57 protein-coding genes are annotated in these 54,115 nt (G+C 61.0%); 22 read left to right on the top strand and 35 right to left on the bottom strand.

What is annotated here, in order from left to right:
• Window positions 1-66: 66 nt before the first annotated feature.
• Genes M5G18_RS16305 through M5G18_RS16290 form a run of 4 tightly spaced genes read left to right on the top strand, consistent with a single transcriptional unit; the run spans window position 67 to window position 2,866 of the window.
• Window positions 67-549, top strand: coding sequence for a Fur family transcriptional regulator (locus tag M5G18_RS16305; protein WP_007954020.1), 483 nt, complete (start codon window positions 67-69; stop codon window positions 547-549).
• The gene (gene znuC / locus M5G18_RS16300) at window positions 549-1,334 is read left to right on the top strand and encodes a zinc ABC transporter ATP-binding protein ZnuC (protein ID WP_085690422.1); all 786 of its coding nucleotides are present in this window, start codon (window positions 549-551) and stop codon (window positions 1,332-1,334) included. The genes M5G18_RS16305 and znuC overlap by 1 nt, the downstream gene beginning before the upstream one ends.
• Complete coding sequence (gene znuB / locus M5G18_RS16295; RefSeq protein WP_007954005.1) at window positions 1,327-2,115, top strand: zinc ABC transporter permease subunit ZnuB; 789 nt, start codon at window positions 1,327-1,329, stop codon at window positions 2,113-2,115. The genes znuC and znuB overlap by 8 nt, the downstream gene beginning before the upstream one ends.
• Window positions 2,116-2,152: 37 nt before the next feature.
• On the top strand, window positions 2,153-2,866 hold the full coding sequence (locus M5G18_RS16290; protein ID WP_273898077.1) for a PA5502 family lipoprotein: 714 nt from the start codon (window positions 2,153-2,155) through the stop codon (window positions 2,864-2,866).
• A gap of 38 nt (window positions 2,867-2,904) precedes the next feature.
• Here M5G18_RS16290 and katE read toward each other — a convergent pair whose 3' ends face one another.
• A complete protein-coding gene (gene katE, locus M5G18_RS16285) occupies window positions 2,905-5,046 on the bottom strand; it encodes a catalase HPII (RefSeq protein WP_273898075.1) in 2,142 nt (713 codons plus the stop codon).
• 259 nt (window positions 5,047-5,305) lie between these two features.
• On the opposite strand from katE, the gene M5G18_RS16280 reads away from it, so the two are divergent.
• The 3 genes from M5G18_RS16280 to M5G18_RS16270 all read left to right on the top strand — a co-directional run bounded on the left by M5G18_RS16280 (window position 5,306) and on the right by M5G18_RS16270 (window position 7,835).
• Window positions 5,306-6,313, top strand: coding sequence for a methionine ABC transporter ATP-binding protein (locus M5G18_RS16280; RefSeq protein WP_007953999.1), 1,008 nt, complete (start codon window positions 5,306-5,308; stop codon window positions 6,311-6,313).
• A complete protein-coding gene (locus tag M5G18_RS16275) occupies window positions 6,313-6,987 on the top strand; it encodes a methionine ABC transporter permease (protein ID WP_007953997.1) in 675 nt (224 codons plus the stop codon). The genes M5G18_RS16280 and M5G18_RS16275 overlap by 1 nt, the downstream gene beginning before the upstream one ends.
• A 74-nt stretch (window positions 6,988-7,061) precedes the next feature.
• Window positions 7,062-7,835 (top strand): MetQ/NlpA family ABC transporter substrate-binding protein, encoded by a 774-nt coding sequence (locus M5G18_RS16270; RefSeq protein WP_007953996.1) that lies wholly within the window; start codon window positions 7,062-7,064, stop codon window positions 7,833-7,835.
• 279 nt (window positions 7,836-8,114) lie between these two features.
• On the opposite strand, the gene M5G18_RS16265 is transcribed toward M5G18_RS16270, so the two are convergent.
• Genes M5G18_RS16265 through M5G18_RS16245 form a run of 5 tightly spaced genes read right to left on the bottom strand, consistent with a single transcriptional unit; the run spans window position 8,115 to window position 12,023 of the window.
• Window positions 8,115-8,750, bottom strand: a complete 636-nt coding sequence (locus M5G18_RS16265) for an SCO family protein (RefSeq protein WP_127796507.1) — start codon at window positions 8,748-8,750, stop codon at window positions 8,115-8,117.
• Window positions 8,747-9,646 (bottom strand): heme o synthase, encoded by a 900-nt coding sequence (cyoE, locus tag M5G18_RS16260; RefSeq protein ID WP_085606403.1) that lies wholly within the window; start codon window positions 9,644-9,646, stop codon window positions 8,747-8,749. Before cyoE ends, M5G18_RS16265 begins: the two co-directional genes overlap by 4 nt.
• Complete coding sequence (locus M5G18_RS16255) at window positions 9,634-10,713, bottom strand: COX15/CtaA family protein (protein ID WP_273898073.1); 1,080 nt, start codon at window positions 10,711-10,713, stop codon at window positions 9,634-9,636. Before M5G18_RS16255 ends, cyoE begins: the two co-directional genes overlap by 13 nt.
• Before the next feature lie 10 nt (window positions 10,714-10,723).
• Entirely contained in the window at window positions 10,724-11,317 is a 594-nt protein-coding gene (locus tag M5G18_RS16250) for a hypothetical protein (protein WP_273898072.1), read from the bottom strand.
• Window positions 11,283-12,023 carry an SURF1 family protein gene (locus M5G18_RS16245; protein ID WP_273898071.1) on the bottom strand — a complete coding sequence of 247 codons (741 nt, stop codon included), beginning with the start codon at window positions 12,021-12,023 and terminating at the stop codon, window positions 11,283-11,285. Before M5G18_RS16245 ends, M5G18_RS16250 begins: the two co-directional genes overlap by 35 nt.
• Window positions 12,024-12,095: 72 nt before the next feature.
• Here M5G18_RS16245 and M5G18_RS16240 point away from each other — a divergent pair, with 72 nt between their 5' ends.
• Entirely contained in the window at window positions 12,096-12,299 is a 204-nt protein-coding gene (locus M5G18_RS16240; protein WP_007953986.1) for a twin transmembrane helix small protein, read from the top strand.
• A gap of 9 nt (window positions 12,300-12,308) precedes the next feature.
• Here M5G18_RS16240 and M5G18_RS16235 read toward each other — a convergent pair whose 3' ends face one another.
• The 4 genes from M5G18_RS16235 to coxB all read right to left on the bottom strand — a co-directional run bounded on the left by M5G18_RS16235 (window position 12,309) and on the right by coxB (window position 16,603).
• Window positions 12,309-13,196, bottom strand: coding sequence for a cytochrome c oxidase subunit 3 (locus M5G18_RS16235; RefSeq protein WP_011331798.1), 888 nt, complete (start codon window positions 13,194-13,196; stop codon window positions 12,309-12,311).
• Between the two features lie 25 nt (window positions 13,197-13,221).
• A complete protein-coding gene (locus tag M5G18_RS16230; RefSeq protein ID WP_011331799.1) occupies window positions 13,222-13,773 on the bottom strand; it encodes a cytochrome c oxidase assembly protein in 552 nt (183 codons plus the stop codon).
• Window positions 13,774-13,800: 27 nt separating this feature from the next.
• Window positions 13,801-15,393, bottom strand: coding sequence for a cytochrome c oxidase subunit I (ctaD, locus tag M5G18_RS16225; RefSeq protein WP_007953983.1), 1,593 nt, complete (start codon window positions 15,391-15,393; stop codon window positions 13,801-13,803).
• Between the two features lie 82 nt (window positions 15,394-15,475).
• The gene (gene coxB / locus M5G18_RS16220) at window positions 15,476-16,603 is read right to left on the bottom strand and encodes a cytochrome c oxidase subunit II (RefSeq protein ID WP_085606416.1); all 1,128 of its coding nucleotides are present in this window, start codon (window positions 16,601-16,603) and stop codon (window positions 15,476-15,478) included.
• Window positions 16,604-16,972: 369 nt separating this feature from the next.
• Here coxB and M5G18_RS16215 point away from each other — a divergent pair, with 369 nt between their 5' ends.
• Complete coding sequence (locus M5G18_RS16215; RefSeq protein WP_007953981.1) at window positions 16,973-17,605, top strand: hypothetical protein; 633 nt, start codon at window positions 16,973-16,975, stop codon at window positions 17,603-17,605.
• Between the two features lie 51 nt (window positions 17,606-17,656).
• On the opposite strand, the gene M5G18_RS16210 is transcribed toward M5G18_RS16215, so the two are convergent.
• The 3 genes from M5G18_RS16210 to M5G18_RS16200 all read right to left on the bottom strand — a co-directional run bounded on the left by M5G18_RS16210 (window position 17,657) and on the right by M5G18_RS16200 (window position 21,302).
• Entirely contained in the window at window positions 17,657-19,183 is a 1,527-nt protein-coding gene (locus M5G18_RS16210) for a SulP family inorganic anion transporter (protein WP_262159360.1), read from the bottom strand.
• Between the two features lie 90 nt (window positions 19,184-19,273).
• Entirely contained in the window at window positions 19,274-20,005 is a 732-nt protein-coding gene (locus M5G18_RS16205) for a carbonic anhydrase (protein ID WP_007953979.1), read from the bottom strand.
• Window positions 20,006-20,243: 238 nt separating this feature from the next.
• Window positions 20,244-21,302, bottom strand: a complete 1,059-nt coding sequence (locus tag M5G18_RS16200; protein WP_007953978.1) for a PA0069 family radical SAM protein — start codon at window positions 21,300-21,302, stop codon at window positions 20,244-20,246.
• 233 nt (window positions 21,303-21,535) lie between these two features.
• On the opposite strand from M5G18_RS16200, the gene M5G18_RS16195 reads away from it, so the two are divergent.
• Window positions 21,536-21,838, top strand: coding sequence for a hypothetical protein (locus M5G18_RS16195; protein WP_273898070.1), 303 nt, complete (start codon window positions 21,536-21,538; stop codon window positions 21,836-21,838).
• Window positions 21,839-21,891: 53 nt separating this feature from the next.
• Here the strand turns inward: M5G18_RS16195 and M5G18_RS16190 are convergent, their stop codons facing one another.
• Genes M5G18_RS16190 through M5G18_RS16180 form a run of 3 tightly spaced genes read right to left on the bottom strand, consistent with a single transcriptional unit; the run spans window position 21,892 to window position 25,739 of the window.
• Complete coding sequence (locus M5G18_RS16190) at window positions 21,892-23,193, bottom strand: c-type cytochrome (protein ID WP_273898069.1); 1,302 nt, start codon at window positions 23,191-23,193, stop codon at window positions 21,892-21,894.
• 12 nt (window positions 23,194-23,205) lie between these two features.
• On the bottom strand, window positions 23,206-24,990 hold the full coding sequence (locus M5G18_RS16185) for a GMC family oxidoreductase (RefSeq protein WP_273898068.1): 1,785 nt from the start codon (window positions 24,988-24,990) through the stop codon (window positions 23,206-23,208).
• A 2-nt stretch (window positions 24,991-24,992) separates the two neighbouring features.
• On the bottom strand, window positions 24,993-25,739 hold the full coding sequence (locus tag M5G18_RS16180) for a gluconate 2-dehydrogenase subunit 3 family protein (protein ID WP_273898067.1): 747 nt from the start codon (window positions 25,737-25,739) through the stop codon (window positions 24,993-24,995).
• A gap of 297 nt (window positions 25,740-26,036) precedes the next feature.
• Here M5G18_RS16180 and M5G18_RS16175 point away from each other — a divergent pair, with 297 nt between their 5' ends.
• On the top strand, window positions 26,037-26,681 hold the full coding sequence (locus M5G18_RS16175; RefSeq protein WP_273898065.1) for a phosphatase domain-containing protein: 645 nt from the start codon (window positions 26,037-26,039) through the stop codon (window positions 26,679-26,681).
• On the opposite strand, the gene M5G18_RS16170 is transcribed toward M5G18_RS16175, so the two are convergent.
• From M5G18_RS16170 to prlC, 3 genes are all read right to left on the bottom strand, one after another.
• Window positions 26,668-28,710, bottom strand: coding sequence for a M3 family metallopeptidase (locus M5G18_RS16170; RefSeq protein WP_273898063.1), 2,043 nt, complete (start codon window positions 28,708-28,710; stop codon window positions 26,668-26,670). The genes M5G18_RS16175 and M5G18_RS16170 overlap by 14 nt on opposite strands.
• Before the next feature lie 112 nt (window positions 28,711-28,822).
• On the bottom strand, window positions 28,823-29,113 hold the full coding sequence (locus M5G18_RS16165; RefSeq protein ID WP_007953955.1) for a YheV family putative zinc ribbon protein: 291 nt from the start codon (window positions 29,111-29,113) through the stop codon (window positions 28,823-28,825).
• Window positions 29,110-31,188 carry an oligopeptidase A gene (prlC, locus tag M5G18_RS16160; protein ID WP_170929373.1) on the bottom strand — a complete coding sequence of 693 codons (2,079 nt, stop codon included), beginning with the start codon at window positions 31,186-31,188 and terminating at the stop codon, window positions 29,110-29,112. Before prlC ends, M5G18_RS16165 begins: the two co-directional genes overlap by 4 nt.
• 62 nt (window positions 31,189-31,250) lie before the next feature.
• Here prlC and M5G18_RS16155 point away from each other — a divergent pair, with 62 nt between their 5' ends.
• Window positions 31,251-31,796 (top strand): gamma carbonic anhydrase family protein, encoded by a 546-nt coding sequence (locus tag M5G18_RS16155; protein WP_273898062.1) that lies wholly within the window; start codon window positions 31,251-31,253, stop codon window positions 31,794-31,796.
• Between the two features lie 28 nt (window positions 31,797-31,824).
• Window positions 31,825-32,475: an HAD family hydrolase gene (locus M5G18_RS16150; protein WP_096822449.1), complete on the top strand. Its 651-nt coding sequence runs from the start codon at window positions 31,825-31,827 to the stop codon at window positions 32,473-32,475.
• Window positions 32,476-32,478: 3 nt separating this feature from the next.
• On the opposite strand, the gene M5G18_RS16145 is transcribed toward M5G18_RS16150, so the two are convergent.
• Window positions 32,479-33,564 (bottom strand): aminopeptidase, encoded by a 1,086-nt coding sequence (locus M5G18_RS16145; protein WP_273898060.1) that lies wholly within the window; start codon window positions 33,562-33,564, stop codon window positions 32,479-32,481.
• Window positions 33,565-33,622: 58 nt separating this feature from the next.
• Here M5G18_RS16145 and M5G18_RS16140 point away from each other — a divergent pair, with 58 nt between their 5' ends.
• Both M5G18_RS16140 and M5G18_RS16135 read left to right on the top strand, forming a co-directional pair.
• Window positions 33,623-34,045, top strand: coding sequence for a PA0061/PA0062 family lipoprotein (locus tag M5G18_RS16140; protein WP_273898059.1), 423 nt, complete (start codon window positions 33,623-33,625; stop codon window positions 34,043-34,045).
• A 40-nt stretch (window positions 34,046-34,085) separates the two neighbouring features.
• On the top strand, window positions 34,086-34,505 hold the full coding sequence (locus M5G18_RS16135) for a PA0061/PA0062 family lipoprotein (RefSeq protein ID WP_273898058.1): 420 nt from the start codon (window positions 34,086-34,088) through the stop codon (window positions 34,503-34,505).
• 6 nt (window positions 34,506-34,511) lie between these two features.
• Here the strand turns inward: M5G18_RS16135 and M5G18_RS16130 are convergent, their stop codons facing one another.
• Both M5G18_RS16130 and M5G18_RS16125 read right to left on the bottom strand, forming a co-directional pair.
• Window positions 34,512-34,751 (bottom strand): DUF1161 domain-containing protein, encoded by a 240-nt coding sequence (locus tag M5G18_RS16130; protein WP_074689739.1) that lies wholly within the window; start codon window positions 34,749-34,751, stop codon window positions 34,512-34,514.
• A 102-nt stretch (window positions 34,752-34,853) separates the two neighbouring features.
• Entirely contained in the window at window positions 34,854-35,285 is a 432-nt protein-coding gene (locus M5G18_RS16125; protein ID WP_085690445.1) for an OsmC family protein, read from the bottom strand.
• Between the two features lie 243 nt (window positions 35,286-35,528).
• Between M5G18_RS16125 and M5G18_RS16120 the strand changes: the two genes are divergently transcribed.
• Window positions 35,529-36,530, top strand: a complete 1,002-nt coding sequence (locus tag M5G18_RS16120) for an LLM class flavin-dependent oxidoreductase (protein ID WP_273898056.1) — start codon at window positions 35,529-35,531, stop codon at window positions 36,528-36,530.
• 62 nt (window positions 36,531-36,592) lie between these two features.
• On the opposite strand, the gene M5G18_RS16115 is transcribed toward M5G18_RS16120, so the two are convergent.
• Window positions 36,593-36,817: a DUF1161 domain-containing protein gene (locus M5G18_RS16115; protein WP_273898054.1), complete on the bottom strand. Its 225-nt coding sequence runs from the start codon at window positions 36,815-36,817 to the stop codon at window positions 36,593-36,595.
• Between the two features lie 128 nt (window positions 36,818-36,945).
• A complete protein-coding gene (locus M5G18_RS16110) occupies window positions 36,946-37,161 on the bottom strand; it encodes a dodecin (RefSeq protein ID WP_007953919.1) in 216 nt (71 codons plus the stop codon).
• Between the two features lie 156 nt (window positions 37,162-37,317).
• Here M5G18_RS16110 and M5G18_RS16105 point away from each other — a divergent pair, with 156 nt between their 5' ends.
• Window positions 37,318-37,644 (top strand): ElaB/YgaM/YqjD family protein, encoded by a 327-nt coding sequence (locus M5G18_RS16105; protein ID WP_007953918.1) that lies wholly within the window; start codon window positions 37,318-37,320, stop codon window positions 37,642-37,644.
• Here the strand turns inward: M5G18_RS16105 and M5G18_RS16100 are convergent.
• Window positions 37,617-38,534: a LysR family transcriptional regulator gene (locus M5G18_RS16100; protein ID WP_273898052.1), complete on the bottom strand. Its 918-nt coding sequence runs from the start codon at window positions 38,532-38,534 to the stop codon at window positions 37,617-37,619. The two genes, M5G18_RS16105 and M5G18_RS16100, sit on opposite strands and share 28 nt — an antisense overlap.
• 112 nt (window positions 38,535-38,646) lie before the next feature.
• On the opposite strand from M5G18_RS16100, the gene trpB reads away from it, so the two are divergent.
• From trpB to M5G18_RS16085, 3 genes are all read left to right on the top strand, one after another.
• On the top strand, window positions 38,647-39,879 hold the full coding sequence (gene trpB / locus M5G18_RS16095; protein ID WP_273898051.1) for a tryptophan synthase subunit beta: 1,233 nt from the start codon (window positions 38,647-38,649) through the stop codon (window positions 39,877-39,879).
• Window positions 39,879-40,691 (top strand): tryptophan synthase subunit alpha, encoded by an 813-nt coding sequence (trpA, locus tag M5G18_RS16090; protein WP_007953915.1) that lies wholly within the window; start codon window positions 39,879-39,881, stop codon window positions 40,689-40,691. The genes trpB and trpA overlap by 1 nt, the downstream gene beginning before the upstream one ends.
• A gap of 121 nt (window positions 40,692-40,812) precedes the next feature.
• Window positions 40,813-41,256, top strand: a complete 444-nt coding sequence (locus M5G18_RS16085) for an anti-virulence regulator CigR family protein (protein WP_007953914.1) — start codon at window positions 40,813-40,815, stop codon at window positions 41,254-41,256.
• Between the two features lie 68 nt (window positions 41,257-41,324).
• On the opposite strand, the gene M5G18_RS16080 is transcribed toward M5G18_RS16085, so the two are convergent.
• The 10 genes from M5G18_RS16080 to M5G18_RS16035 form a co-directional block, all read right to left on the bottom strand.
• A complete protein-coding gene (locus tag M5G18_RS16080) occupies window positions 41,325-43,286 on the bottom strand; it encodes a DUF7844 domain-containing protein (RefSeq protein WP_273898048.1) in 1,962 nt (653 codons plus the stop codon).
• Window positions 43,283-43,603, bottom strand: a complete 321-nt coding sequence (locus M5G18_RS16075; RefSeq protein ID WP_007953910.1) for a DUF2388 domain-containing protein — start codon at window positions 43,601-43,603, stop codon at window positions 43,283-43,285. Before M5G18_RS16075 ends, M5G18_RS16080 begins: the two co-directional genes overlap by 4 nt.
• A 27-nt stretch (window positions 43,604-43,630) precedes the next feature.
• Complete coding sequence (locus M5G18_RS16070) at window positions 43,631-43,939, bottom strand: DUF2388 domain-containing protein (RefSeq protein ID WP_273898046.1); 309 nt, start codon at window positions 43,937-43,939, stop codon at window positions 43,631-43,633.
• Between the two features lie 107 nt (window positions 43,940-44,046).
• Window positions 44,047-44,364 (bottom strand): DUF2388 domain-containing protein, encoded by a 318-nt coding sequence (locus tag M5G18_RS16065; protein WP_273898045.1) that lies wholly within the window; start codon window positions 44,362-44,364, stop codon window positions 44,047-44,049.
• Window positions 44,365-44,696: 332 nt separating this feature from the next.
• Window positions 44,697-44,912, bottom strand: a complete 216-nt coding sequence (locus M5G18_RS16060; RefSeq protein ID WP_007911656.1) for a DUF1127 domain-containing protein — start codon at window positions 44,910-44,912, stop codon at window positions 44,697-44,699.
• A 322-nt stretch (window positions 44,913-45,234) separates the two neighbouring features.
• Window positions 45,235-46,728, bottom strand: coding sequence for an acetyl-CoA hydrolase/transferase family protein (locus M5G18_RS16055; RefSeq protein WP_273898043.1), 1,494 nt, complete (start codon window positions 46,726-46,728; stop codon window positions 45,235-45,237).
• Window positions 46,729-46,942: 214 nt separating this feature from the next.
• Window positions 46,943-48,376 (bottom strand): NAD(P)(+) transhydrogenase (Re/Si-specific) subunit beta, encoded by a 1,434-nt coding sequence (locus M5G18_RS16050; protein WP_085613551.1) that lies wholly within the window; start codon window positions 48,374-48,376, stop codon window positions 46,943-46,945.
• The gene (locus tag M5G18_RS16045; RefSeq protein WP_003220416.1) at window positions 48,376-48,696 is read right to left on the bottom strand and encodes an NAD(P) transhydrogenase subunit alpha part 2; all 321 of its coding nucleotides are present in this window, start codon (window positions 48,694-48,696) and stop codon (window positions 48,376-48,378) included. Before M5G18_RS16045 ends, M5G18_RS16050 begins: the two co-directional genes overlap by 1 nt.
• 15 nt (window positions 48,697-48,711) lie before the next feature.
• A complete protein-coding gene (locus M5G18_RS16040) occupies window positions 48,712-49,833 on the bottom strand; it encodes a Re/Si-specific NAD(P)(+) transhydrogenase subunit alpha (RefSeq protein ID WP_011331831.1) in 1,122 nt (373 codons plus the stop codon).
• A 434-nt stretch (window positions 49,834-50,267) separates the two neighbouring features.
• Window positions 50,268-51,167: a LysR family transcriptional regulator gene (locus tag M5G18_RS16035; RefSeq protein WP_007953904.1), complete on the bottom strand. Its 900-nt coding sequence runs from the start codon at window positions 51,165-51,167 to the stop codon at window positions 50,268-50,270.
• 158 nt (window positions 51,168-51,325) lie between these two features.
• On the opposite strand from M5G18_RS16035, the gene M5G18_RS16030 reads away from it, so the two are divergent.
• On the top strand, window positions 51,326-52,507 hold the full coding sequence (locus M5G18_RS16030) for an acyl-CoA dehydrogenase (RefSeq protein ID WP_085712999.1): 1,182 nt from the start codon (window positions 51,326-51,328) through the stop codon (window positions 52,505-52,507).
• A gap of 13 nt (window positions 52,508-52,520) precedes the next feature.
• Window positions 52,521-53,741 carry a CaiB/BaiF CoA transferase family protein gene (locus tag M5G18_RS16025; RefSeq protein ID WP_273898041.1) on the top strand — a complete coding sequence of 407 codons (1,221 nt, stop codon included), beginning with the start codon at window positions 52,521-52,523 and terminating at the stop codon, window positions 53,739-53,741.
• The last annotated feature ends 374 nt before the right edge of the window (window positions 53,742-54,115 follow it).

The raw sequence follows: 54,115 nt of genomic DNA, 5'->3' as shown, positions 1-54,115 counted from the left end.
GATGACCACTCAATGAGGCGAGAACGGGTAACATAATAACGTCTCTAACCAAACTCGTCGCCGCTCATGCCTATTACACCGATTGCCAGCCGTCCCCACGACCACTCGCACTGCGTTCACAGCGCGCTGTCCGAGGCCGATGCCCTGTGTGCACAGAAAGGCCTGCGCCTGACCGCGCTGCGCCGGCGGGTGCTGGAACTGGTCTGGCAGAGCCACAAGCCGCTGGGTGCCTACGACATTCTGGCGGTGCTCAGCGAGCAGGACGGCCGCCGCGCCGCGCCGCCGACCGTATACCGGGCGCTGGATTTCCTGCTGGAAAACGGCCTGGTGCACCGCATCTCCTCGCTCAACGCCTTCGTCGGCTGCGTTCACCCGAAACATTCGCACCAGGGCCAGTTCCTGATCTGCCGCGAATGCCACGCCGCCATCGAACTTGAGCAAAAAACCATCAGCGACGCCATCGTCCACAGTGCCAAGGATGTCGGCTTTATCGTCGAGGCCCAGACCGTCGAAGTGGTCGGCCTCTGCTCCGGTTGCCGGGAGGCTTGATGAGCGATGCGCTGATCCGTCTGGAGCAGGTGGCGGTCCGGTTTGCCGGGCAGAACGTGCTGGACAACATTCACCTGAGCGTCGAGCCGGGGCAGATCGTCACCCTGATCGGCCCCAACGGCGCCGGCAAGACCACGCTGGTGCGCGCCGTACTCGGGCTGTTGAAACCCGACAGCGGCAGCGTCTGGCGCAAGCCGAAACTGCGCGTCGGCTACATGCCGCAAAAACTTCACGTCGATCCGACCTTGCCGTTGTCGGTGCTGCGCTTTCTGCGGCTGGTGCCGGGCGTCGATCGCCCGCGTGCGCTGGCGGCACTCAAGGAGGTCGGCGCCGAGCATGTCATCGACAGCCCGGTGCAAAGCGTGTCCGGCGGTGAAATGCAGCGTGTTTTGCTGGCCCGGGCGCTATTGCGCGAACCGGAACTGCTGGTGCTCGACGAGCCGGTACAAGGCGTCGATGTCGCCGGGCAAGCCGAGCTGTACAGCCTGATCACTAGGCTGCGTGACCGTCACGGCTGTGGCGTATTGATGGTTTCTCACGATCTGCATCTGGTGATGAGCACCACCGATCAGGTGGTGTGCCTCAACCGTCATGTCTGCTGCTCCGGGCATCCCGAGCAGGTCAGTGGCGATCCGGCCTTTGTCGAACTGTTCGGCAACAACGCGCCGAGCCTGGCGATCTATCACCACCATCATGACCACGCCCACGACCTGCACGGTTCGGTGGTCAAAGGGCCCCTGTCGGCTCAACCTCACGTTCATGGAGATAGCTGTAAGCATGGCTGATTTTCTGTTCTACGCCCTGCTTGCAGGCCTGGCGCTGGCGGTGGTCGCGGGGCCGCTCGGCTCGTTCGTGGTCTGGCGGCGCATGGCCTATTTCGGCGATACCCTGTCTCACGCCGCGCTGCTCGGTGTGGCCCTGGGCTTTCTGCTGGATGTCAGCCCGACCGTCGCGGTGACCGTCGGCTGCCTGCTGCTGGCGGTGCTGCTGGTGACCTTGCAACAGCGTCAACCGCTGGCGTCCGACACGCTGTTGGGCATTCTTGCACCGAGCACGCTCTCTCTCGGGCTGGTGGTACTAAGCTTCATGCATGAAGTGCGGATCGACCTGATGGCCTATCTGTTCGGCGACCTGCTGGCGATCAGCCCGACCGATCTGGCGTGGATCCTCGGCGGCAGCGCGGCGGTGCTGGTGTTGCTGGTGACGCTGTGGCGCCCGCTGCTGGCAATCACCGTGCACGAAGAGTTGGCCAAAGTCGAAGGCCTGCCGGTGGCCGGTTTGCGCATGGCGCTGATGCTGCTTATCGCAGTGGTGATCGCGGTGGCGATGAAAATCGTCGGTGTGTTGCTGATTACTTCGCTGTTGATCATCCCGGCGGCTGCGGCACAACGTCACGCCCGTTCGCCGGAGCAGATGGCACTGGGCGCGAGCGTGCTGGGCATGCTCGCCGTGTGTGGCGGGCTGGCGCTGTCCTGGTTCAAGGACACCCCGGCCGGCCCGTCAATCGTTGTGACGGCGGCCGCACTGTTTCTGCTGAGTTTTGTTCTGCCCCGTCGAGGGGTGTAGACTTGCTCGTTTTTTGCGCAAATAGAGAGTCGCAGGAATGAAGCCGTTCGCCTCCCGTTATCTGCTCCTTGTGGCCTTTTCAGTGCTGCTGGGCGCCTGCCAAAGCACGCCGCCGGTGGCCGAAGTCCCCGATGCGCGGGCCACGGCCATCGCACAGCTGGAGCAAAGCCTGGCCAGCAGCGAACTGGCCACTGCCGAAGACCAATTGGCAGCCTTGCAGGTCGAAACACCCAACGATCAATCCCTTGAGCAATACCAGCGTCAGTTGGCCGAAGCCTATCTGCGTCGCAGCCAGATCGTCCTGCAGAAGGGTGATGTGAATGCGGCCGCAACCGCGCTCGCCCGTGCCCGCGTGCTGATGCCCAAGGCCCCGGCGCTGACCGGTGGCGTCAATGGCGCCATCACCGAAGCGCGCAAGGCCGAGCTGGAGAAAGCCGAAGCAGCGCTGCAAGCCGCTGAAGCCAAGCCGAAAGCCAAGGTGATTGATCCGACCGCCGAGAGCACCACGGTTGCGCTGAATATCACCGATAGCCGCAAACTTCGCCGCCAACTGGATGCGATTGCCGCCGATGTGGTGAATTACGACTGTGCGGTGAGCATTCAGGCCCCGCGCACCAATGATTACCCATGGTTGGCGACGTTGATCACCAAGCGTGTGAAGAAGCTTGATCCGGATTTCGATCTGAAGATCGAGAAACAGATTCTGCGCACCGTACCGGCGCAGATGGTTCTGAGCCCGCGCAAACCTTGAATTAACCGCAGCCTGCTTTTCGCAGGCTGCGGTTTTTTTCAGGCCGGAATCGCCTTGGCCTTAGGCTCGCGATCCCAGACCCGATGCTGCCCGATTGCGGCAAAAAACGGCTTGGTTAGCGCCGACACATCCTTGCCCTCGATCAACCCCGCATCCGCCTCCAGCTTCAGCACGTCGAGCAACTGTTTGGCCTCGCCATGCAACGCAATCGCCTTCAAGTGTTTGTACGCCTCCAGCAGGTAATGCAACGCCACGCCGTCACCGCTCAACGCCTTGACCGACGCCGCGCCACCCGGCACGAACACCGCGTCGAATGCCACCGACGGCAAACCTTCCATCGACGCATCCACCGCCAGGCTTTTGCCATCAGCGGTCTTCACCGGCGCCGAGGTCGGGCCGAGCAATTTGGCGTGCGCACCTTCTGCCGCCAGCGCCTTCTTCATCGCATCAATCGCCGCACCATCAACGCCGTTGGCTGCAAGGATTGCGACTTTTCGCGTCTTGATGTTCTCCGGCAGCAGGTTGGCCTGACTCAGCGATGGCGAGTGATCCAGTGATGTTTTCGGCACGTCGACCGTGCCTTTGGCCGGTGCCGGCAAGCCAAGGTTCTGCGCCACGCGCTTGGCCAGGTCCAGATCGATGTTGGCCAGGATCTCGTTCACTTCCCGCGCCCGAATGTGTTCGCGCTCAACCTTGCCCAGTTCGAAGCTGTAGGCCGAGATGATGTGTTCCTGCTCGTGCTTGCTCATGCTCTTGAAGAACAGCCGCGCCTGGGAAAAGTGGTCGCTGAACGACTCGCTGCGCTGACGGATCTTGTTGGCGTCGATGCGCTCCGGATAGCTTTCGAACCCGCCGTCCTGCGCCGCCGGTGGGGTTTCTTTCGGCCAGCCGCCATCGATGGAATTCGGTTCGTAAGACGCGCGGCCCTTGTCGATCACCGTGCGGTGCTGGGCATCGCGCTGGCCGTTGTGGAACGGTGCGACCGGGCGATTGATCGGCAGCTCATGAAAGTTCGGCCCGCCGAGTCGGCTGATCTGCGTGTCGGTGTAGGAAAACAGCCGACCTTGCAGCAGCGGGTCGTTGGAGAAGTCGATCCCCGGCACGATATGGCCGGGGCAGAACGCAACCTGCTCGGTCTCGGCGAAGAAATTGTCCGGATTGCGGTTGAGGGTCATTTTGCCCAGCGGCGTGATCGGGACGATTTCCTCGGGAATCAGTTTGGTCGGGTCGAGGATGTCGAAATCGAAGTCGTGCTCGTTTTCCTCCTCGATGACCTGTACGCCGAGTTCCCATTCCGGGTAGTCCCCGGTCTCGATGGCCTCCCAGAGATCGCGCCGATGGTAGTCGGTGTCTTTACCGGCGAGCTTCTGCGCCTCGTCCCACACCAGCGAACAGGTGCCGGCGGTAGGACGCCAGTGGAATTTGACGAAGCGCGATTTGCCCTCGGCGTTGATCAGCCGGAAGGTGTGCACGCCGAAGCCCTGCATGCTGCGCAGGCTTTTCGGGATGGCCCGGTCGGACATGGCCCAGATGACCATGTGCGCCGATTCCGGCACCAGCGACACGAAGTCCCAGAAGGTGTCGTGGGCCGAGCCGCCGGTGGGAATCTCGTTGTGCGGCTCGGGTTTTACCGCGTGGACGAAGTCGGGAAACTTGATCGCGTCCTGTATGAAAAATACCGGCATGTTGTTGCCGACCAGATCGAAATTGCCTTCGTCGGTGAAGAACTTCACGGCAAAACCACGCACGTCACGCACGGTGTCGCCGGAACCGCGTGGCCCCTGTACCGTGGAAAAACGCACGAACACCGGGGTTTTCTTCCCCGGATCCTGCAGGAAACCGGCCTTGGTCAGCGTCGAATGGTTCTCGTAGCTCTGAAAGAAACCATGGGCGCCGGTGCCGCGGGCGTGGACGATGCGCTCGGGAATCCGCTCATGGTCAAAGTGCGTGATCTTCTCACGCATGATGAAGTCTTCCAGCAGCGACGGCCCGCGAGCACCGGCCTTGAGGGTGTTCTGGTTGTCCGCGACCTTCACGCCCTGATTTGTGCGCAGGGCCTGGCCGGTGGCGTCGGAGCGAAATTTTTCCAGGCTGTCGAGTTTGGCGTTGGTGTTGGCGCGATCCGGGGTATCGGTTCCGGCCAGCTCACTTTTGGAAGGGACAGGTTTTTTGCTGCTCATCAGACGTAAACTCCTCGTTTGACCCCGGTGTTGCCGAGGCTCTTGAGTGGTTCCCGGGCACGGCGCCCGGAGTTTCAAGTCGCTTACTTAGTGACTGATGAGGGTTTTGGCCGTTCCTTTTTTATGACCTTTGATCGCGTTATTGCCAAATGAAAGGTTGAATGCGGAATAAATGCTAATAACCTCTATACGGACAGGCTAAAATGCGCGCCCGGCTAACCGCTGATCCTTTTCCAACGCGCCCCACAAGGTTCGCTACGTGATCGAGTTTCAAAACGTCCATAAGACTTACCGCGTCGCCGGTAAGGACATCACCGCGCTGCACCCGACCAGCTTCTCCATCGAGAACGGTCAGGTGTTCGGCCTGATTGGCCATTCCGGCGCGGGAAAAAGTACCCTGCTGCGTCTGATCAATCGCCTGGAGCAATCCAGTGGCGGCAAGATCATCGTCGACGGCGAAGAAGTCACCGCGCTGGACGCCAACGGCCTGCGCCGTTTCCGTCAGCAGGTCGGGATGATCTTCCAGCACTTCAACCTGTTGGCATCCAAGACCGTGGCCGACAACGTCGCGCTGCCGCTGACCCTCGCCGGTGAACTGTCCCGTGCCGAGATCGACCAGCGTGTGGCCGAGTTGCTGGCGCGGGTCGGTCTGTCCGATCACGCCAAAAAGTACCCGGCACAGCTGTCTGGCGGTCAGAAGCAGCGCGTCGGCATCGCCCGCGCTCTGGCGACCAAGCCTAAGATCCTGCTGTGCGACGAAGCCACCAGTGCCCTCGACCCGCAGACCACGGCGTCGGTCCTGCAGCTGCTGGCCGAGATCAACCGCGAGCTGAAGCTGACCATCGTCCTGATCACCCACGAGATGGATGTGATCCGCCGCGTGTGCGATCAGGTCGGCGTCATGGACGCCGGTGTGATCGTCGAGCAAGGTTCGGTGGCCGATGTGTTCCTGCATCCGAAGCACCCGACCACCAAGCGCTTTGTTCAGGAAAGCGAGCAGATCGACGAAAGCGAGCAGCGCGATGACTTCGCTCACGTGCCGGGCCGCATCGTGCGTCTGACCTTCCAGGGCGAAGCGACCTACGCGCCGTTGCTCGGTACTGTCGCCCGGGAAACCGGTGTGGACTACAGCATCCTGGCCGGTCGTATCGACCGCATCAAAGACATTCCTTACGGGCAATTGACCCTCGCCGTCACCGGTGGCGACATGGAAGCGGCCTTCGCCCGCTTCACCGCCGCTGACGTTCACATGGAGGTGTTGCGCTAATGGAAGACCTGATGAGTTTCTTCACCAATATCGACTGGTACGAAATCTGGCTCGCCACCGGCGACACCATGATGATGCTCGGCGGTTCGCTGCTGTTCACCGTGCTGCTCGGCCTGCCGCTGGGCGTGCTGCTGTTCCTGTGCAGCCCGCGTCAGTTGCTCGAAGCCAAAGGCGTGTACGCCCTGCTGTCGCTGGTGGTGAACATCCTGCGTTCGCTGCCGTTCATTATTCTGTTGATCGTGATGATCCCGTTCACCGTGCTGATCACCGGCACCTCGCTGGGCGTGGCCGGTGCGATTCCGCCGCTGGTAGTGGGCGCGACGCCGTTCTTCGCGCGGCTGGTGGAAACCGCCCTGCGTGAAGTCGATCGCGGCATCATCGAAGCAACCCAGTCGATGGGCGCGACCACCCGCCAGATCATCATGAACGCCTTGCTGCCGGAGGCCCGTCCGGGCATCTTCGCAGCGATTACCGTGACGGCGATTACACTGGTTTCCTACACGGCGATGGCCGGTGTGGTCGGCGCCGGTGGCCTGGGTGACCTGGCGATCCGTTTCGGCTATCAGCGGTTCCAGACCGACGTGATGATCGTGACCGTGGTGTTGCTGCTGATTCTGGTGCAAGTGCTGCAAATGGTAGGCGACCGACTGGTCGTGCACTTCTCGCGCAAATAACCGGTTTTGTAATGACATGAGCCGGCCATTCGCTGGCAGGCGCCAGACGGGCGCCGTAAAAAGGAGTTAGCTGAATGAAAAAACTGATCGTTGCCCTGGCTGCCGTTGCAGCATTCTCGGCCCACGCCGACGAAACCCTGACCGTTGCTGCCACTCCGGTGCCGCACGCGGAAATCCTTGAGTTCGTGAAGCCGGTACTGGCCAAAGAAGGCGTGGATCTGAAGGTCAAGGTCTTCACCGACTACGTTCAGCCGAACGTACAGGTGGCCGAGAAGCGTCTGGACGCCAACTTCTTCCAGCACCAGCCGTACCTCGATGAGTTCAACAAGGCCAAGGGCACCAGCCTGGTGTCCGTGACCGGCGTGCACCTGGAACCGCTGGGCGCCTACTCCAGCAAGTTCAAGAAAATCGAAGAGCTGCCAAGCGGCGCCAACGTGGTGATCCCGAACGACGCCACCAACGGCGGCCGTGCGCTGTTGCTGCTGGCCAAAGCCGGCGTGATCACCCTGAAGGATCCGACCAACATCCTGTCGACCGTCAAGGACATCGCCCAGAACCCGAAAGACCTGAAGATCCGTGAACTGGAAGCCGCGACCATCCCGCGCGTGCTGACCCAGGTCGACCTGGCGCTGATCAACACCAACTACGCGCTGGAAGCCAAGCTCGATCCGTCCAAGGATGCGCTGGTCATCGAAGGCAGCGACTCGCCTTACGTGAACATCCTGGTGTCCCGCGCGGACAACAAGGACAGCGACGCCATGAAGAAACTGGCCGCTGCGCTGCACAGCCCGGAAGTGAAGAAATTCATTACCGAGAAGTACAAAGGCGCGGTGTTGCCGGCGTTCTGATTGATATAGCTGCAACGAAAAGGGGACGCCAGTGGCGTCCCCTTTTTTGTGGCCGGGTGTTCGGCGTTGGACCTGCTGTGTACTCGCCCCTCACCCCAGCCCTCTCCCGGAGGGAGAGGGGGCCGACGGAGGTGTCTTGCGTCCTGCATCGACCTGAAAGATTGAGTCGATTATGGATTCGGCACAGGACTTACAGGTCGGCGTATTTCGTCAGCATCCCTCGGTCAGTCCCCTCTCCCCCCGGGAGAGGGTTAGGGTGAGGGCTAGCTTTTGATCTTCTTACTTGCGGCTCAACATCACCGGCAACTGCGCAACCAGCTTGGCATTATTCAACGGCGCCCGAATAAACCCGCGCTGCGTACCATCAGGCCCGATCACCGCCAGGTTCCCACTGTGATCCACCGTGTAATTCGGCTTGCTGGTGTCTGCCGGAATGAAAGGAATGCTCACCGCGTTCGCCACCTTCTGCAGCTCGTCGATCGACTTCGGCGTCAGGCCGATGAACTGTGGATCGAAGTAGCCCAGGTACTGCTTCAACTGCGCAGGGTTGTCGCGGTTCGGGTCGACGCTGACCAATACGATCTGCAATTTATCCACAGCATCCTTCGGCAGCTCGCTCTTGATCTGGCGCAGTTGGGCGAGGGTGGTCGGGCAGATGTCCGGGCAGAAGGTGTAGCCGAAGAACAGCAGGCTCCACTTGCCCTTGAGCTCGTTGACCGTGACCGGCTGGCCGTCCTGATTGGTCATCGTCACGTCCGGCAGGTTGCGGCTCTGCGGCAGCAGGATGATGCCGGCGTCGATCAGTGCGGTCGGGTCGCCCTGGCCCTTGCCGCTCAGCACTTTGTTGACGGTCAGGCCGAGGATCAGCGCGATCACGGCGACGAGGATGAAGACGGTTTTCTGGGTTCGAGTCATAGGTTCAACAGTAAGTAGTGGTCTACGAGCAGGGCGATGAACAGCAGAAACAAGTACCAGATAGAGTACTTGAAGGTGTTGATCGCCGCGTGCGGCCGAGTGCCACGGTACAGCACCACGGCCCATTGCAGAAACCTCGCGCCCAGACCGAGCGCGCAGATCAGGTACAGCAGGCCGCTCATGTGGATCACATACGGCAGCAGGCTGACCGCCAGCAGGGCGAAGGTGTACAGCAGAATGTGCACCTTGGTGTAGTGCTCGCCATGGGTGACCGGCAGCATCGGAATGTCGGCCTTGGCGTATTCCTCCTTGCGATGGATGGCCAGCGCCCAGAAGTGCGGCGGAGTCCAGGCGAAGATGATCAACACCAGCAGCAACGGTTCGGCGCTGACGTGGCCGGTGGCGGCGGTCCAGCCGAGCAGTGGCGGCGCGGCACCGGCAAGGCCGCCGATGACGATGTTCTGCGGCGTCGCGCGTTTGAGGAAACCGGTGTAGATCACCGCGTAGCCCAGCAGAGAAGCCAAAGTCAGCCATGCGGTCAACGGATTGGTGAAAGTCAGCAGCAAGGCCTGGCCGAGCAGCGCCAGCACCAGAGCAAAGGTCAGTGCTGCCGTGGGCGAAACCCGGCCCTCGGCCAGTGGCCGCTTATGGGTGCGGGCCATGACCGCATCGATGCGCCGGTCCACCACGTGATTGACCGCCGCCGCGCCACCGGCACACAACGCGATCCCCAGGTTGCCGAACACCAGCACCGTCCATGGCACCCCGGCGCGGGTCGCGAGGAACATGCCCACCAGCGAGGTGATCAGCATCAACACCACGACTTTCGGTTTGGTCAGCTCCAGGTAATCACGCCACAGCGCCTGCGCCGGACGTTCGCCGATCAGAATCGCCATGGCGTCTCTCCTTTAATAGTGATGGGCGCCGCCGAGTGTTTGCGCGGGCTCAGGCGCCAGCGCGCAATCATCGGCTGCTCGACCCGAACCAGGCTGGTCCGCGCGTGGTAGTTTACCAGCACCATCGTCAGCAGCAGCGCTGCGCCGCCAGCGTTATGCGCCACGGCCACCGGCAGCGGCAGATGGAACAGCACGTTGCTGATGCCGAGGGTGATCTGCGCGGCGAGGGCGATCAGCACCAACCCGGCCAGTCGGGTCATGCCCACCACCTTCAGTTGCCACGCCAGGCCGAGCAGGACGAGCGTCACCAGCAACGCGCCGATGCGGTGGGTCAGGTGAATCGCGGTGCGTGCATCGCTGTCGAGTTGCCCGCCGAGGTAATTGGGGCCGATGTGTTGGGTCAGGTGAAAGCCGTTGGCGAAGTCCGCCGGCGGCAGCCATTGGCCATGGCAGGTCGGGAAGTCGATGCAGGCCACCGCCGCATAGTTGGAACTGACCCAACCGCCGAGAGCAATCTGGCCGATCACCAGCAGCAATCCGGCGGTGGCCCAATATTGCAGACGCTTGGGCACGGTCAGCGCCGGCAACACGCCGGACAGTCGCAACGTCAGCAGGAACAGCAGGCTCAAGGTCGCGAAGCCACCGAGCAAATGCCCGGTCACCACTTGCGGCCAGAGCTTGAGCGTCACCGTCCACATGCCGAACACTGCCTGGGCGAACACCACCGCCAGCAGAAACAGCGGCAGTTTCAGCGGTTGCCCGGGATGACGACGATTGACCCACGCGCGTCCGGCCAGTACCGAAATCAGCATGCCGAGGGTGCCGGCGAAGTAGCGGTGGATCATCTCGTTCCAGCCTTTATGCGCCTCCACTGGCGAGTCGGGGTAATGCAGTTCGGCATGGGCCAGTTGGGCTTCGCTTTTCGGCACGCTGATGAACCCGTAGCAGCCCGGCCAGTCCGGACAGCCGAGGCCGGCGTGGGTCAGGCGGGTGTAGGCGCCGAGCAGCACCACGATCAGTGCCAGCAGGGTGGCAAACAGCGCGAGGCGAAATCCAGGTTTGGCCATGACGATGCCCTTATCCGATGTTCGACAGTTTCAGCAGGTGGCGCAGGTCGTTGAGCAGGTCCTTGCCCTTGACGCTCGGGTCGTAGCGCAGCACGAGGTTGCCGTGGGGATCGATGATCCACAGCTGCGGCGTGGCCTTGTCGCCCGTGGCCTTGCTGAAGGCGGCTGCGTCCAGCGGATAGCGTTGCAGCTGCGGGTACTCGCGAGTCAGCTTGGCTTCGTAGTCGGCGGCCAGTGGTTGAGCAGCGGCCAGGGCGTGACTGGCGCGCCCGGCTTCGCGGCCCAAGCCGATCTGGATCTGCCGCGCCAGGTACACCAGTTGCTGGCAGTCCACCGCGCAATCCTTCGGCGCGGTGACCAGCATCTGCCAGCGCGTTTCGTCAGCCTGAATGCCGAGGTCGGCGCGGGTCTGGCCGTTGCCGATCAGTTCGCCGTGATAGCTGCGACCTTCCGGCACCCAGAACTGCAACTTGTACATGCCGGTGGCGAGGATCATCGGACCGACCACGCCGAGCACGATCAACAGCAGCTGGATGCGTCCGCGACGGCGACTGGCCGGGGCTTTTGCTTCAGACATGCTGGGTGGATTCATGGCCGCTCCCATGGTGTTTCTCCTTTGCGTTGTGCCAGCCGAGATAGAGGTAGAGACCGAGCAGGGCAGTGGCCATGGCGAACCACTGCACGGCGTAACCGAGGTGCTTTTCCGGGCCCATGGCAACTACGGGCCAGTCGGCCTGATAGCTGGCCGGGCCGGGTTCGGCGCGTAATTCGTAGGCGAAGCCGTCGCGTTCGAGGGTTTTCCACAGCTTCGCGGGTTCGACGGCGGTGACGGTTTGCGGCCAGGTGCTGCTGACCGGATCGGCATGCAGCTGGAAGGTGGCGCCGGGGGCGACATACACCCAGGCATCGACATTCACGGCGTCGGCCGGCGTGTTGAATTGCGGGGGTGTGCGCCGGTCTGGCCACGGCAGCCAGCCGCGATTGACCAGCAGCCACTGGCCGCTGCGTTGATCCTGAAATGGTTGCAGCAATTCGACGCCAACCTTGCCGTTGCGCTGACGGTTGTCCAGCAACAGGCTGTGGGCGGCATCGAACTGGCCGTGCAGATGCACCCGGCGAAACGCCGGATCGGCGCTGTGCAGCAACGCGGTGCTGGCCATCGGTTCGGCGGCGCGGCGTTCGGCGTAGCTGGCGAGCAGGGCGGTTTTCTCCGTGCCCCGGCCCAGTTGCCAGAAGCCCAGCGAAATCAGCAACGGCAGCAGCAGGCCGACTACCAGTGTCGGCACCACGCCCGGCCGGAAGCGCTTCATGGTCGCGCCAGAAAATCAGTCAGTGCGATCGCTATACTCAACTGCATCGCTTGTTCCCCCGGAGTTCTTCCCATGCTCAAAGCAGCCATCGTCCTGATGCTGATTGCCACGGTGGTCAGCCTGTTCAGCGGCCTGTTTTTCCTGGTCAAGGACGACAGCAGCTCGAATCGACTGGTGATCGCCTTGAGTGTTCGGGTGGCATTGGCCGCTGTCACCGTCGGCCTGATCGCCTGGGGTTTCTACAGCGGCCAACTGGTGTCGCACGCGCCTTGGTAGCTCTGTTCCTCAGAGCACGTAAACGAAGATGAACAAGCCGATCCACACCACATCGACGAAGTGCCAATACCAGCTCGCCGCTTCAAAACCGAACTGATGTTCGTTGTCGAAGTGGCCCTTCATGATGCGCATCAGCATCACGAACAGAATGATCGTGCCGATGGTCACGTGGGCGCCGTGGAAACCGGTGAGCATAAAGAACGTCGCGCCGTAGATGCCCGAGCCGAGGGTCAGCCCCAGTTCGTGGTAGGCGTGGATATATTCTTCAGCCTGGAAGCCGAGGAACGCGCAGCCCAGCAACACAGTGATCGCCAGCCACAGTTTCAGCGCGCCGCGATGACCTTTCTTCAGCGCGTGGTGGGCGATGGTGATGGTCACGCTGGAGCTTACCAGCAGGATGGTGTTGATCAGCGGCAGGCCCCAGGGGCTGATGACTTCCTTGGGCGGTGGGAACAGTTTCGGGTCGGGTGTGTGCAGCAGCGGCCAGGTGAACTGGAAGTTCGGCCAGAGCATGTGGGCGATGCCTTTGGTGCCTTCGCCACCCAGCGCCGGGCCGGAGATGTGCCGTACATAGAACAGCGCGCCGAAGAAGGCGATGAAGAACATCACCTCGGAGAAAATGAACCAGCTCATGCCCCAGCGGAACGAGCGGTCCAGCTGCGGGCTGTACAACCCCGCGCGGCTTTCCTTGATCACCGTACCGAACCAGCCGAACAGCATGTACGCCAGCAACAGGCCGCCGACGAAAAAGATCAGCGGGCCGTGGGATTCCGGACGCGCAGCCTTCAGATCGTTGAACCAGGTCGCCAGACCGTACACGGTGACGAACATCCCAACCGTGGCCACGATCGGCCACTTGCTCTGGGCCGGGACGTAATAGTGCTCATGAGTTGCCATTTATTGTTCTCCTTATCGGGCACGCTTAACCGCCAGTGTTTGCAGCCACCGGAGGATGTCGGGCGGTGATATCGAACAGCGTGTAGGACAGCGTCAGGTGCTTCACGTCCTTGGGCATGTCGCGGTCAACGATGAAACGCACCGGCATCTCGATCTGCTGACCGGGCTGCAGCACCTGCTGGGTAAAGCAAAAGCATTCGGTCTTGTGGAAATACGCCGCCGCATTGCTCGGCGCGATGCTTGGCACCGCTTGCGCGCTCATCGGTTTGTCGGTGGGATTGCGCGCGATGAAGATCATCTCGTTGACCGCGCCGGGGTTGGCCGTCAGTTCGTCATGCTTGGGGTAGAAGTCCCACGGCATGTCGGCGGTGTTGGTCGACAGAAACTGCACCCGCACCTGCCGCGAAGCATCGACGGTCTGCTCGCCCTCGTACTGCCCGGCGGTCTTGCCGTTGATGCCGAACGCCTTGCACATCACGTCGTAGATCGGCACCAGGGCAAAGCCGAAGACGAACATCGCCACCACCACGCCGAGCAATCGGGTGACCAGCTTCTTCATCGAGATCGAGTCAGCCATGGTGGCGGTCCTCAACGGCTACAGGGTTCATTTCACTTCCGGCGGCGTGGTGAAGGTGTGATATGGCGCCGGTGACGGCACGCTCCATTCCAGACCTTCGGCGCCATCCCACGGTTTGGCCGGAGCCGGCTCGCCGCCACGGATGGTCTTGATCACGATGAACAGGAAGAAGATCTGCGTGGCGCCGAACATGAACGCGCCGATCGACGAGACCATGTTGAAGTCGGCGAACTGCAGGTTGTAGTCCGGAATCCGCCGGGGCATGCCCGCCAGGCCCACGAAGTGCATCGGGAAGAACGTCAGGTTCATGCCGACGAAGGACAGCCAGAAGTGCAGCTTGCCCAGGGTTTCGTCGTACATGTGGCCGGTCCATTTCGGCAGCCAGTAGTAGGCCGACGCGAAGATCCCGAAGATCGCTCCCGGCACCAGCACGTAGTGGAAGTGCGCAACCACGAAGTAGGTGTCCTGGTACTGGAAGTCCGCCGGGGCGATGGCCAGCATCAGCCCGGAGAAACCGCCGATGGAGAACAGGATCACGAACGCCACGGCAAACAGCATCGGCGTCTCGAAGGTCATCGAGCCTTGCCACATGGTGCTGGCCCAGTTGAACACCTTCACCCCGGTCGGCACCGCGATCAGCATCGTCGCGTACATGAAGAACAACTCGCCCACCAGCGGGATGCCCACCACGAACATGTGGTGCGCCCAGACGATGAACGACAGGAACGCGATGCTCGCCGTGGCGTAGACCATCGAGGTGTAGCCGAACAGCGGCTTGCGCGAGAAGGTCGGGATGATCTGGCTGACGGCACCGAAGGCCGGCAGGATCATGATGTACACCTCGGGGTGGCCGAAGAACCAGAACACATGCTGGAACAGCACCGGGTCACCGCCGCCGGCGGCACTGAAGAAGCTGGTGCCGAAGTGGATGTCCATCAGCATCATCGTCACGCACCCGGCCAGCACCGGCATCACCGCGATCAGCAGGAACGCGGTGATCAGCCAGGTCCAGACGAACAGCGGCATTTTCATCAGGGTCATGCCGGGGGCGCGCAGGTTGAGGATGGTGGCGATCACGTTGATCGCGCCCATGATCGAACTGATCCCCATCAGGTGGATGGCGAAGATGAAGAACGTCACGCTTTCCGGGGCATAGGTGGTGGACAGCGGCGCGTAGAACGTCCAGCCGAAGTTCGGCCCGCCACCGGGGGTGAACAGGGTCGAGACCAGCAGCAGGAACGCCGCCGGCAGCAGCCAGAAGCTGAAGTTGTTCATCCGTGGCAGGGCCATGTCCGGCGCGCCGACCATCAACGGGATCATCCAGTTGGCGAGGCCGACGAACGCCGGCATCACCGCACCGAACACCATCACCAGGCCATGCATGGTGGTCATCTGGTTGAAGAACGCCGGCTCCACAATCTGCAGGCCGGGCTGGAACAGCTCGGCGCGGATCACCATGGCGAACGAGCCGCCGAGCAGGAACATGCAGAACGCAAACCACAGGTACAGCGTGCCGATGTCCTTGTGGTTGGTGGTCAGCACCCAGCGCATCAGGCCTTTGGCGGGGCCGTGGGCGTGGTCGTGGTCGGCATGACCGTGGTCATCGATGACAGCGCTCATGGCCGGTCTCCTTCAAAAGAGTGGACTGGGCAGGCCGGGGCGCAGGGCTCCGACCGGTTCACGAAGTACGCAATAGACCGGCTCATTTGCTTTCCGCCTGTTTCAGCTCCAGCACTTCTTTTGGCGTGACCATGTCGCCCTTGTTGTTGCCCCAGGCGTTACGTTCGTAGGTCACGACCGCTGCGATATCGACTTCCGACAGCTGCTTGCCGAACGCCGCCATGGCGGTGCCGGGCTTGCCGTGGAAGACAATGCTCAGGTGCGCGTCTTTCGGACCGGTAGCGATTTTCGAGCCCTTGAGGGCCGGGAACATCGGCGGCAGGCCCTGGCCTTCAGCCTGGTGACAGGCGACGCAGGTGGTGTGGTAGATCTTGTCGCCGCGCTCCTTGAGCTCGTCGAGGGTCCATTCCTTGCTGGTCAGCTCCTTGAGCTGCAACGCTTCGGCCTTGCGCTCGGCGAGCCATTTTTCGTAGTCGGCCTTCTCTTTGACGTCGACCACGATCGGCATGAAGCCGTGGTCCTTGCCGCACAGCTCGGCGCACTGGCCACGGTAGAGGCCGGGCTTGTCGATGCGGGTCCAGGCTTCGTTGACGAACCCGGGGATCGCATCGCGCTTGACCGCGAAGGCCGGCACCCACCAGGAGTGGATCACGTCGGCGGAGGTCACGAGGAAGCGCACCTTGGCGCCGGTCGGCAGCACCAGCGGCTTGTCGACCTCGAGCAGGTAATGCTCGCCCTTGGCTTCCTTGTTGTGGATCTGCTCGGCGGGCGTGGCCAGATTGCTGAAGAACTCAACATCCTGGCCCAGGTATTTGTAGTGCCACTTCCACTGATAGCCGGTGATCTGGATATCGATATCCGGCTCACTGGTGTCGTACATCTTGATCAGGGTCGCGGTCGCCGGAACGGCCATCGCCACCAGGATCAGCAGCGGGACGACGGTCCAGAGAATTTCGACGGTGGTGCTTTCGTGGAATTTTGCGGCGACCTGCCCGGTAGAACGGCGGTGCACCATCATCGACCAGAACATGGCGCCGAAGACGATGATCCCGATCACCACACAGATCCAGAAAATGGTCATGTGCAGGTCGAATACTGCGTGACTGATTTCAGTCGCTCCAGGCGCCATATTCACAGTCCAGGCAGCGTGCGCCGGGCTGAAAATCGACCACAACAGGAGGCCCATCCAGACGTGTGGATGTCGCATCATTGCGGGTTCCCCTTATCGTTCTTGTTATCCCGCCGGCTTTCGCCTGCGGCAAGGGATCGGCTGCATCAGACTACGAACTTGAATCGCCGGGCCTTGCTGCGGGTGCAGTCGGGCGTCATCAGCTAACTCCATTCACTGGCGAGTATAGACAGCGGCTGAAAAATGCAATGTGCGGACGTAAATCGAATGAAACAGCTGGCACTTGCGTTCCAGGGCACGAATGGAGAAGGATGCAGACGAGTGGTGGCAAACCGATATAACGCCGTTGCATCAAGGATGAAATAATTATGACAAATGCGTCTTAGCATTTTTCGTAAGCCAGCTAAGTTATGTCTTCCCTATTTCATTGCCTTGTTTCCTGGAGTTTTCATGAACACCGCCGCATTGCGCGAGCAGATCCACATAGCCCGACAACACGAGATTGAAACCGGAAAGCTGACCCGTCAGCTGGAAGCCCAACTGCAACACCTGCACCCGGCCATCCAGTTGCCGGAAACCGACGCCAACGGCGTGCTGACGCGATTTGTCGCCGCCTACATCGACGAAGTGCCAGACCTGCTGGATGCAGCCAATGAAGTCGCCAGGGAAGCGGGAATCGAGTCGCAGATCAAACCGGTGCTGAAAATCGCCGAGCAGTACTTCATCCAGCCGCCCGTGGGCCTGGACAGTCTGCTGGACGAAGCCTATCTGGCGCACCGCTTTGTCGAAGAGGTCAACGACCTGTACATCAAGCATTTCGGCCAGCCACTGATCCCCTTGGACATGACGGTCGCCAATCTGATTGCTCACCAGCTGATCGGTGAGGAATTTGCCAACCAACTCGACGAAGTGGTGCATCACGCGGTGGACAGCATGCTCGACGACGACAGCTTTGCGCTGGAGTCGGTGGAAGCCTACCGCGAGAAACTCAGCAGCCCGGACACCGGTGCGGCGTGGAAACGCTGGCCGTGCATGAGCCGCCGTCTGGGCGTGGGCCTGGAGCTGGATCAGCCTGCGGCTTGATCTCGGCGCAAACGATTGGGGGAACAGATTGCTCTGTTCCCCCAAATGTTTTCAGCCCGCCGCACCGATCCCGGTGGTGGTGCGGATCCGCCCCTCAAGCCGTCGCTTCAACCCGCGCGACTCGATCAACAGTTTCGCCCCCTTGGCCGCATTCGCCCGGCCCCACTCTTCGAGCAGTTCCAGACATGAATGGTCGATGTAGCTCAGGTTATTGAGCGGCACATGCACCGTCGTGCCCGGCGGAATACTGCCCAGCACCTGAGTCAGTGCCGGCACTTTGAGGAACGTGGCCGCGCCCACCAGACGCAACTCCATTTCCCCGTCCTGCGGCAGATCGATCAGGCTGATTTTCAGGCGCGAGGCCTTGAACGCCAGCTTCACCAGGGTCAGGCCGAAACCGATCAGCACACCGGTCAGCAGGTCAGTGAAGATGATCGCCAGCGCCGTGGCGGCGTAGGTGAACATCGGCATCCGGCCATAACGCCCCAGACCACGGAATGCCTTGAGATCCACCAGTTTGAAACCGGTGTAGACCAGAACGCCCGCCAGACTCGCCACCGGAATGCTCTGCAGCACGCTCGACAGCAACAGCACGAACGCCAGCAGCCACAGGCCATGGAAAATCGTCGAGTAGCGCGTGGTGGCGCCGGCCTGGACGTTGGCCGAACTGCGCACGATCACCCCGGTCATCGGCAGCGCGCCAACCAGACCGCAAAGCATGTTGCCGACGCCTTGCGCCGACAGCTCACGGTCGAAATCCGAACGCGGGCCGCTGTGCATGCGATCCACCGCGGCGGCGGACAGCAGGGTTTCGGCACTGGCGATGAAGGCTACGGCGAACGCGGCGATCAGCAGCGTCGGGTCGGCGAGGCTGAGCAGATCCGCCGGTTTCAGCCAGTCGATGGCTTCGGCCAGATTCTCTGGCACTTCAACTCGCTTCACTTGCAGCGCCAACAACAGGCTGGCGCCGGTTGCCAGCCCGACCCCGAGCAGCGCGCCCGGAATGAAGCGCAGCGAATGCGGGCGGAATTTCTCCCACAGCCACATCACGGCGATGGTTGCGAGCCCGAGCAACCCGGCCTGCCAGCCAAAGGACGGCAAGGCCTGCGCCACCGCGCCCGGGAATGCCGTGAGGTTGTCCAGACCAGAGGGCTTCGGCGCGGCATCCAGCATCACATGCACTTGCGACAGCACAATCAGCACGCCAATCCCCGCGAGCATGCCGTACACCACCGCTGGCGCCGTGACCCGGAACCAGCAACCGAGCTTCAGGCGTCCCGCCACCAGTTGCAGGAAACCGGCGAGCAGCAGGATCGGCCCGAGCATTTCGATACCGTGCTGGCGCACCAGCTCGAACACCAGCACCGCCAGACCCGCCGCCGGCCCGCTGACCTGCAACGGCGAACCCGCCAGCCAGCCCACCACCAGACCGCCGATGATCCCGGTGATCAGGCCTTTGGCCGGCGGCAGCCCTGACGCAATGGCAATGCCCATGCACAGCGGCAGGGCGACCAGAAACACAACCACTGAAGCGAGCAGCTCCCGTGGCAACACAGCTTTCAATTGAGCCGCACGCATGGCGATACTCCCGAAGTTTTCTTCAGGCGTGGCAAGGCCGGGCCGCTGAAACAGCGGCCGGCGTCAAACCACACAGATTTTTAGGAGGATTTAGAAGCGCGCTTTGGGCGTCGCCACCGGGATCGGATGGCTGCCGTCGAGCGGCAGGAAGCAACCCTGATCCGCGTCGTAAGCTTTGATTTCGCTGGTTTCGATGTTGTAGACCCAGCCATGGATGAACAGATGACCGTTCGCCATGCGCGAGGCTACCGAAGGATGGGTACGCAAGTGCTGCAGTTGGGCGATGACGTTTTCCTCGGTGAGGATCGGCATGCTTTCTTTTTCGTTGGCGCAGTTGCAGTTGTCCTGCACCATGGTTTTCGCGACTTCGGCGTGGCGCAGCCAGGCTTTGACCGTCGGCATTTTTTCCAGGCTGTCCGGGTTGAGCACCGCACGCATGGCGCCGCAATCGGAGTGGCCGCAAATGATGATGTGCTGCACGCCAAGGGCCAGAACCGCGTATTCGATGGCGGTGGAAACGCCGCCGTTCATCTGGCCGTAGGGCGGCACGACGTTGCCGACGTTACGGGTCACGAACAGATCGCCGGGCGAGCTCTGGGTGATCAGTTCGGGCACGATGCGCGAGTCGGCGCAGGTGATGAACATCGCCCGTGGCGACTGGGCCGTGGCGAGTTTCTTGAAGAGTTCTTCCTGCTGCGGAAAGACCTCATGATGAAAATGCAAAAAGCCGTCAACGATATGCTTCAACGCTGCATCGGCGGATTCCGCCACAGGGGCGGCTTGCGCCGACGCAGCCAACGGCTGTTTATCCTTGTCACTCATGATTCATCCTCATTGGCGGATTCGGGGAGTCGTTCCCGTGTATTCCGGTGTGAAGCCAGTGGCTGTTTAGAACATCCGGGTCATCCCGACCCGTCAGTCACTCGATGAACAAGGTAACCGCCGAAACTTAACTCAAACTGAATCAAGCGCTCTAGAACGTGTGTTCCAGGTCACAAAAAACGTGACCGGCGTAAACCGGGTCAAGCATTCCTTCCTCTCAACCATAGGCCAATTGTCCCTAAATCAGCGCCATCTGGCGACCCGGCGGACAGAAGGCCGTGCAATCGAGGTTGAAGCCTTCGCGGTGATTGAGCCCCAGGCGTTTCAGTGCTTTGGCGAAGCGCTGGGCGAGCAGGTCGGCGAACGGCCCTTCACCGCGCATTCGGGCACCGAAGCGACTGTCGTACAGCTCGCCGCCACGGCTCTGGCGGATCAGGCTCAGCACATGCGCCGCACGTTGCGGGTAGTGCGCCTCAAGCCATTCCTCGAACAGCGGCGCCACTTCCAGCGGCAGGCGCAGCATCATGTACGCAGCGCTCTGGGCGCCGGCCGCGTGGGCTTCGGTCAGCAGGCTTTCGATTTCGCTGTCGTTGATCATCGGAATCATCGGCGAGCACAGCACGCCCACCGGAATCCCCGCCTCGCGCATCACCCGGATCGCCCGCAACCGGGCCTTGGGCGCGGCGGCGCGGGGCTCGAGAATGCGTTTGAGTTCGTCGTCCAGGGTGGTCAGGCTGATCATCACCGCCACCAGCCGTTGCTGCGCCAGTTCGGTAAGCAGGTCGAGGTCGCGCAGGATCAGAGAGCCCTTGGTGACGATGGTCACCGGATGCCGGTAGCGCAGCAGCACTTCGAGGGTCTGGCGGGTGATCCGGTGTTCGCGTTCGATTGGCTGATAGGGATCGGTATTGGAGCCGAGGTTGATCGGCGCGCATTGATAGCCTTTTTTCCCCAGCTGTTCTTCCAGCACCTGGGCGGCGTTGGTCTTGGCGATCAGCTTCGTTTCGAAATCCAGCCCCGGCGACATGTCCCAATAGGCGTGGCTGGGCCGTGCATAGCAATAAATACAGCCATGCTCGCAGCCGCGATAGGGATTGATCGAGCGGTCGAAGGGCAGGTCCGGCGAGGTGTTGCGGGTGATGATGGTCTTCGCGGTTTCGAAGCTGACTTCGGTGCCCTGGGTCAAAGGCACTTCCTGAAACCAGCCGTCATCCTCGGCCACCGAACGACTCGGCGCGAAGCGGTTGTGCGGGTTGGTTGCGGTGCCGCGACCGCGCGGGGGCAAGGGGCTGGTCATCACGGGTGTCCTTGATCTGTACATGCATACAGTATCTGCAAGGTGGCGGATGATCCACTACCGTTTGGCCGTCCATCAATAAATCGCGCGCTTAGTTGTAAGTTTGTTTAGAGATAAAGTTTCAGTTGTGCAAATTAAAGAAACATAAGTTGGCTGTTCGTTTACTGTTCAAGTTCGTAGTATCCACTCCGCTTCACACCACTTGACTATATAAAAGACAAAAGGATTTGATGATGTCGTTTTTTAATTCGCGCGGTATTTTTCTGCAACTTTTGCAACCCGACGCATCGGAGCCCAATACACTGGTTTCCATGCAACTGGCGCGTAAGGAACTGGGCTGGGATGCCGAGGCTGGCGTGCAGACCGAAATGCTGGTTGATCCGATCTTTGTCACCGCGACCTCCCGGGATGGCGGCCATACCTTCAGCATCGGCCGTCTTGAGCACGATGTGGATCGCGACGGTGAAATCGGTGAGCAGGATCGAGCCAAACTGGCTGCCCTGGCCAAAGCCTATGCCAGTATTACCAACCCGTAACAGCGATTGAATCAATAACCCCTGCATGAATAATCATGCAGGGGTTACTGCGTTTAGTTGTGGCTGGTTACTTGTCCAAGATCAGCGGCTGATGTTGTAGTCATATCGTCGGTGCGTAACTTGGCAACCTCTTTTGCGGTGACGGTGGAGCCCTTGTTACCCCAACTTTCACGAATAAAACTTACGACATCCGCCACTTCCTGATCCGACAGACGCCAGGCGAAGCCCGGCATGGTCAAGGTGGACGGCGCCGTGTGCGTTGCAGGCAGGGTGCCGCCCTTGAGCACGATGTGAATCAGCGAGGTCGGGTCGTCCGATTGCAGCACCGGATTGCCTGCCAGCGCCGGGAACACCCGGGTGTAGCCATGGCCGTCGGTGCGGTGGCACGCCGCGCAGTTGTCGATGTACACCGACGCGCCACGTTGGCTGTCATCCCCGTTCCACAGGGCCTTGGCGGCTTTCTCGTCGTACTGGTGCGGCTGGTCGGCAGGATCATTGGCCGGCAGCGATTTCAGGTAACGGGCAATTGCGGTCAGGTCGGCGTCGGTCATGTACTGCATGCTGTGGGTGACCACGTCGCTCATGCCGCCGAACACCGCACTGCGGTCGCTGCGACCGGTCTTGAGGAACTGCACCAGTTGTTCCTCGCTCCAGCTGCCGAGGCCGTCCTTGTGGTCGCCGTGCAGGCTCTTGGCGATCCAGCCTTCCAGCGGCGCACTGCCTGACAGAAAACTGCTGCCTTCGGCCGCGCTCAGGGATTTTTCCTGCATGGTCAGCGCCCGTGGCGTATGGCAGGCGCCGCAATGTCCGAGGCCTTCCACCAGATACGCCCCACGGCTGACGACGGCATCGTCCGACGCGGCTTTGTAATCCTCGACCTTCGGTGCGAACAGCCAGCGCCAGCCCATCAATGGCCAGCGCATGCTCAGTGGCCACGGGATGTCGCTGGCCTTGTTCTCTTGCGCCACCGGTTCCACGCCGTGCATGAAGTAGGCGTAGAGCGCCTGCATGTCGGTTTCGCTGACGCGGGCGTAGGACGGGTATGGCATCGCCGGGTACAAGGTACTGCCGTTTTTGGCTACGCCATGCCGCACGGCCTGGTCGAAGTCCTCGAAGCTGTAGTCACCGACGCCGGTTTTATCCGGGGTGATGTTGGTCGAGTAGATCGTGCCGATCGGGGTTTCCATCGGCAGGCCACCGGCGAACGGCTTGCCGTCCTTGGCCGTGTGGCAGGCCACGCAGTCGCCGGCACGGGCGAGGTATTCGCCTTGTTTGATCAAAGATTGATCAACTTCTGCGCCATGAACGGCAGTGCTGCCGAGCAGGGCCAGGGTTGCGATAACGAGAGTCTTCATGGTCATCGCTCCTTAAGCCTGAACCAGCGGGCCGGGGTTTTTCAGGTACTGCTCGCGGATCGCTTTCGCCGACCAGTAGGTCAGCGCGGCAACCAGCCCGGTCGGGTTGTAACCCAGGCCTTGCGGGAACGCCGAGGCACCCGGAACGAACACGTTGTGCACGTCCCAGCTCTGCAGGTAGCGGTTCAGCGCGCTGGTTTTCGGGTCGGTGCCCATGATCGCGCCACCGTTGAGGTGGGTGGTCTGGTACGACGCGGTGTTGAAGTGGTCGCCGACTTTCTTGCCGATCACGGCGATGGCTTTCGGGCCCATGGCTTCGGCGATCTTGCCCATTTTCTCGACCATGAAGCGGTTCATTTTGATGTCGTTTTCCTGCCAGTCGAACGTCATCCGCAGCAGCGGCATGCCGTAGGCATCGCGGTACACCGGGTCCAGATCGAGGTAGTTGCCACGGTAGGACTGATGCGCGCCGTGGGCGTCCATCGACACCTGGTGGGTGTAGTAATCGGCGGTCGCGCGTTTCCACGCACTGCCCCAGGCCGGAGTGCCCGGCGGGTTGGAGGTGCCGGCGATCGGTCGGCTGCCGGCCTGGTTGACCCACATCGGCGAGCCACCGACGAAACCATGCGGTCCGTGATCGAAGTTGTCGGCGTTGAAGTCATCCACCGCCACACCGTTGCCACCGGCACCGATGAAGTTGTTGGTGTGGGTGTCCTTGTCGAAGAACGCCTTGATGGTGGCCATGTTCTGGTAGGCGAAGTTACGCCCGACCACGCCTTCACCGCTGACCGGGTCGTAGGGTTTGCCGATGCCGGAGAGCAGCATCAGGCGCACGTTGTGCAACTGGAATGCGCCGAGGATCACCAGATCCGCCGGTTGCTCGATCTCGCGACCCTGGCCGTCGATGTAGGTGACGCCGGTGGCCTTGGTTTTCGTGCTGTCGAGGTTGACCCGCAGAACGTGCGCGTTAGGCCGCAGTTCGAAATTCGGCAGCGGCTTCAGCGCCGGCAGAATGTTCACGTTCGGCGACGCCTTGGAATACATGTAGCAGACGTAACCGCTGCAGAAACCGCAGAAGTTGCACGGGCCCATCTGCGCGCCGTAAGGGTTGGTATACGGCCCTGAAGTATTGGCGGAAGGCAGGTTGTAGGGTTTGTAACCGACTTCGGTAGCCGCTTTACCGAACAGCTGGGCGGAAACCGTGTTCTTCTGCGCTTCCAGCGGGAACGGGTTCGAGCGATCCGCTGCGTACGGGTTGCCGCCCTTACCCTGACCGACCAGTTGGCCTTTCACGGTCCAGGCCTGGCCGGAGGTGCCGAAGACTTTTTCGGCGAAATCGAAGAACGGTTCCAGCTCTTCATAGCTGACGCCGAAGTCCTGGATGGTCATGTCCTTGGGGATGAAGCTTTTGCCGTAGCGCTCTTCGTAATGGCTGCGCATGCGCAGTTCGATCGGGTCGACCCGAAAGTGCACGCCCGACCAGTGCAGCCCGGCACCGCCCACGCCATTGCCCGGCAGGAACGCGCCCAGTTGGCGGTTCGGCAGGGCGATGTCGTTGACGCTGTGGCGGATGGTGACGGTTTCCCTGGAAACGTCCTGGAAGAGTTTTTTCCGCACGCTGTAGGTGAGTTCGTCGATCACCTGCGGATAGTTACCGTCCGGGTAGGTGTCCTGCATCGGCCCGCGTTCCAGCGCCAGCACGTTGAGCCCGGCTTCGGTCAGCTCCTTGGCCATGATCGCGCCTGTCCAGCCGAAACCGACAATCACTGCGTCGACCTTCTTCATTACCGTTGCCATGCTCACGCCCTCTCGCCGCGAATCGAAACTGCCGGGAAGGGGTACTGCTCGTTGCGTTCCACCCAATCCATGAAATCGGCGCGGGCGCCGGGGAAGCCGATCATGGTCCAGCCGACCATGCCTTTATTGCCGCCGTGGATCGGGTCGCAGAAGAACCCTTCCTTCGTGTTTTGCAGCAAAAGATTGAAGAAAATCTTCGCCGGAACAGTGTCGAATTGCGGTTTTCCGGCTTCAAGCTGCTTGAGCAGATCGTCTCGGGTAGCGCTGTCTTGCTCGGCAAATGTTTTACCGTTGATGGATTTTGCCCACTGATCCGTGGCGGCAATGCCGAGGCGATAGATCTCTTTCGGCACCAGTTTGCTCTGCCAGCCCATCTCCGGCGCGGCGTCGGCATTGAACGGGCCCTGCATGTACCAAAGGGCACCGGCGGCGTACGGGGTGTTCATCTGACGGTCGATGTATTCCGGCACGCCAGCTTCGAGTGCACCTGGGCCTTGCGCGTCGTTGGGGATCAATTGCGCGACGGCGGCGTTGATGAACGCCCATTCTTCGGCGGTGAAGTAGATCGGCTGATAGGTGCTCGCTTCAACGGCGGCCGTTTTCGCCTGGGGCGTGGCAGGCGCGCTTTCAGGCGCTGCTTGCAGCACCGTGCTGCCGAGACCGCTGCCGGCCAGAGTCACGACCGGAATCAGGGTCAGGGATTTGCGCAAAAACTCACGCCGCGGGTTGTCTCGATCTTCATCAGACATGGGGATGCACCTCATCAGGCATTGATGGTTGTCAGCCGTTTCTGCGAACGGCTCAAGAATGTTCTGGCTGCGACGTGGCCGGAATGACCGGGAGAAGGGGGACGCGTCTGCAACATGATGTGACAAATGGTAGCAGGCTAAGCAACCGGATGAACCGATTCAGCCAAAAAAAGACCGCTTTTCGACCAAGGGAACCGCTGTATTCACGATTCTTTTACAAGCGCCTCACGGGGATTTGACTGCGAGGCTCGCAAGCTGCGGCCTTCACTGACAAAACCCACACGGTCGCCGTAAAGCATGTTCCTGACGCGTTTTTCCTCTGCATTCTGTTTGTCGCTGCTTGCGCTGTTCAGCTGGACTCCCGCTCAGGCCGCGGACACTCCGGCTTCCCGTCCCGTCGAGTGGGCGCAACCGGTAGAAGTGCAATACAACCTGTTCCAGATGTCGCCCACGCTGTATCGCAGCGCGCTCCCCGATGACGGCGCGGTGCCGTTGCTGAACAACCTGAAGGTGGCCACGGTCATCAACTTTTTGCCGGAAGCGGATTCCAACTGGCTGAAAGCTCCCGGTATCCATCAGGTGCAATTGCCCTATCGCACCAATCACGTGGACGACAGTGATGTGCTCAAGACCTTGCGTGCCATCCAGTCCGCCGAAGCCGACGGCCCGGTGTTGATGCACTGCAAGCACGGCTCCGATCGCACCGGCCTGATGGCGGCCATGTACCGGATCGTGGTGCAGGGCTGGAGCAAGGAAGACGCCCTGAATGAAATGACCCAGGGCGGCTTTGGTGAGAGTGGGCACTTCCGGGACAGCGTGCGCTACGTGATGCAGGCCGATGTCGACAAGTTGCGCACCGCGCTGGCCAATGGCGATTGCAGCACCAGCGCGTTTGCTACCTGCTCGATGAAGAGCTGGTTTCAGACGGTCAATCTGAAGTAACTCGTCCGGCTTCTCCGTCAACGAGGCCGGCGACCGGCTCGCCGATGAACGCTTCCACCGCGTCCAGCAACGGACGCCCCGCACCCGGCGTAAAGAACGTTGCACGAAACTCACGGCCGGTTTGTGCGTTGAACACCCAGTCACGACTGAAGCGCTTGAACGCTTCCTCAGCCAGCACGCCCGACCAGACGTAGGCGTAAACCGAAGCGTCGTAATGGGTCGCCATGTAATCGAATCCATTGGCGAAGCGGTGATCGTCCGGCAGTTGCAGATGACACAGGCTGCGCTGCACAGCGGTGCAAACCTCCTCGATCGAGCGTCCATCGCCGTGGGGCAGGTGCAGCTCGAAATCGATCATCGCCCCCATCAGCAACAAGGCCTGTTGCCGGCTGGAATGGGCCTGACTGGCTGACAGTACCGCGTCGACCCGTGCGGGGCTCAAGCGCTCGCCGGTCTGAAAATGCGCGCCGAGCCAAAGCACAAACTCCCGCGACAAACACCACTGCTCGAACAATTGCCCGGAAAACTCCGCCGCTTCATGGCCCAGTTGCAGGATGCCGGACAGGCTGTGATGGGGCGAGTGCGTCAGCACATGCTGCAAGCAATGGCCAAACTCATGAAACAGCACCCGCAGATCGTCGAGTTCGAGCCGGCACGGATGGGTGTCCGTGGCCGGTGTGAAATTGCTGTAGAGCAGGGCAATCGGCAGCGCCGGGCGACCTTCGGCGTTGATCCGGCGATTGCGCAGCGTGGAGGTGCCGGGGAAGTCCACCGCGTTGTCGCAGTGAAACGGGTCGAGGTAGATGTAACCGATGACCTGCTCATGCTCGCTGATTTCCAGCAGGCGCACATCGTCATGCCAGTGCCCGCCACCGGACCGCTCGACGATGCGAATCCCGAACATCCGTTCGCAGAACAGAAAGAGCCTGCGCAGGGTGCCCTCGAGCGGAAAGTAATCACGCAGGTTTTCCAGTGCACCGGGAAACTGCTGCTGGCGCCATTGTTCGGCGAGGAAGTCTTCATCCCACGGCTGGACCCGGTCGATCCCGCGTTGCTGTGCAAAGGTCGCCAGTTGTTCTGCATCCTGCGCGAGGGCGGGTGCCAGCTGCGCCGCCTGACCCTGGAGAAAACCACTGACCCACGCCGTCGTCCGGGTGCTGTTTTTGGCCAGACTCAGTTGCGCGGCGTTTTCATGGCCGAGCAAACGGGCTTTCTGCTGGCGCAAGGCAAGCAGTTTGGCCAGCACCGGGCCGTTATCAAAGCGACCGGCCAGCGGCCCGCGATCGGAGGCGCGGGTCATGTAGGCAACGTAGCATTCCTCCCGCAAGGCGCGGTTCTCGGCGTGCTTGAGGATGTGCTGACAGGTGTTCTGGTCCAGCCGGACCAGCCAGCCGTCATGCCCGTTCTGGCGTGCGGCAAGTGCCAGCCGATTCGTCATCGCCGGCGACAGGCCCGCCAGCAGCGCAATATCGTCGACACGTTTGCTCCACGCCTCGGCCCAGCGCTCGAGGTTGTCCAGAAACACGTACTCCAACCCGCCGATCTCGCGGTTCAACCGCGCCAGTTCCTGTTGCTGTTCAGTAGGAAGCTCGATGCCCGACTGCTTGAATCGGCGCAGAATCCGCGCCAGTGCGATGTTGCGCGACTCATCGAAACTGCCGGCGATCGAGCTCTGCGCCAAACGCTGGTAAGCCTCGTACAACGGGCGATTGCGGGCTTTATCGGAGCGATACTGATTGATCGCCAGATGCGCCTTGGCGCTTTCCACGAGCCAGACCGGATCGTCGGACCTGACCATCGACAACGTTTCAAGAATCGAGCGAACTTCACCGAGGCGCGCGTCGGCCTCGTCGATGCTCAGCACCAGATCATCCCAGCCGGGATGTTCGGTCTGACTGGCGATCACCTGAGCGATGATGCGTCGATTATCGGCAATGATGCCGGTGACGGCCGGCAGCAAGTGCTCGGCGCGAATCGCTGGCCACGGTGGCAGCGTCCAGTGTTGTAAGAGGGGATTGGTGTCGGGCATGGCAGCTTCCTTCGAGGCGTGGCACAAAGGGCCAGCCTACGAAGCAAGTGCGGGGGACAGGTGTTAAGCCAATACCACCTTCCACCGGGATTCGGCAGAAGGTGGTTCTGGATCAGTGCTGCTCGTCGGGCTTTTTCTTCAACTTCGGATTCGGGAAGAACTGCACCGCCTGAACCGTCTTGTCCGGTGCAGGCTTGAGCGCACTGGTGTTGACCCGCGTGCCCAGCTCTTTTGGAACCGACAACCCTTGTGCGTTCAGCGTATCGCTGTAGCCGCACGCCACACATTCGCGGTGCGGGACATCGTCCTCGCTCCACATCATCAGTTTGTCCGGCTCGCTGCACGCCGGGCAGACCGCCCCGGCGATAAAGCGTTTCTTGGTCTTCACGGGTGCCTCACTCATGCTGCCGCGTCCTCACTCAGGCCGCTGTGGCGCAAGAGTGCGTCAATCGATGGCTCACGGCCACGGAAGTCGACGAACAGCACCATCGGCTCCTGCGAGCCGCCGCGGGCCAGGATCGCCTCGCGGAAGGCGCGACCGGTGTCGGCATTGAGCACGCCGTCTTCTTCGAACTTGGAGAAGGCATCTGCCGACAGCACTTCCGCCCATTTGTAGCTGTAGTAACCCGCTGCGTAACCGCCGGCGAAGATGTGCGCGAAGCTGTTCGGGAAGCGGTTGTAGGCCGGAGGGCGCATCACCGAGACTTCGTTGCGCACGCCTTCCAGCACCTGCGCGACGCTGCGACCGTCACCGTGGGTGGCGTGCAGTTCGAAGTCGAACAGCGAGAACTCCAGCTGACGCACCATCATCAGGCCGGACTGGAAGTTCTTCGCCGCGAGCATTTTTTCCAGCAGATCCTGCGGCAGCGGCTCGCCGGTTTCGTAGTGGCCGGAAATCAGCGCCAGGCCTTCCGGCTCCCAGCACCAGTTTTCCATGAACTGGCTCGGCAGTTCGACCGCATCCCACGCCACGCCGTTGATGCCCGATACGCCGGCATGCTCGACGCGGGTCAGCAGGTGATGCAGGCCGTGACCGAATTCGTGGAACAGGGTGGTCACTTCATCGTGGGTCAGCAGCGCAGGCTTGCCGCTGTCGGCCGGGGTGAAGTTGCACACAAGGTTGGCCACCGGGCTTTGCAGCACGCCGTCGAGGGTGCGGCGACGGTCGCGGGCGCCGTCCATCCAGGCACCGCCGCGCTTGTTGGCGCGGGCGTAGAGGTCGAAGAAGAAGCGGCCGACGTGCTGGCCGTTTTCCTTGATCTCGAACAGGCGTACGTCCGGATGCCAGGTATCGAAGCCTTTCAGTTCGGCGATTTCGATGCCGTACAGGCGCTGAACGATAGCGAACAGGCCGCCCAGCACTTTGTCGATCGGGAAGTAGGCGCGCAGGGTTTCCTGGGCGACGCTGTAACGTTGCTCACGGAGTTTTTCACCGTAGAAACCGCTGTCCCAGCTTTGCAGATCGGCGCAGCCCTGTTCGGCGGCGTAAGCCTTGAGCTGTTGCAGATCCTGGGCGGCGAACGGTTTGCTGCGCTTGGCCAGATCACGCAGGAAGCTCAGCACCTGATCGCTGGACTCGGCCATTTTGGTGGCCAGGCTCAGCTCGGAGAAACTGGAGAAACCGAGCAGTTTGGCCAGTTCCTGACGCAGGTCGAGGATTTCGCCCATCACCGGGCCGTTGTCGTTCTGGCCGGCATTCGGGCCCTGATCCGACGCACGGGTGCAGTAGGCGGCGTAGACTTCTTCACGCAGCGCACGGTCCTGGGCGTAGGTCATCACCGCGTAGTAGCTCGGGAATTCCAGGGTGATCAGCCAGCCATCGAGGCCTTTGGCCTGTGCGGCGGCAGCCATTTGTGCCTTGGCCGAATCGGTCAGGCCGGCGAGGGCGGCTTCGTCGGTCAGGTGCTTGGTCCAGGCCTGGGTGGCGTCGAGCAACTGGTTGGAGAAGCGGCTGCCCAGCTCGGACAGCTTGCTCTGCACTTCGGCGTAGCGCTTCTGTTCGGCTTCCGGCAGGTCGATGCCCGACAGGCGGAAATCGCGCAGGGCGTGTTCCAGAATGGTTTTCTGAGCCACGTCGAAACCGGCAGCTTCCGGGCTGTTGGCCAGGGCTTCATAGGCCTGGAACAGCTCGCGGTTCTGGCCCATCTCGGTGGAATAGGCGCTCAATGCCGGCAGGCACGACTCGTAGGCTTCGCGCAGTTCGGCGCTGTTGCACACGGCATTGAGGTGGCTGACCGGGCTCCAGGCAGCGCCCAGGCGATCATTGAGTTCGTCCATCGCCAGCACCAGCCCGGCCCAGGTCGGGTTCTGGCCCTGGGTCTTGAGGATTTCGGCAATGGCGGCGCGGTTGTCGGCCAGAATGGTTTCGATGGCCGGCTGCACGTGTTCGGCACGGATCGCGGAGAACGGCGGCAGGTCGTAGGACTGCAGAAGAGGGTTGTTCACGCTCACGGTTGGCACCTTGGCTGGAAGAAACATGCGCCCATCTTAATTACAATCGACACCCACCGCAGCTATCGGCGACAGAGAGAGAACTAATCGTGTCCCTTCGCAAGTACCAGAATCACACCCCACGCCTGAGCCAAGGCGCTTTTGTCGACGGCTCCGCGGTGGTGATCGGCGACGTCGAAATCGGCGAAGACAGCTCCGTGTGGCCGCTGACCGTGATCCGCGGTGACATGCACCGCATCCGTATCGGTGCGCGCACCAGCGTGCAGGATGGCTGCGTGTTGCACATCACCCACGCCGGCCCGTTCAACCCGGACGGCTTTCCGCTGCTGATCGGCGATGACGTGACCATCGCCCACAAGGTCATGCTGCATGGCTGCACCGTTGGCAGCCGCGTGTTGATCGGCATGGGCAGCATCGTCATGGACGGCGCGGTGGTCGAGGACGACGTCATCATCGGCGCTGGCAGCCTGGTGCCACCGGGCAAGCGTCTGGAAAGCGGTTTTCTGTACGTGGGCAGTCCGGTGAAGAAGGTTCGCCGGCTGACCGACAAGGAAAGCGCCTTTTTCACCTACAGCGCGGCGAATTACGTGAAGCTCAAGGACCTGCATCTGGCTGAAGGCTACGACCAGCTCTGACTTTTCTCTCTATTGCCCGGGATTTTTCATGCATTACCAGACCGTACTGTTCGACCTCGATGGCACCCTCACCGACCCGCGTGAGGGCATCACCCGTTCCATCCAGTTCGCCTTGAGCAAACTCGGCATCGACGAACCCGACCTGACCAAACTGGAACACTTCATCGGCCCGCCGCTGTTGCAGGCGTTCATGCAGTTCTATGGTTTTGATGAAGCGAAAGCGTGGGAGGCGGTGAATTTCTACCGCGAGCGCTTCAAGGTCACCGGCCTGTACGAGAACCGGGTGTTCGAAGGCGTCACGCCGTTGCTGGAAACCCTGAGTGGCCAAGGACGGCAGCTGTATATCGCGACGTCGAAGCCGTGGGTGTTCGCCCGGGAAATCGCCCGACACTTTGATTTCGCCAAACACTTCAAGGTGATTTACGGCAGCGAACTGGACGGCACTCGCACCAATAAGGTCGAGCTGATTGCCCACCTGATCGCCGAGGAAGGGCTGGATCCGGCCAATACGCTGATGATCGGTGACCGCAAGCACGACCTGATCGGTGCTCGTAGCAACGGTCTGGACGCGGCGGCGGTGGGTTACGGTTTTGGCAGCCATGAAGAGCTGAGCGCGGAAGCGCCGGCGTATCACTTCGAGACGCTGGCGGAGTTGCATCAGGCGTTTTTGCAGCGCTGATCGTTAATCCGGGCGAAGGGCAGCCAGCTCACGCAGCGCTGCCTTGCGCTTGTCCGCCGGCAATTTACCCAGCTGTTCGACCCGCGAATAAAACTGCGGCCAATCTCCCTTCACCTGCCTGAACAACGCCGCGAACGCCGGCACCCACTGGTCATACAGCCCGAACGGCAACAGCCGTGCATTGTTCAACGGCGCATTGACCCAGGCGTCATAGCGTTTGTCGCCGGCCCACTGGCCATCGCGCATCGCTCGATAATCCTGTCGAAACCGTTCGAACTCCGCCGCCTTGCGCTCGCGCATCTGCGCCGTTGCGAGTGGTTGTGCATAGAGTTTTTCAAGACGTGAGCGGGTATCGAGGATCAACTGAATGAACTGATCCCGCTGCTTGAGCTTCGAGTCGTTTTCCGGGGGCAAGCCCCGAAACGCTCGCCACTGCCGCGTACCTTCCTGCTCGACGAAGGTCGCGAAGGACTCGTTGAACTCGGTGTCGTCCTTCACATAGAAGCGCTGGTGGGCCAGTTCATGGAAGATCAGCGTCGCCAGACGCTCGTCGCCCCAGCCCATCATCGAATTGAGGATCGGGTCGTTGAACCAGCCCAGGGTCGAGTAGGCCTCGACGCCACCGATCGACACGTCCATGCCTTGCAGGCGCTGAATCGCGGCTTCGCCCCGCGCCGCGCTCTGGCTGTAATAGCCGCGGTAGGCCACGCAACCGGCAATCGGGAAGCAATGGTTCTGCGGGCTCAGGGAAAACTCCGGGGTGGCGAACACATTCCACACGACGAATGGCCGACCGATATCGGCGTAGAGGCGATAGCTTTGGTTGTCCGGCAGGTGCAGGTGTTCGCTGGCGAAGGCCCGGGCTTTCTGGGACTGGGCGAGGTGAGTGCGCAGTTTGGCGTCGCGAGCCGGGTCGGCGATCACCTTGGCCACCGGCTCCCGTGCCCGCAAAAGCTGCAGCTGACCGCTGGCCAGCTGGCTGTAATAGCTCAGGCTTGAGCAACCGTTGAGCAACAAAATCATCACACCCGGAAACAAAACCCGCAAAACGCGATCAAGTAACCCATGGCTTGGAAGCGGCCTGATCAAAATAAGAAATCCCCCCGGAAAGTCTGCCCAAGACTATCCCGCCCATTGGAGCTCCGCTATGCGCATGTTGATACTGACAGGAAGCGTGCTGACGCTGGCCGGTTGTGCCGGATTCGGAATGCCGTCCCCTGACCCCTCGCAAGCCTGGATCGATCTGGATGCCCGGCAACAGGACACGGCGTTGCAGGCGCTGGAAGTCGACAAAAAGGCTTCCGTCGATCATCGTTACTTCGAAGTGCAGCCCGGCAGTCATGAGCTGACGGTGCGTTATCAATTCCCGGTCGAGGCGACCAACATCGGCCCGGATGCCGAGCCGCTGTGGCGCGATTGTCAGTTGAACGTGAAATTCAAGGATTTCAACGCTGGCCAGCGTTATCAGTTGCAGGCGGGAAGCATCGGTTTCCGTCCGTGGGCCAAGCTCTATGACCAACAACGCAACGTGGTGGGCCAGGGCACGCCGGCAGGCTGCCAGCGAACCTGATCGGCGTTATGCTGGATGTCCGAACTCACGGACATCCATCATGCGCACGTTGATGCTGTTGCTGGCCGCAGGCGTACTCACCGGTTGCCAGACACCGTTGCCCCCCGTCGACCCGAACATGGCCTGGGTCGAATTCTCCACGCCAACCCCCGGCGGGAAACTGCTGATGGCCGAGCGTCTCGACAACAGGCGGCTGACTGACGGGCGCTTCTTCCAGGTCACGCCCGGCAGCCACGAGCTGCGGGTGCGCTTCGACTTTGAAGTGTTCGGCGGAGGCGGCAGCCTGATGACCGGCCCCGTTGAGCGGCTGTGCTATCTGACCATCCGCTACGATTATTTCGAGGCGGGCCAGCGCTACTTGCTTGAAGGCCGTTCGCTGGCGTTTACCCCGAGTGCCCGCCTGTACAACGACAAGCGGGAAATCGTCGCCGAGGACCGCGAGGTCAACTGCATCATCTGAGGCGCATCAGCGGTCGTTCTTCTGATAGATGATGGCTTTGGTGCCGTTGTCGCAGGTGCCGACGATCATGGCGACGTCGTGTTTTTCAGCCTCCTCTTTGGAGACTATCTCCAGGGTGTAGGAGGGCACGGCGTTCGCCTGAATCTTGATTTCGATCTCTTGCTTGAGTTCTTCGCAGTCTTTGGGCGCTGCGAAGGCCGACGTTGCCAGCACGCCACAGATAACCGCCAAGGCAAAACGTTTCATGGTTGAAGCTCCATCGAAGCAGCGCGCACGAAGATGCGCGAAAGCTGCTGTCATTTATTCGACCACATTTTTGCCTGGCGGGTTCTGATCCGGCTCAATCCGTCAGCCAACCAGCGACGCGTCGAGAGTGATCTTCGCATTCAACACCTTGGACACCGGGCAACCTTCCTTGGCCTTGTTACTCAGCTCTTCGAACTGCGCCTGGGTCGCTCCCGGAATTTTTGCCTTGAGGATCAGTTTCACCGCGGTGATCGCAAAGCCACCATCCACCTGATCCAGCGTGACCTCGGCCTGGGTGTCGATGCTGTCGGCCTTGAGCCCGGCGTCACCGAGAATCATCGAGAACGCCATGGAGAAACAGCCCGCATGGGCGGCGCCGATCAGTTCTTCCGGATTGGTGCCCTTGCCGCCCTCGAAGCGGGCCTTGAAGCCGTACGGCGCTTCACGCAGGACGCCGGTTTCGGTGGAAATCGAGCCGATGCCGGTTTTCAGGTCACCTTCCCAATGCGCGGATGCCTTCTTCACGATAGCCATGTGTGCCTCCTTCAATTCGGGCGCGAAACGCCGCGCCGTCGTGGTTTTTGCCTGCAAGGCTTCTGAGGATAGACGCCGGAACAAAGTTCAGCCCAAGTGAATCGTTGACTTTTTTAGTAGGAAATTTCGGATCGGCTATTGAAACTCGGGTATATGCCCTTATTGCACAGAACACGCTTATGAATTGGGCAGGTTTGCGTTCGCCAAGAACAAACCTGCGCCCTCAATCGGAGATGCAGGTTTATGAAGCAATTGTCCGACGTAAAATTTTCCACCCTCGATCTGGTGCCGGTACGCGAGAACGGCAGCCCGGCCCAGTCGCTGCGCAACTCGCTGGATCTGGCGCAGCATGTCGAGAAGTTCGGCTACACGCGGTTCTGGGTCGCCGAGCACCACAACATGGATGGCATCGCCAGTTCCGCCACCTCGGTGTTGCTGGGCTATCTGGCCGGCGGCACGTCGACCATTCGGGTCGGCTCTGGCGGTGTGATGCTGCCCAACCACGCACCGCTGGTGATCGCCGAGCAGTTCGGCACCCTTGAAAGCCTGTATCCGGGGCGCATCGACCTCGGCCTGGGCCGTGCGCCGGGCTCCGATCAGATGACCGCCCGTGCCCTGCGCCGTGAGCGCTCCGGCAGTGCCGACGACTTCCCCGAGGACGTGGCAGAGCTGGTGCGCTTCCTCGGCCCGCGCACCCCGGATCAGCGCGTGATCGCGATGCCGGGCACCGGCACCAACGTGCCGATCTGGCTGCTCGGTTCCAGTCTGTTCAGTGCGCAACTGGCCGGCGAGCGCGGTTTGCCCTACGCCTTCGCCTCGCATTTCGCACCGCGCTTCATGCACGAGGCGATTCGCGTCTACCGCAATCACTTCAAGCCATCGACAGTGCTCGATAAACCGTACGTGATGCTCGGCGTGCCGCTGGTGGCGGCCGATACCGATGAACAGGCCGATTACCTGGCAACGTCGGTGTACCAGCGAATTCTCGCGCTGATGCGTGGGCAAAGTCTGGTGCAGCGTCCGCCGGTGAAAACCATGGACGGCCTATGGCTGCCCCACGAGCGTGAGGCGGTGGGAGATTTCCTCGGTCTGGCGATGGTCGGCAGTCCGAAGAAAATCCGCGCGAAACTCGAAGTGCTGGTCGAACAGACCCAGGCTGACGAATTGATATTCACCTGCGACCTGTACGAACACGCCGATCGCCTGCATTCCTACGAGCTGCTGGCGCAGGTGATGAAGGGCTGAGGTCTGAAATCCGGGCACAAAAAAGCCGACGCATTGCGTCGGCTTTCTTTTTTCCGGCGTGATCAGCCGCGGGTGTAAACGATCTCTTTGGCGCCGCCTTCGCAGGTGCCAACGACTTTGCCACCACTGGCCGCACCCTTGTCGACAATCTCCAGCGAATATCCGGATACGCTCTTGGCATCCAGCTTGGCCGCAATTTCGGCCTTCAGTTCTTCACAGGGCTTGCCGGCAGCAAACGCACCACCCGCAAGGCTCAACAAACCTACCGCCAACATGAACTTCTTCATCGGTCGCACTCCCTGGTCGGATTAAAAAAGGCAGGCATCGAGCCGTTCGCCCGATGCGCTCACCTTGTAGCGCTTTGCCATTCCTATGGCACTCGGCCAGCGCGCAAGTTCAGAAGCGTAGACCAAACTCAGCTGCTGGCAATCCGGAACCCGACTTTCAGGGTCACTTGAAAGTGCGCCGCCTTGCCGTCCTTGATGTGGCCGCGGGTTTCGGTCACTTCGAACCATTCCAGATGCTTGATGCTCTTGTTGGCCTCGGCCAACGCGTTGTTGATGGCGTCTTCGATGCTGCTGGTGGACGAACCGACCAGCTCGACTTTCTTGTAGGTGTGATGGTCACTCATGGTGTTCTCCTTGAAGTGTGCAATTGAGCCTAGCAGCGATTTGCCGTGTTGATTTCGGCGATCCGGGCGAGGGGAAGTTCAGATTTTTCGCACTTTCCAGAACCCGTGAAGTCCCAAACAACACACGCCACTCATCACCAATGCAGGAGAGCCACCATGGCCAACACCTCGTTACGCAAAGCCTCGTTGCAAAGCATGGAAGCGGAGATCGAGAGTCTGCTCAAGTCGTTGGAAAGCCTGAAGGACGACGCTTCGGACGAGTCGCGCAAGACCCTCAAGGCGCTCAAGGGCAACGCTGAAAGTGCGCTGAAACACTCGCGCAGCCTGCTCAGCGATGCCTACGAAGAAGTCAAAGTCAAAACTCGCGAGACCGGGATCGCCACCCGCGATTACGCGCAGGAACATCCGTGGACGACCGCCGGTGTGGCGGTCGGTGCGCTGGGTCTGCTGGCCGCTTACTTGCTGTTCAAGCGCGGCGAGTGATCCGCCTGGCGCAGCTCGTGCCTGAGCCACTGCGCCAATTGCCGGGCGCGCCCGTCTGCGGCGCGCTTGGGTAGCCACAACGCCAGTTGCGCCGGGGTTTCGCTGAAACCCCACGGCGCGACCAGGCGACCGGCCTTCAAATCTTCGGTCACCAGCGGTTCCGGCGCGATCGCCACGCCCAGCCCGGCGACGGCCGCTTCCAGCAAGTAATATAAATGCTCGAAACCTTGCCCCAGCTTCAACGCCTTGGCGTCGAGGCCGTTTTGCTGCGCCCAGCTCGGCCAGGCTTGCGGGCGTGAGGTCGTGTGCAGCAACGGTTCGTCGAGCAGAGCAATGGGCGCCGCCGATTGCAGGCGCTGGTAACCGCTGAACAGCGGGCTCATGACCGGGCCGATGCGCTCGCTGGCCAGCTCATAGACTTGCATGTCTGCGGGCCATGGCGGTTCGGCGAACAGCAGCAATGCATCCAGCCCCGGGCGTCGTGGATCGAGATCGCCTTCTCCGGCGGACAAGTGCAGACGCAAGTCCGGCAGATCGGCATTCAGCCTTCCCAGTCGCGGAATGAACCAGCGCGCCAGCAGGCTGCCGGAACAACCGAGCACAAACGGCGCATCGGCGGTGCTTTGGGTCAGTTCCGCGCAAACGCTGCGCAAGCGATCGAACGCTTCGCCGCTGGCATCGCGCAGGCGGATGCCGGCATCTGTGAGTTTAAGGCCACGACCGTCCTTGACGAAAAGACTGACGCCGAGATGCTCTTCCAGCACCTTGAGCTGGCGGCTGACCGCGCCGTGGGTGACGTGCAGTTGCTCCGCAGCCTGGCTGACGCTGTTCAGGCGGGCGGTGGCTTCGAAGGCGCGCAAGGCATTCAGCGGGGGAAGGTCATGGCTCATGATATCTGTGAGTTTTCCTGACAGGTTGTGGCGATCTTATCGGTTTTCAGCCTGCAAGGTCAGGGGTAGAGTGAACGCCATTGTCTTCTCGTGAAATCCGCTGGAGCGAACCATGACCCAGACTTCGAACACCTCCGATCTGCGTAACGGCCCTGACGCCAACGGCCTGTTTGGCTCGTTCGGCGGCCGTTACGTCGCCGAAACCCTGATGCCGTTGATCCTCGACCTGGCCCGCGAATACGAAGCGGCCAAGGAAGATCCGGCGTTCAAAGAAGAATTGGCCTACTTCCAGCGCGACTACGTCGGACGTCCGAGCCCGTTGTATTTCGCCGAGCGCCTGACCGAGTTCTGCGGTGGCGCCAAGATCTACCTCAAGCGCGAAGAGCTGAACCACACCGGCGCGCACAAGATCAACAACTGCATCGGCCAGATCCTGCTGGCGCGGCGCATGGGCAAGAAACGCATCATCGCCGAGACCGGCGCCGGTATGCACGGCGTGGCCACCGCCACCGTGGCTGCGCGTTTCGGTCTGGACTGCGTGATCTACATGGGCACCACCGACATCGAACGTCAGCAGGCCAACGTGTTCCGCATGAAGCTGCTGGGCGCCGAGGTGATCCCGGTGGTCGCCGGCACCGGCACCCTGAAAGACGCGATGAACGAAGCGCTGCGTGACTGGGTGACCAACGTCGACAGCACTTTCTACCTGATCGGCACCGTGGCCGGTCCACACCCATATCCAGCGATGGTTCGCGACTTCCAGGCCGTGATCGGCAAGGAAACCCGCGATCAGCTGCAAGCTCAGGAAGGTCGTCTGCCGGACAGCCTGGTGGCGTGCATCGGTGGCGGTTCCAACGCCATGGGCCTGTTCCACCCGTTCCTCGATGACAAGAGCGTCGAGATCATCGGCGTCGAAGCCGCCGGTTACGGCATCGAGACCGGCAAACACGCGGCCAGCCTCAACGGCGGCGTACCGGGTGTGTTGCACGGCAACCGTACCTTCCTGCTGCAGGACGACGATGGCCAGATCATCGACGCCCACTCGATTTCCGCCGGCCTCGACTATCCGGGCATCGGCCCTGAGCACGCGTGGTTGCATGACATCGGCCGCGTCCAGTACACCTCGGTGACCGACGACGAAGCCCTCGCTGCATTCCACCAGTGCTGCCGTCTGGAAGGGATCATCCCGGCACTGGAAAGCGCCCACGCCCTGGCCGAAGTATTCAAACGCGCACCGAAACTGCCGAAGGATCACCTGATGGTGGTCAACTTGTCCGGTCGCGGCGACAAAGACATGCAGACCGTCATGTACCACATGGAAACTTCCAAGCAGGAGAAACACTGATGAGCCGCCTGCAAACCCGCTTTGCCGAACTCAAAGAACAGAACCGCGCAGCACTGGTGACCTTCGTCACCGCCGGTGATCCGGACTACGACACCTCGCTGGCCATCCTCAAAGGCCTGCCGAAAGCCGGTGCTGACGTGATCGAACTGGGCATGCCGTTCACCGACCCGATGGCCGACGGTCCGGCGATCCAGCTGGCGAACATCCGTGCCTTGGGCGCCAAGCAGAACCTGATCAAAACCCTGCAAATGGTCCGCGAGTTCCGCAAGGACAACAGCGACACGCCGCTGGTGCTGATGGGTTACTTCAACCCGATCCACAAGTTCGGCGTCGAGCGCTTTATCGCCGAAGCCAAAGAGGCTGGGGTTGATGGCCTGATCGTGGTCGACATGCCACCGGAGCACAACTCGGAACTGTGCGACCCGGCCCAGGCTGCAGGCATCGACTTCATCCGCCTGACCACCCCGACCACCGATGATGCGCGTCTGCCGAAAGTGTTGAACGGCAGCTCCGGCTTCGTTTACTACGTGTCGGTAGCCGGTGTGACCGGTGCCGGTGCGGCGACGCTGGAACACGTCGAGGAAGCGGTGGCGCGTCTGCGTCGTCACACCGACCTGCCGATCAGCATCGGTTTCGGTATCCGCACGCCGGAGCAGGCCGCGTCCATCGCGCGTCTGGCCGATGGTGTGGTGGTGGGCTCGGCGCTGATCGATCACATCGCCAATGCGACCACGCCGGACCAGGCCATCGACGGCGTGCTGAGCCTGTGCTCGGCGCTGTCCGAAGGCGTGCGTAAGGCTCGCGTCAGCTGAAGGTAAAGTTCCTGATACAGAGGAATTAGGACCTCGCGGCACAGACTAAATGAGCAAGACCGAGGGATTCAGAACCCGTTCTGAATCCCTTTTTGCTGTCAGTGCAGTGAGGAAAGACCCGATGAAAATGCCGAAACGTCTGATTGCCAGTCTGGGCGTGCTGATGATCAGCGCGACGCCGCTGCTGGCCAGCGCCGATCCGCGCGACGATCATGACCACGGCGGCCCGCAGCAGGGCCACTACGACAATCGCGGTGGTGATCACCATGATTGGCAAAGCAACCATCGCGGCGGCCCGCCGCCTCGGGATTTCGGCCCGGTGCGTCAGGTGATCCGTGACAATCATGGCTATTTCGTGCGCGGTGCACCGCCACCTCCAGGCATCCATCTGGTCCGTGGCCGACCGCTCCCCCATGGCTATTACGGCGAGCGGCTGGATAACCGGGCGTTGAGTCGCCTGCCGTATTACCCGGGTTATGAATGGCGTCGTGCCGGCGGTGACATCGTGCTGATCGCAGTGGGCAGCGGGGTCGTTTACGAAGTGCTGGATGGCGTTCTGTACTGATCGTCAGGCAATAAAAAAGACCGCAGCCTTTATGGGCTGCGGTCTTTTGTTTTCAGGGCGGTTGTTTTTCAGGGCAGTTCCAGTCCGCCGGAGGCCTTGTGAAGTTTGCGCAGATGCTCGCCGATCTGCTTCACGTTGGCCTCGCTGGCCGCAATCTCGGCCGCTCGTTTGGGCTCCAGCAGCGCGCGCACTTCCTTATCGAGATCGCCGGTCAGAGCCAGCAACTGTTTCTGGCGCTGGCTGCTTTCCGCTTCAAGTCGGCTGAACTCGCTCGGTTGCGGCAGGCCATAACCTCGGGAATCGAGCAGTTCTGCCGGTCGGCTGAGGAAGCCGCTGTTGGCGAGGATCTGCTGCAAGGTGGCGTTGGCCTTGTCCATGCCACCGTTTTCCAGCTCCCGGGCGCCAAGGTAGCGTTGCTTGACCTCATCCTGAGCCAACAGTAATTGGCGGCGGAAACTGGCTTGCTCCAGCAACAACAGCGCGGCGCTGGTGCGCAGGTCGGCCCGTTCGAACCACGGGCGACGCTCTTCGGCGGACAGCGAAAGCCATTCTTCAACGGTTGTCTGCTTGATCGGCAATTGCTTCTTCAACACATCGAACATCGCCTGATAACGATCTCGGAACGAGTCGAAGCGATAACCCAGGCGCAATGCCTCTTTCGGATCATCGAGCACGCTGGTGTCGGCCAGGCCTCGCCCCTTCAGCACTTCCAGCAAACCGTTGGGCATGATGCTGTCGAGGCCAGTGAGCCGGGCGTTGTTGCTGCCGCTGCGCAGCAGTTTCAGGCCTTCCACCGCGCAGTTGTTGGAGAGGAAGAAGTAATTGCCGTCGTAGCTCCAGTGCATTTCGGCGGCGTGTTCGACCACACCCTCGATTTCGCTGCGCGAGAGATTCAGCGGCACCGACGCCAAGCTGCGCAGTTCGGTCTTGGTGTATTCGTCGATCACCTGCGCCAGCGGCAGCACGAACAGTCGTGACGGGTACTTGCCGACCAGCCCGTCCCAACTCGACAGCTGCACGTCACCGACGAAGGCGCGGTACGACAGCACCAGATGCTGATCAAGATCCAGTCGGCAGTCCGGACCGCGTGGCCGGCCCGGTGCACAGATCACCAGACGCAACATGCTGTGGCCCCAACGGCTGACCCAGTTCTGGTTGGCTTCGGCCAGCAGGTAATCTACCGCGTACACGCGTTCCGGATCGACCTGGCCAAGGGGCTGTTTGGCAAAGTCGTTGCCGGCATTGAGGAAAGCGAAGGTTTTGGCGCATTCATCCTTTGCCGGCGGTGCCCAGCCGAAGTGTTCCTGGTAATAGCGATACAGCGCCGGGCGACGACAGGCGTAACTCGGGTCGAGGAGGAAATACTCCATGTTGACCGCGACAAACTCCTTTGGGCTGGAGATTTCGTAGAGGTCGGGGCTGCGGGCGATCTGCCGGTTGTGCTGTTCACGTTCGCCACGACGGCCGACGTATTGCTGCCAGCCGGCGAGGTCGAGCAGGCGTGGATCATCGCTGAGGGTGAAGCGCCGACCGTTCTGGCCGCGGCATTCATCGGGAATGCCGATCAGTCCGGCGCTGTTGTTGCGCCGGGTGCAGCGCTGGATCAGCGAGCGTTCGGCCGCCGGCCACAAGCGCGCGCGATCGTAAATATGGGTGATTTCGTGCAGCACCGTGGCCAGCAGTTCCCGGCGAACGGTGCCGTGGGGGCGATTGGTTTTTTGCGTGGCCGCGCTGCCATCGGTGAGGCTGGCGAGCAGTTTGCGGTTCAGGTCCAGCTCGGAGACGAGCGTTGCCTGACCGTAGGCGTTGCCGGGCATCTCGTCGGTCCAGCCGACATAGATACGCCGGTCCAGACGTTCGATGAAGCTCGGCGGCAACGCGTGCATGGCTTCATCGAGCAGTGCCTGGCTGGCCTGTTGTTGGGCGGGGCTCAAGCCATCGGTCTTGAGCTGCAATTGCAGGCCGGCGTGGGCGCTGTTGCCAAGCAGCAACAACGCCCCGGCCAGCAGCCAGGCGCCGAGTGACTTCACAGTGCGAGGATGGCTTCGGCGAGTACCTGATCACTGGCGTCGCGAGCTTCGGGCACGCGGGTGCGCAAGGTATTGAAGGCGGCTTCCAGGTTGGCACCACGGATATCACCGTCGCTGGCCACGAAACTGGCAGCGTCGTCGTGGGCTTCGCGGATGATTTTCGAATCGCGAATCGACGTAGTGGTGTCGGAGGTGAAATCGATGGTGCGCTGGGAGGCGCGGACGATGATGTTACTGGTGGCTACCAGGGTGTGTGCCTGGGCCATGTCGGCCAACAACAGCAGGCCAAGGGCGGCAGCAATCAGCGGGCTACGCATGGAACGACTCCGAAAAGACAGGGATGACTATTGGACGAGAATTGCCTGTGCCAGTTCAAGGTCGCTGACATGAAGTTTTGGGCGGCTCTTGCGCAGGTAATGCAGGGCGGATTCGAGCTGTGCGCCGCGCATCTGGCCGTCACTGGCAACGAACGCTGCGGCATCGTCGTGCGCGGCGATGATCAGTTTACGGTCGAACGGCGCGGAAGACACCATGCCGGTGGCCCAGACGCTGACAACGGTGTTCTGCGTGGACACATCGAAGGCGTCTGCCAGAGGAATCCAGCAGGCGGTGAGCAGTACAGAAGGGATAAGCAGATTTGAAAGAAAACGCATGAGACTCGGCAGCTGTTGGCGAGTCCCAAGGCTAGCGCAATGCCCGGACTAGAGCCAGCGCTGAAACATCGGGACACGACAGGCGTGCCCCGTAATGTTCCTGTCGCTTAGATCGTCAGAATGGCCTGGGCCAGTTGTGCGTCGGTCGCGTTCAGTTGCGGAGCCTGATGACGGATGTGATCCAGTGCGCTCTCCAGTTTCACGCCACGGATTTCGCCTTCGCTGGCCACGAAGCTGGCAGCGTCGTCACGGGCGGCGAGCACGATCTTGTCGTCACGGAAGGACGAGGTAACGTCAGAAGTGGCATCGGAGGAGGATTTGAGCGCGCCAACCACGGCGTCGGTGGTAACGATAAAGCTGGTGGCGCTGGCGTTGGCAGCTACGATCAGCAGGGCGGCGGCGCTGAGCAGACGAAGACGGGACATGGGAGAACTCCTGTGGATAAACCGTATTGAGAGGTGGCTCGGTGTCTGAAGGTCAGACGCCAGTCGCACAGCATTCGCCACGTTCTGAATGGATCTTAGGCCTCCGTGGGGAATCCGCACAGTGGTCAGGATGCTGGCCTGAACACATTTGAGTAACTGTACTTGTCATTGATCTACTTTTAGAAAACTGTACCTGTCTGGTGTTTCGGGCTGGATATTCAGGTTTTTCTGCCCTGAAACGACAAGACCCGTCGCGGTTTCCCGCGACGGGTCTTGTGTGTTCAATTCGGGTTGCTGGCGGTGGGTCTAGCGACCAGAGCCAGCGACGCTGCTTAGCGCCAGAACGGCTTGCTCAGCTCTTCGTAGCGTTGTGCTTCGCTAATCCCGGCGTCAGCCAGCAGACGCGAATCCAGACGAGCCAGTTGGTGGCGGCTGGAGATGCGGCGCTGCCACAGCATCAGGTTGGCGATAACGCGCAGAGGCAGGGAAGCCTGGGTGTTTACAGCTTTGTCTTCGAAGAACAGTTCGGAACTGAGTGTACGTTCCATGGTTGACATCCTTCCGCTTGTGGCGGGATTAGGTAGTGGTTTAACTGGTGCCCATGATCCTCTCGTTTGGCCAGACACTCTAGATACAGTTCACCTGTATTGTGAGTGACCAGTTAACTGTTTATAGGGGGTGTACGGGTCAAAATTGCGCAAACTGTACCTGTCTGCGCTTATTTGGTGCATTTTTACCCAATTCGATGATTCGAGTAGGCAAAAGCCGTAGGAAAAGACCGGTACAGCAGTACAGTTTTTGACGGCTGCGGTGGTTTTCAAAATACCGCTGGCGAAACTGTGTTTGCGCCAGCGGAAAAATCTGTGCGGATTACACCGCCAGCATGCATCCGGTTTCTTCCAGATTGATGTGCCAGCTCAGGGCATCACGCAGGATGTGCGGGGTGTGGCCGCCAATGGCGCAGGCTTTGTCGAAGTAGTCGTTCAGCGCCTGACGGAAATCCGGGTGTACACAGTTGTCGATGATGACCCGGGCGCGTTCCCGTGGCGCCAGGCCACGCAGGTCGGCCAGACCGACCTCGGTCACCAGGATGTCGACGTCATGTTCGGTATGGTCGACGTGGCTGACCATCGGCACCACGCTGGAAATCGCGCCGCCCTTGGCGATCGACTTGGTCACGAACACCGCCAGGTGTGCGTTGCGCGCGAAGTCGCCCGAGCCGCCGATGCCGTTCATCATCCGCGTGCCGCAGACATGGGTGGAGTTGACGTTGCCATAGATGTCGAACTCAAGGGCCGTGTTGATGCCGATGATGCCCAGGCGCCGCACCACTTCCGGGTGGTTGGAGATTTCCTGCGGGCGCAGTACCAGCTTGTCCTTGTACTTCTCCAGATTGCCGAACACGTCGCTGTTGCGCCGCTCCGACAGGGTGATCGAGCTGCCCGAGGCGAAGCTCAGCTTGCCGGCGTCGATCAGGTCAAAGGTCGAGTCCTGCAGCACTTCGGAGTACATGGTCAGGTCTTCGAACGGCGAATCGATCAGCCCGCACATCACCGCGTTGGCAATGTTGCCGATCCCGGCCTGCAGCGGGCCGAGCTTGTTGGTCATGCGCCCGGCATCGACTTCCTGCTTGAGGAAGGTGATCAGGTGATCGGCGATGGCTTTGGTGTCGACATCAGGCGCCGATACGGTGGACGGCGAATCCGGTTGCTGGGTGATGACGATGGCGACGATCTTCTCCGGTGGGATCGGGATCGCGGTGCTGCCGATGCGGTCGTCGACCTTTACCAGCGGGATTGGCGTACGGGTCGGGCGATAAGTCGGGATATAAATGTCATGCAGACCTTCGAGGTTGGCGTTGTGCGCCAGGTTGATCTCGACGATCACGTGTTTGGCGAAGATCGCGAAGCTCGCCGAGTTACCCACCGAAGTGGTCGGCACGATGTGGCCCTGTTCGGTGATGGCGACGGCTTCGATCACGGCGATGTCCGGCAGCTTCAGTTGCTGGTTGCGCAGTTGCTCGACAGTTTCCGACAGGTGCTGGTCGATGAACATCACTTCGCCGGCGTTGATCGCCTTGCGCAAGGTGCTGTCGACCTGGAACGGCATGCGCCGCGACAGCACGCCGGCTTCGGTCAGTTGCTTGTCGAGGTCGTTGCCCAGGCTTGCGCCGGTCATCAGGCTGATTTTGAGCGGCGTGACCTTGGCTCGCTCGGCCAGCGCATGGGGCACGGCCTTGGCTTCGCCGGCGCGGGTGAAGCCGCTCATGCCGACGGTCATGCCGTCCTCAATCAGCGCAGCGGCGTCGGCGGCGCTCATCACTTTATCCAACAACGAAGGCAGGCGAATACGGTCACGGTACATGGATTATTTTCTCGGGCAGCGAGTAGCAGGATGCGCAGTCTAGTGAATTTCGCGAGCGCCTGTCCCGCTACCAAGGTCGCAAACGAGGCGTCTATTTAGCGGGTTTCAAGTAAAACACCGTTACCGGATCTGCAACAACGCGGCAAATTGTCCGACGTTTTGCGCAAACAAAAACGCCCCGACAAGTCGGGGCGTTCGGTGTTGCCGGCGAGGGTTACTCGACCGCTTTGACCATGTCTTCGATGACTTTCTTCGCGTCGCCGAACACCATCATGGTCTTGTCCAGGTAGAACAGTTCGTTGTCCAGACCGGCATAGCCGCTGGCCATCGAGCGCTTGTTGACGATGATGGTCTTGGCCTTGAACGCTTCGAGGATCGGCATGCCGGCAATCGGCGATTTCGGATCGTTCTTGGCGGCCGGGTTGACCACGTCGTTGGCGCCGAGCACCAGCACCACGTCGGCCTGGCCGAACTCGGAGTTGATGTCTTCCATCTCGAACACCTGGTCGTACGGCACTTCGGCCTCGGCCAGCAGTACGTTCATGTGCCCAGGCATCCGACCGGCCACCGGGTGAATCGCATACTTCACGGTCACGCCATGGTGGGTCAGCTTCTCGGTCAGCTCTTTCAGGGCGTGCTGTGCACGGGCCACCGCCAGACCGTAACCCGGAACGATGATCACGGTGTCAGCGTTGGTCAGCAGGAAAGTCGCGTCGTCAGCCGAACCGGATTTCACCGGACGGGCTTCCTTCTCACCGGCAGGGCCGGCGTCTGCTGTATTGCCGAAACCGCCGAGCAGTACATTAAAGAAGGAACGGTTCATCGCCTTGCACATGATGTACGAGAGGATCGCACCGCTCGAACCCACCAGGGAGCCGGCAATGATCAGCATCGAGTTGTTCAGCGAGAAGCCGATACCCGCCGCCGCCCAGCCGGAATAGCTGTTGAGCATCGACACCACCACCGGCATGTCGGCGCCGCCGATCGGGATGATGATCAGCACACCCATGACGAACGCCAGGGCCAGCATCAGCGCGAACGCGGCGAGGTTGCCGGTCAGCATGAAGGTGACGCCGAGGATCAGCGTCGCCAGACCCAGTACCGCGTTCAGCTTGTGCTGACCGCTGAACTGTACCGGTGCGCCCTGGAACAGGCGGAACTTGTACTTGCCCGATAGCTTGCCGAAGGCGATCACCGAACCGGAGAAGGTGATTGCACCGATGGCTGCGCCGAGGAACAGCTCCAGACGGTTACCCGCCGGGATCGAGTCACCCAGTTGCTTGACGATACCCAGCGACTGCGGCTCCACCACCGCAGCGATAGCGATGAACACCGCTGCCAGACCGATCATGCTGTGCATGAACGCAACCAGCTCCGGCATCTTGGTCATTTCAACGCGCTTGGCCATGATCGAACCGGCGGTGCCGCCGATCAGCAGGCCGACGATCACGTAACCGATGCCTGCGGTAGCCAGCTCAGCCCCGAGCTTATAGATGAGGCCGACGGTGGTGATGATTGCCAGCGCCATGCCGAGCATGCCGAACAGGTTGCCGCGGCGCGACGTGGTCGGGTGCGACAGACCCTTGAGGGCCTGGATGAAGCAGATCGACGCGATCAGGTAGAGCGTCGTGACGAGATTCATGCTCATTACTTCGGCGCCTCTTCTTTTGCTTTCGGGGCTTTCTTCTTGAACATCTCAAGCATGCGGCGGGTGACCAGGAAGCCACCGAACACGTTGACCGCGGCCAGTGCCACGGCGAGGGTGCCCATGGTCTTGCCCAGCGGGGTGACGGTCAGTGCGGCCGCGAGCATGGCGCCGACGATCACGATCGCCGAAATGGCGTTGGTCACCGCCATCAGCGGCGTGTGCAGCGCGGGTGTAACGTTCCAGACCACGTGGTAACCGACATAAATCGCCAGCACGAAGATGATCAGGTTGTAGATACCGGGGGAGATAAGCTCTTCCATCGTCTGAATCCCTGCTTAGGCGTTTTTGCGGATGACTTGGCCGTCGCGGCACATCAGGCACGCGGCGACGATGTCGTCTTCGAGGTTCACTTCGAACTGGCCTTCTTTGGTGAAGACCAGCTTCAGGAAGTCCAGCAGGTTGCGTGCGTACAGCGCCGAGGCGTCTGCGGCGACTTCACCGGCGAGGTTGGTCGGGCCGACGATGGTCACGCCGTTCTCGATCACGACCTGATCGGCCACGGTCAGCGGGCAGTTGCCACCCTGGGCTGCAGCGAGGTCGATGACCACCGAGCCGGGTTTCATCTGCGCCACGGTGTCCGCGCTCAGCAGCGTCGGTGCCTTGCGGCCCGGGATCAGTGCGGTGGTGATGACGATGTCAGCCTGCTTGGCGCGCTCGTGCACGGCCTGGGCCTGACGCTGCATCCAGCTCGCCGGCATCGGGCGGGCGTAACCGCCGACGCCGACCGCGCATTCGCGTTCTTCATCGGTCTCGTAAGGCACGTCGACGAACTTGGCGCCGAGGGATTCGATCTGTTCCTTCACGGCCGGACGTACGTCGGACGCTTCGATGACGGCACCCAGACGTTTCGCCGTGGCAATCGCCTGCAACCCGGCCACACCGGCCCCCAGAATCAGCACGCGCGCCGCTTTCACGGTGCCCGCAGCGGTCATCAGCATCGGCATGAAGCGCGGATAGTAGTGAGCGGCCAGCAGCACCGCCTTATAGCCGGCAATGTTCGCCTGGGACGACAGCACGTCGAGGCTTTGGGCCCGGGAGGTACGTGGCGCCGCTTCCAGGGCGAACGCGGTAATCCCGCACTCGGCCATCTTCGCGATGGTGTCGTTGTTGAACGGGTTGAGCATGCCCACCAGCACCGTTCCGCGCTTGATCAGCGTCAGTTCGGCATCGCTTGGCGCGACCACTTTGAGAATCAGCTCGGCGCCAAACGCGTCATTGGCACTGCCAATGGTTGCGCCTGCCGCTTCATAGGCACTGTCGACAACGCTGGCTTTAACGCCGGCGCCGGTTTGCACAGTGACCTTATGACCTTGGCTGATCAGCTTTTTAATGGTTTCCGGGGTTGCAGCAACCCGTGTTTCACCGGTCTGGGTTTCGAGAGGAACACCAATGTGCACGTCAAATCTCCTGCGTGATCTTATTGAGTAAACCCATGCACTACGGATGGTGCGACTGGGGTGGCCGATCAGCACGATCCCGCCAAATCAGGGCGGGGCGCGGCATTTTGCAGGCGAAGTTTATGCCCTTCAAGGGATTATGACGGGTGACGGAAAATTAACTACAAGTCATCCCGTGACCGAATGTCGCAGATGGCCAGTTGAATCCCTTGCAGGCCGTGCCTTTCAAGGAGTCTGGATGAATTTGAAGAATTTTCTCATCGGTGACGTGAATAGGCCGCAATGAGTCGCGAATGAGGGCGCAAAGCCACGTCGGCAGGCGCTTGTGGGACGTCTGTACGACTTTCGGATACAGTCTGTCTATTTGCGACAAATAGTTATATCTGTAGGGCTTTGATTTTTCTGACTACGGGGTTAGCAATCGCTGAAACCCTTTAGCCCTCTAGGTTGTAGCTGTGTGCCTGATTTACCAGCCAGTCACGAAAAGCCTTGAGTGACGCCGATTCGACCTTTCGCTCCGGAATCATCAGGTAATACGCCTTGATGCTGGAGAGCGCGTTCGGGTTGGCAATCACCAGGCGTTTCTCGGCCAGTTCGCGCTGAATCAGGAACGGTGGAATCAGTGCGATACCCATGTCGTGCATGGCCGCCTGAGCCAGCATGGAGAATAGCTCGTAGCGCGGGCCTGTCATGTCGCGGGGAATGTTCAGGTGTTGCGAGTTGAACCACTGTCGCCAGGCGTACGGGCGGGTGGTTTGCTGGAGCAGCGGCAGATCGGCGATTTCATCGGGTGTCAGATGCGTCTTGTTGCCGAGCAGGGCGGGACTGCATACCGGCATCGGATTCTCGCCCATCAGCCTATGGGATTCGGTACCGGACCAATCGGCATCGCCAAAGTAGATGGCGGCATCGAAGTCAGTGTCGGCAAACAGGAACGGGCGCGTGCGGTTGGTGAGGTTGACCGTCACTTCCGGGTGCTTGAGCTGGAAGTCCTTCAGTCTTGGCAACAGCCATTGCGTGCCGAAGGTGGGCACCACGGCGAGTTCGATCACGTTGGTGCCTTGCTGGCCCATCACCGACAGTGTGTCGCGCTCAACGGCATCGAGTTGGGTGGCGACCCGGCGGCTGTAGGAAAGACCTGCTTCTGTCAGCTTCACCCCGCGACGCGAGCGTCGGAAGAGTTCGACGCTGAGGAAGTCCTCAAGGCTGGCGATCTGTCGGCAAATGGCGCCCTGTGTGAGGGAAAGTTCTTCGGCGGCCTTGGTAAAGCTCTCGTGACGGGCGGCAGCCTCGAAGCTGATCAGGGCGGTGGTGCTGGGTATCTTGCGGCGCATGTACGTCAACCTCACTAATACATCGCTTATTCGGCATTTCGCGACGTTTCGGAGTGAGAAATTAGCACAACAGGATGCGAAATCCTCGTTTGCCGGGAGGGCGAAGCGGGCCTAGGATCAATGCCACGTTAATTCACCCGATTTGCGAGGACTCACTCATGGGCGGTAAAGCTAGCTTCAACTGGATCGATCCCCTGTTGCTGGATCAACAGCTGACTGAAGAAGAACGCATGATCCGCGACACGGCCGAGCAGTTCGCCCAGCAGAGCCTCGCGCCACGCGTTCTGGAAGCCTTCCGCCATGAGAAGACCGATCCGGCGATCTTCCGTGAGATGGGTGAGGTCGGCCTGTTGGGCGCGACCATTCCCGAGCAATACGGTGGCAGCGGCCTCAACTACGTCAGCTATGGCCTGATCGCTCGTGAAGTCGAGCGCGTCGACTCTGGCTACCGTTCGATGATGAGCGTGCAGTCTTCGCTGGTGATGGTGCCGATCAACGAATTCGGTACCGAAGCGCAAAAGCAGAAGTACCTGCCGAAGCTGGCTTCCGGCGAGTGGATTGGCTGCTTCGGTCTGACCGAGCCGAACCACGGTTCCGACCCGGGCGCGATGATTACTCGTGCACGCAAAGTGGAAGGCGGCTACAGCCTGACCGGCGCCAAGATGTGGATCACCAACAGCCCGATCGCCGATGTGTTCGTGGTCTGGGCCAAGGACGATGCCGGCGACATCCGTGGTTTCGTTCTGGAGAAGGGCTGGAAAGGCCTGAGCGCTCCGGCGATTCATGGCAAGGTCGGCCTGCGGGCTTCGATCACCGGCGAAATCGTCATGGATAACGTGTTCGTGCCGGAAGAGAACATCTTCCCGGACGTGCGTGGTCTGAAAGGTCCGTTCACGTGCCTCAACTCCGCACGTTATGGCATCTCCTGGGGCGCGCTGGGCGCGGCGGAGTTCTGCTGGCACACCGCTCGCCAGTACACCCTGGATCGTCAGCAGTTCGGTCGTCCGTTGGCTGCCACTCAGTTGATCCAGAAGAAGCTGGCTGACATGCAGACCGAAATCACTCTGGCGCTGCAAGGCTGTCTGCGTCTGGGGCGTATGAAAGATGAGGGTACCGCTGCGGTTGAAATCACTTCGATCATGAAGCGCAACTCCTGCGGTAAATCCCTGGATATCGCACGCATGGCCCGCGACATGTTGGGCGGTAACGGGATCTCCGATGAATTCGGCGTGGCCCGTCACCTGGTCAACCTGGAAGTGGTGAATACCTATGAAGGTACTCACGACGTTCACGCGCTGATCCTCGGTCGTGCGCAGACCGGCCTGCAGGCGTTCTATTAATAGGAGAGCGACCATGGGCGCGCTGTCGCATCTGCGGGTACTGGATTTATCGCGAGTGCTGGCCGGCCCATGGGCTGGTCAGATCCTGGCCGATCTCGGGGCGGAAGTGATCAAGGTCGAGCGCCCGGGCAATGGTGACGACACTCGCGCCTGGGGGCCGCCCTTCCTGAAGGACGCTTACGGCGAGAACACCAGCGAGGCGGCTTATTACCTGTCGGCTAACCGCAACAAGCAATCAGTGACGATCGATTTTACGCGTCCCGAAGGCCAGAAGCTCGTTCGAGAGCTGGCAGCCAAGTCCGACATCCTGATCGAAAACTTCAAGGTGGGTGGTCTGGCGGCGTATGGCTTGGATTACGAGTCGCTGAAGGCGATCAATCCGGATCTGATCTATTGCTCGATCACCGGTTTTGGTCAGACCGGACCGTATGCCAAGCGTGCGGGTTATGACTTCATGATCCAGGGGCTTGGCGGGCTGATGAGTCTGACCGGGCGACCTGAGGGTGATGAAGGTGCCGGGCCGGTGAAGGTGGGTGTGGCGCTTACGGATATCCTGACGGGGTTGTATTCGACCGTGGCGATCCTGGCGGCGCTGGCTCATCGCGATCACGATGGTGGTGGTCAGCATATCGATATGGCGTTGCTGGATGTGCAGGTGGCTTGTCTGGCTAACCAGGCGATGAATTATCTGACGACGGGCACGGCGCCAAAGCGGCTGGGGAATGCGCATCCGAACATCGTGCCGTACCAGGATTTTCCTACGGCCGATGGCGACTTCATTCTTACCGTGGGCAATGACGGGCAGTTCCGCAAATTTGCCGAAGTGGCCGGGCAGCCGCAGTGGGCGGACGATCCGCGTTTCGCGACTAATAAGCTGCGGGTGGCGAACCGTGCGGTGCTGATTCCGCTGATTCGTCAGGCGACGGTTTTCAAGACTACTGCCGAGTGGGTGGCTCAGCTGGAGCAGGCGGGTGTGCCGTGTGGGCCGATCAATGATCTGTCGCAGGTATTCGAGGATCCGCAGGTGAAGTCTCGAGGGTTGGCGATTGAGCTGCCTCATGCACTGGCGGGGATGGTGCCGCAGGTGGCCAGTCCGATTCGGTTGTCGCGGACTCCTGTCGAGTATCGCCGTGCGCCTCCTTTGTTGGGCGAGCATACGTTGGAGGTATTGCAGCGGGTGCTTGGTCTTGGGGCGGGGGCTGTGGCTGCGATGAAAGAGGATGGAGTGCTCTGATGGTTCTCTCCATATAGAAGAGGTACTGAATCCTTCTTCTATATAGAGGGTATTGAGTGTTTTTTGGCCTATCCGCAAGTTATTGAAAGAAAAGCGAAATTAAGGGTTGACGGCGAATTTTGAGTGTCTATAATTCGCCCCACTTCCGGCGCAGTCGAAACGGAAAACTCCTTGAGATTCAATGAGTTAAGTAGGTTTCGAAGGTGGGTCGCTTCAGTTCATCGAAGCCTGGAAGGAGTTGGAAATGCCGGTTTGTTCGGCGCTTTCAACGGTTCGATCTTCTCGGTCGAAAGCGGAGAAAAAGAGGTGTTGACAGCAGCGTGTAACGCTGTAGAATGCGCCTCCCGCTAACGAGAGATCGGAGCCGCAGGTGG

Source organism: Pseudomonas aphyarum, from assembly GCF_028657055.1.
Classification (GTDB): domain Bacteria; phylum Pseudomonadota; class Gammaproteobacteria; order Pseudomonadales; family Pseudomonadaceae; genus Aquipseudomonas; species Aquipseudomonas aphyarum.
This window is presented reverse-complemented; position numbering and strand designations above follow the sequence as displayed.

Excerpts from the sequence above, each read along its gene's own strand:
- M5G18_RS16305 (WP_007954020.1), top strand. The coding sequence starts at position 67 with ATGCCTATTACACCGATTGCCAGCCGTCCCCACGACCACTCGCACTGC.
- znuC (WP_085690422.1), top strand. The coding sequence starts at position 549 with ATGAGCGATGCGCTGATCCGTCTGGAGCAGGTGGCGGTCCGGTTTGCC.
- znuB (WP_007954005.1), top strand. The coding sequence starts at position 1,327 with ATGGCTGATTTTCTGTTCTACGCCCTGCTTGCAGGCCTGGCGCTGGCG.
- M5G18_RS16290 (WP_273898077.1), top strand. The coding sequence starts at position 2,153 with ATGAAGCCGTTCGCCTCCCGTTATCTGCTCCTTGTGGCCTTTTCAGTG.
- katE (WP_273898075.1), bottom strand. The coding sequence starts at position 5,046 with ATGAGCAGCAAAAAACCTGTCCCTTCCAAAAGTGAGCTGGCCGGAACC.
- M5G18_RS16275 (WP_007953997.1), top strand. The coding sequence starts at position 6,313 with ATGGAAGACCTGATGAGTTTCTTCACCAATATCGACTGGTACGAAATC.
- M5G18_RS16270 (WP_007953996.1), top strand. The coding sequence starts at position 7,062 with ATGAAAAAACTGATCGTTGCCCTGGCTGCCGTTGCAGCATTCTCGGCC.
- M5G18_RS16265 (WP_127796507.1), bottom strand. The coding sequence starts at position 8,750 with ATGACTCGAACCCAGAAAACCGTCTTCATCCTCGTCGCCGTGATCGCG.
- cyoE (WP_085606403.1), bottom strand. The coding sequence starts at position 9,646 with ATGGCGATTCTGATCGGCGAACGTCCGGCGCAGGCGCTGTGGCGTGAT.
- M5G18_RS16255 (WP_273898073.1), bottom strand. The coding sequence starts at position 10,713 with ATGGCCAAACCTGGATTTCGCCTCGCGCTGTTTGCCACCCTGCTGGCA.
- M5G18_RS16250 (WP_273898072.1), bottom strand. The coding sequence starts at position 11,317 with ATGGGAGCGGCCATGAATCCACCCAGCATGTCTGAAGCAAAAGCCCCG.
- M5G18_RS16245 (WP_273898071.1), bottom strand. The coding sequence starts at position 12,023 with ATGAAGCGCTTCCGGCCGGGCGTGGTGCCGACACTGGTAGTCGGCCTG.
- M5G18_RS16240 (WP_007953986.1), top strand. The coding sequence starts at position 12,096 with ATGCTCAAAGCAGCCATCGTCCTGATGCTGATTGCCACGGTGGTCAGC.
- M5G18_RS16235 (WP_011331798.1), bottom strand. The coding sequence starts at position 13,196 with ATGGCAACTCATGAGCACTATTACGTCCCGGCCCAGAGCAAGTGGCCG.
- M5G18_RS16230 (WP_011331799.1), bottom strand. The coding sequence starts at position 13,773 with ATGGCTGACTCGATCTCGATGAAGAAGCTGGTCACCCGATTGCTCGGC.
- ctaD (WP_007953983.1), bottom strand. The coding sequence starts at position 15,393 with ATGAGCGCTGTCATCGATGACCACGGTCATGCCGACCACGACCACGCC.
- coxB (WP_085606416.1), bottom strand. The coding sequence starts at position 16,603 with ATGATGCGACATCCACACGTCTGGATGGGCCTCCTGTTGTGGTCGATT.
- M5G18_RS16215 (WP_007953981.1), top strand. The coding sequence starts at position 16,973 with ATGAACACCGCCGCATTGCGCGAGCAGATCCACATAGCCCGACAACAC.
- M5G18_RS16210 (WP_262159360.1), bottom strand. The coding sequence starts at position 19,183 with ATGCGTGCGGCTCAATTGAAAGCTGTGTTGCCACGGGAGCTGCTCGCT.
- M5G18_RS16205 (WP_007953979.1), bottom strand. The coding sequence starts at position 20,005 with ATGAGTGACAAGGATAAACAGCCGTTGGCTGCGTCGGCGCAAGCCGCC.
- M5G18_RS16200 (WP_007953978.1), bottom strand. The coding sequence starts at position 21,302 with ATGACCAGCCCCTTGCCCCCGCGCGGTCGCGGCACCGCAACCAACCCG.
- M5G18_RS16195 (WP_273898070.1), top strand. The coding sequence starts at position 21,536 with ATGTCGTTTTTTAATTCGCGCGGTATTTTTCTGCAACTTTTGCAACCC.
- M5G18_RS16190 (WP_273898069.1), bottom strand. The coding sequence starts at position 23,193 with ATGAAGACTCTCGTTATCGCAACCCTGGCCCTGCTCGGCAGCACTGCC.
- M5G18_RS16185 (WP_273898068.1), bottom strand. The coding sequence starts at position 24,990 with ATGGCAACGGTAATGAAGAAGGTCGACGCAGTGATTGTCGGTTTCGGC.
- M5G18_RS16180 (WP_273898067.1), bottom strand. The coding sequence starts at position 25,739 with ATGTCTGATGAAGATCGAGACAACCCGCGGCGTGAGTTTTTGCGCAAA.
- M5G18_RS16175 (WP_273898065.1), top strand. The coding sequence starts at position 26,037 with ATGTTCCTGACGCGTTTTTCCTCTGCATTCTGTTTGTCGCTGCTTGCG.
- M5G18_RS16170 (WP_273898063.1), bottom strand. The coding sequence starts at position 28,710 with ATGCCCGACACCAATCCCCTCTTACAACACTGGACGCTGCCACCGTGG.
- M5G18_RS16165 (WP_007953955.1), bottom strand. The coding sequence starts at position 29,113 with ATGAGTGAGGCACCCGTGAAGACCAAGAAACGCTTTATCGCCGGGGCG.
- prlC (WP_170929373.1), bottom strand. The coding sequence starts at position 31,188 with ATGTTTCTTCCAGCCAAGGTGCCAACCGTGAGCGTGAACAACCCTCTT.
- M5G18_RS16150 (WP_096822449.1), top strand. The coding sequence starts at position 31,825 with ATGCATTACCAGACCGTACTGTTCGACCTCGATGGCACCCTCACCGAC.
- M5G18_RS16140 (WP_273898059.1), top strand. The coding sequence starts at position 33,623 with ATGCGCATGTTGATACTGACAGGAAGCGTGCTGACGCTGGCCGGTTGT.
- M5G18_RS16135 (WP_273898058.1), top strand. The coding sequence starts at position 34,086 with ATGCGCACGTTGATGCTGTTGCTGGCCGCAGGCGTACTCACCGGTTGC.
- M5G18_RS16130 (WP_074689739.1), bottom strand. The coding sequence starts at position 34,751 with ATGAAACGTTTTGCCTTGGCGGTTATCTGTGGCGTGCTGGCAACGTCG.
- M5G18_RS16125 (WP_085690445.1), bottom strand. The coding sequence starts at position 35,285 with ATGGCTATCGTGAAGAAGGCATCCGCGCATTGGGAAGGTGACCTGAAA.
- M5G18_RS16120 (WP_273898056.1), top strand. The coding sequence starts at position 35,529 with ATGAAGCAATTGTCCGACGTAAAATTTTCCACCCTCGATCTGGTGCCG.
- M5G18_RS16115 (WP_273898054.1), bottom strand. The coding sequence starts at position 36,817 with ATGAAGAAGTTCATGTTGGCGGTAGGTTTGTTGAGCCTTGCGGGTGGT.
- M5G18_RS16110 (WP_007953919.1), bottom strand. The coding sequence starts at position 37,161 with ATGAGTGACCATCACACCTACAAGAAAGTCGAGCTGGTCGGTTCGTCC.
- M5G18_RS16105 (WP_007953918.1), top strand. The coding sequence starts at position 37,318 with ATGGCCAACACCTCGTTACGCAAAGCCTCGTTGCAAAGCATGGAAGCG.
- M5G18_RS16100 (WP_273898052.1), bottom strand. The coding sequence starts at position 38,534 with ATGAGCCATGACCTTCCCCCGCTGAATGCCTTGCGCGCCTTCGAAGCC.
- trpB (WP_273898051.1), top strand. The coding sequence starts at position 38,647 with ATGACCCAGACTTCGAACACCTCCGATCTGCGTAACGGCCCTGACGCC.
- trpA (WP_007953915.1), top strand. The coding sequence starts at position 39,879 with ATGAGCCGCCTGCAAACCCGCTTTGCCGAACTCAAAGAACAGAACCGC.
- M5G18_RS16085 (WP_007953914.1), top strand. The coding sequence starts at position 40,813 with ATGAAAATGCCGAAACGTCTGATTGCCAGTCTGGGCGTGCTGATGATC.
- M5G18_RS16075 (WP_007953910.1), bottom strand. The coding sequence starts at position 43,603 with ATGCGTAGCCCGCTGATTGCTGCCGCCCTTGGCCTGCTGTTGTTGGCC.
- M5G18_RS16070 (WP_273898046.1), bottom strand. The coding sequence starts at position 43,939 with ATGCGTTTTCTTTCAAATCTGCTTATCCCTTCTGTACTGCTCACCGCC.
- M5G18_RS16065 (WP_273898045.1), bottom strand. The coding sequence starts at position 44,364 with ATGTCCCGTCTTCGTCTGCTCAGCGCCGCCGCCCTGCTGATCGTAGCT.
- M5G18_RS16060 (WP_007911656.1), bottom strand. The coding sequence starts at position 44,912 with ATGGAACGTACACTCAGTTCCGAACTGTTCTTCGAAGACAAAGCTGTA.
- M5G18_RS16055 (WP_273898043.1), bottom strand. The coding sequence starts at position 46,728 with ATGTACCGTGACCGTATTCGCCTGCCTTCGTTGTTGGATAAAGTGATG.
- M5G18_RS16050 (WP_085613551.1), bottom strand. The coding sequence starts at position 48,376 with ATGAGCATGAATCTCGTCACGACGCTCTACCTGATCGCGTCGATCTGC.
- M5G18_RS16045 (WP_003220416.1), bottom strand. The coding sequence starts at position 48,696 with ATGGAAGAGCTTATCTCCCCCGGTATCTACAACCTGATCATCTTCGTG.
- M5G18_RS16035 (WP_007953904.1), bottom strand. The coding sequence starts at position 51,167 with ATGCGCCGCAAGATACCCAGCACCACCGCCCTGATCAGCTTCGAGGCT.
- M5G18_RS16030 (WP_085712999.1), top strand. The coding sequence starts at position 51,326 with ATGGGCGGTAAAGCTAGCTTCAACTGGATCGATCCCCTGTTGCTGGAT.
- M5G18_RS16025 (WP_273898041.1), top strand. The coding sequence starts at position 52,521 with ATGGGCGCGCTGTCGCATCTGCGGGTACTGGATTTATCGCGAGTGCTG.